59 protein-coding genes and 1 other RNA gene (2 of these 60 running past the window's edge) are annotated in these 54,996 nt (G+C 65.5%); 41 read left to right on the forward strand and 19 right to left on the reverse strand.

Annotated features, from left to right (window positions below; genetic code table 11):
• On the forward strand, positions 1-235 hold the 3' portion of the coding sequence (locus ASD45_RS02220; RefSeq protein ID WP_056909985.1) for a hypothetical protein. 53 nt of this gene lie to the left of the window's left edge; the window shows 235 of its 288 coding nt (coding positions 54-288); its start codon lies off the left edge, out of view; its stop codon occupies positions 233-235.
• Between the two features lie 133 nt (positions 236-368).
• On the opposite strand, the gene ASD45_RS02225 is transcribed toward ASD45_RS02220, so the two are convergent.
• From ASD45_RS02225 to tkt, 4 genes are all read right to left on the reverse strand, one after another.
• Positions 369-1,391: a class I fructose-bisphosphate aldolase gene (locus tag ASD45_RS02225; RefSeq protein WP_056909986.1), complete on the reverse strand. Its 1,023-nt coding sequence runs from the start codon at positions 1,389-1,391 to the stop codon at positions 369-371.
• Positions 1,392-1,519: 128 nt separating this feature from the next.
• Positions 1,520-2,713 (reverse strand): phosphoglycerate kinase, encoded by a 1,194-nt coding sequence (locus tag ASD45_RS02230; RefSeq protein WP_056909987.1) that lies wholly within the window; start codon positions 2,711-2,713, stop codon positions 1,520-1,522.
• Positions 2,714-2,854: 141 nt separating this feature from the next.
• A complete protein-coding gene (gene gap / locus ASD45_RS02235) occupies positions 2,855-3,865 on the reverse strand; it encodes a type I glyceraldehyde-3-phosphate dehydrogenase (protein ID WP_056909988.1) in 1,011 nt (336 codons plus the stop codon).
• A gap of 137 nt (positions 3,866-4,002) precedes the next feature.
• Complete coding sequence (tkt, locus tag ASD45_RS02240; RefSeq protein WP_082540595.1) at positions 4,003-6,042, reverse strand: transketolase; 2,040 nt, start codon at positions 6,040-6,042, stop codon at positions 4,003-4,005.
• A 202-nt stretch (positions 6,043-6,244) separates the two neighbouring features.
• Here tkt and ASD45_RS02245 point away from each other — a divergent pair, with 202 nt between their 5' ends.
• From ASD45_RS02245 to mgtE, 9 genes are all read left to right on the forward strand, one after another.
• On the forward strand, positions 6,245-6,604 hold the full coding sequence (locus ASD45_RS02245) for a DUF4164 family protein (RefSeq protein ID WP_056909989.1): 360 nt from the start codon (positions 6,245-6,247) through the stop codon (positions 6,602-6,604).
• 3 nt (positions 6,605-6,607) lie between these two features.
• Complete coding sequence (locus ASD45_RS02250) at positions 6,608-6,997, forward strand: cell division protein ZapA (protein WP_056909990.1); 390 nt, start codon at positions 6,608-6,610, stop codon at positions 6,995-6,997.
• A 101-nt stretch (positions 6,998-7,098) separates the two neighbouring features.
• Positions 7,099-7,326 (forward strand): hypothetical protein, encoded by a 228-nt coding sequence (locus ASD45_RS02255; RefSeq protein WP_056909991.1) that lies wholly within the window; start codon positions 7,099-7,101, stop codon positions 7,324-7,326.
• 32 nt (positions 7,327-7,358) lie between these two features.
• Positions 7,359-7,512, forward strand: a non-coding RNA gene (gene ssrS, locus ASD45_RS22885) — 6S RNA.
• A 35-nt stretch (positions 7,513-7,547) separates the two neighbouring features.
• Positions 7,548-8,111: a 5-formyltetrahydrofolate cyclo-ligase gene (locus ASD45_RS02260; protein WP_056912548.1), complete on the forward strand. Its 564-nt coding sequence runs from the start codon at positions 7,548-7,550 to the stop codon at positions 8,109-8,111.
• Between the two features lie 10 nt (positions 8,112-8,121).
• Positions 8,122-8,943 (forward strand): TIGR00282 family metallophosphoesterase, encoded by an 822-nt coding sequence (locus tag ASD45_RS02265; RefSeq protein ID WP_056909992.1) that lies wholly within the window; start codon positions 8,122-8,124, stop codon positions 8,941-8,943.
• Positions 8,944-9,026: 83 nt separating this feature from the next.
• Positions 9,027-10,391 carry a methyltransferase domain-containing protein gene (locus ASD45_RS02270; protein WP_056909993.1) on the forward strand — a complete coding sequence of 455 codons (1,365 nt, stop codon included), beginning with the start codon at positions 9,027-9,029 and terminating at the stop codon, positions 10,389-10,391.
• 134 nt (positions 10,392-10,525) lie between these two features.
• Positions 10,526-11,272, forward strand: coding sequence for a YebC/PmpR family DNA-binding transcriptional regulator (locus tag ASD45_RS02275; protein ID WP_056909994.1), 747 nt, complete (start codon positions 10,526-10,528; stop codon positions 11,270-11,272).
• Between the two features lie 274 nt (positions 11,273-11,546).
• On the forward strand, positions 11,547-12,920 hold the full coding sequence (gene mgtE, locus ASD45_RS02280; protein WP_056909995.1) for a magnesium transporter: 1,374 nt from the start codon (positions 11,547-11,549) through the stop codon (positions 12,918-12,920).
• Positions 12,921-12,927: 7 nt separating this feature from the next.
• Here the strand turns inward: mgtE and ASD45_RS02285 are convergent, their stop codons facing one another.
• Positions 12,928-13,704, reverse strand: coding sequence for a sulfite exporter TauE/SafE family protein (locus ASD45_RS02285; RefSeq protein WP_056909996.1), 777 nt, complete (start codon positions 13,702-13,704; stop codon positions 12,928-12,930).
• Positions 13,705-13,800: 96 nt separating this feature from the next.
• Between ASD45_RS02285 and ruvC the strand changes: the two genes are divergently transcribed.
• The 6 genes from ruvC to ybgC are packed head-to-tail and all read left to right on the forward strand — an operon-like array spanning position 13,801 to position 17,284.
• Positions 13,801-14,328, forward strand: coding sequence for a crossover junction endodeoxyribonuclease RuvC (gene ruvC / locus ASD45_RS02290; RefSeq protein WP_056909997.1), 528 nt, complete (start codon positions 13,801-13,803; stop codon positions 14,326-14,328).
• Positions 14,325-14,942 carry a Holliday junction branch migration protein RuvA gene (ruvA, locus tag ASD45_RS02295; protein ID WP_056909998.1) on the forward strand — a complete coding sequence of 206 codons (618 nt, stop codon included), beginning with the start codon at positions 14,325-14,327 and terminating at the stop codon, positions 14,940-14,942. Before ruvC ends, ruvA begins: the two co-directional genes overlap by 4 nt.
• Before the next feature lie 12 nt (positions 14,943-14,954).
• Positions 14,955-15,377 carry a cytidine deaminase gene (locus ASD45_RS02300; protein WP_056909999.1) on the forward strand — a complete coding sequence of 141 codons (423 nt, stop codon included), beginning with the start codon at positions 14,955-14,957 and terminating at the stop codon, positions 15,375-15,377.
• Positions 15,374-16,420 carry a Holliday junction branch migration DNA helicase RuvB gene (ruvB, locus tag ASD45_RS02305; protein WP_056910000.1) on the forward strand — a complete coding sequence of 349 codons (1,047 nt, stop codon included), beginning with the start codon at positions 15,374-15,376 and terminating at the stop codon, positions 16,418-16,420. Before ASD45_RS02300 ends, ruvB begins: the two co-directional genes overlap by 4 nt.
• The gene (locus ASD45_RS02310; RefSeq protein WP_082540596.1) at positions 16,413-16,814 is read left to right on the forward strand and encodes an NUDIX domain-containing protein; all 402 of its coding nucleotides are present in this window, start codon (positions 16,413-16,415) and stop codon (positions 16,812-16,814) included. Before ruvB ends, ASD45_RS02310 begins: the two co-directional genes overlap by 8 nt.
• Positions 16,811-17,284, forward strand: coding sequence for a tol-pal system-associated acyl-CoA thioesterase (gene ybgC, locus ASD45_RS02315; RefSeq protein ID WP_056910001.1), 474 nt, complete (start codon positions 16,811-16,813; stop codon positions 17,282-17,284). Before ASD45_RS02310 ends, ybgC begins: the two co-directional genes overlap by 4 nt.
• 28 nt (positions 17,285-17,312) lie before the next feature.
• Here ybgC and ASD45_RS02320 read toward each other — a convergent pair whose 3' ends face one another.
• The gene (locus ASD45_RS02320; protein ID WP_056912550.1) at positions 17,313-17,948 is read right to left on the reverse strand and encodes a glutathione binding-like protein; all 636 of its coding nucleotides are present in this window, start codon (positions 17,946-17,948) and stop codon (positions 17,313-17,315) included.
• Positions 17,949-18,028: 80 nt separating this feature from the next.
• Between ASD45_RS02320 and ASD45_RS02325 the strand changes: the two genes are divergently transcribed.
• The 4 genes from ASD45_RS02325 (at position 18,029) to ASD45_RS02340 (ending at position 20,446) form a co-directional block, all read left to right on the forward strand.
• Positions 18,029-18,697 (forward strand): TetR/AcrR family transcriptional regulator, encoded by a 669-nt coding sequence (locus tag ASD45_RS02325; RefSeq protein ID WP_056910002.1) that lies wholly within the window; start codon positions 18,029-18,031, stop codon positions 18,695-18,697.
• 74 nt (positions 18,698-18,771) lie between these two features.
• Positions 18,772-19,239, forward strand: coding sequence for a nuclear transport factor 2 family protein (locus tag ASD45_RS02330; protein WP_056910003.1), 468 nt, complete (start codon positions 18,772-18,774; stop codon positions 19,237-19,239).
• A gap of 38 nt (positions 19,240-19,277) precedes the next feature.
• Positions 19,278-19,808 (forward strand): TetR/AcrR family transcriptional regulator, encoded by a 531-nt coding sequence (locus ASD45_RS02335; protein ID WP_244485178.1) that lies wholly within the window; start codon positions 19,278-19,280, stop codon positions 19,806-19,808.
• Between the two features lie 62 nt (positions 19,809-19,870).
• Positions 19,871-20,446, forward strand: coding sequence for a methylated-DNA--[protein]-cysteine S-methyltransferase (locus ASD45_RS02340; RefSeq protein ID WP_056910005.1), 576 nt, complete (start codon positions 19,871-19,873; stop codon positions 20,444-20,446).
• Here ASD45_RS02340 and ASD45_RS02345 read toward each other — a convergent pair.
• A complete protein-coding gene (locus ASD45_RS02345) occupies positions 20,443-20,847 on the reverse strand; it encodes a DoxX family protein (RefSeq protein WP_056910006.1) in 405 nt (134 codons plus the stop codon). The genes ASD45_RS02340 and ASD45_RS02345 overlap by 4 nt on opposite strands.
• Before the next feature lie 125 nt (positions 20,848-20,972).
• On the opposite strand from ASD45_RS02345, the gene ASD45_RS02350 reads away from it, so the two are divergent.
• On the forward strand, positions 20,973-21,626 hold the full coding sequence (locus tag ASD45_RS02350; protein ID WP_056910007.1) for a TetR/AcrR family transcriptional regulator: 654 nt from the start codon (positions 20,973-20,975) through the stop codon (positions 21,624-21,626).
• Positions 21,627-21,717: 91 nt separating this feature from the next.
• On the opposite strand, the gene ASD45_RS02355 is transcribed toward ASD45_RS02350, so the two are convergent.
• Positions 21,718-22,566 carry an SDR family oxidoreductase gene (locus tag ASD45_RS02355; protein ID WP_056910008.1) on the reverse strand — a complete coding sequence of 283 codons (849 nt, stop codon included), beginning with the start codon at positions 22,564-22,566 and terminating at the stop codon, positions 21,718-21,720.
• 113 nt (positions 22,567-22,679) lie between these two features.
• On the opposite strand from ASD45_RS02355, the gene ASD45_RS02360 reads away from it, so the two are divergent.
• The 12 genes from ASD45_RS02360 (at position 22,680) to ftsH (ending at position 37,492) form a co-directional block, all read left to right on the forward strand.
• Positions 22,680-23,123, forward strand: coding sequence for a helix-turn-helix domain-containing protein (locus ASD45_RS02360; RefSeq protein ID WP_056910009.1), 444 nt, complete (start codon positions 22,680-22,682; stop codon positions 23,121-23,123).
• A 188-nt stretch (positions 23,124-23,311) separates the two neighbouring features.
• Positions 23,312-23,761, forward strand: a complete 450-nt coding sequence (locus ASD45_RS02365) for a DUF2852 domain-containing protein (protein ID WP_056910010.1) — start codon at positions 23,312-23,314, stop codon at positions 23,759-23,761.
• A 396-nt stretch (positions 23,762-24,157) separates the two neighbouring features.
• A complete protein-coding gene (gene tolQ / locus ASD45_RS02370) occupies positions 24,158-24,877 on the forward strand; it encodes a protein TolQ (RefSeq protein ID WP_056910011.1) in 720 nt (239 codons plus the stop codon).
• Positions 24,878-24,950: 73 nt separating this feature from the next.
• Positions 24,951-25,406, forward strand: a complete 456-nt coding sequence (gene tolR, locus ASD45_RS02375; protein ID WP_056910012.1) for a protein TolR — start codon at positions 24,951-24,953, stop codon at positions 25,404-25,406.
• A gap of 3 nt (positions 25,407-25,409) precedes the next feature.
• Complete coding sequence (locus tag ASD45_RS02380) at positions 25,410-26,318, forward strand: protein TolA (RefSeq protein WP_156380678.1); 909 nt, start codon at positions 25,410-25,412, stop codon at positions 26,316-26,318.
• A gap of 53 nt (positions 26,319-26,371) precedes the next feature.
• A complete protein-coding gene (gene tolB, locus ASD45_RS02385; protein ID WP_056910014.1) occupies positions 26,372-27,718 on the forward strand; it encodes a Tol-Pal system beta propeller repeat protein TolB in 1,347 nt (448 codons plus the stop codon).
• A gap of 282 nt (positions 27,719-28,000) precedes the next feature.
• The gene (pal, locus tag ASD45_RS02390; RefSeq protein ID WP_056910015.1) at positions 28,001-28,498 is read left to right on the forward strand and encodes a peptidoglycan-associated lipoprotein Pal; all 498 of its coding nucleotides are present in this window, start codon (positions 28,001-28,003) and stop codon (positions 28,496-28,498) included.
• A gap of 173 nt (positions 28,499-28,671) precedes the next feature.
• Positions 28,672-29,826 carry an efflux RND transporter periplasmic adaptor subunit gene (locus tag ASD45_RS02395; protein ID WP_056910016.1) on the forward strand — a complete coding sequence of 385 codons (1,155 nt, stop codon included), beginning with the start codon at positions 28,672-28,674 and terminating at the stop codon, positions 29,824-29,826.
• A 16-nt stretch (positions 29,827-29,842) separates the two neighbouring features.
• Positions 29,843-32,986: an efflux RND transporter permease subunit gene (locus ASD45_RS02400; RefSeq protein WP_056910017.1), complete on the forward strand. Its 3,144-nt coding sequence runs from the start codon at positions 29,843-29,845 to the stop codon at positions 32,984-32,986.
• Between the two features lie 117 nt (positions 32,987-33,103).
• Positions 33,104-34,291: a tol-pal system protein YbgF gene (gene ybgF, locus ASD45_RS02405; RefSeq protein WP_156380679.1), complete on the forward strand. Its 1,188-nt coding sequence runs from the start codon at positions 33,104-33,106 to the stop codon at positions 34,289-34,291.
• Positions 34,292-34,330: 39 nt separating this feature from the next.
• A complete protein-coding gene (gene tilS, locus ASD45_RS02410) occupies positions 34,331-35,428 on the forward strand; it encodes a tRNA lysidine(34) synthetase TilS (protein ID WP_056910018.1) in 1,098 nt (365 codons plus the stop codon).
• A 141-nt stretch (positions 35,429-35,569) separates the two neighbouring features.
• Positions 35,570-37,492: an ATP-dependent zinc metalloprotease FtsH gene (gene ftsH / locus ASD45_RS02415; protein WP_056910019.1), complete on the forward strand. Its 1,923-nt coding sequence runs from the start codon at positions 35,570-35,572 to the stop codon at positions 37,490-37,492.
• 63 nt (positions 37,493-37,555) lie between these two features.
• Here ftsH and ASD45_RS23280 read toward each other — a convergent pair whose 3' ends face one another.
• Positions 37,556-38,422, reverse strand: a complete 867-nt coding sequence (locus ASD45_RS23280; protein WP_056910020.1) for a LysR family transcriptional regulator — start codon at positions 38,420-38,422, stop codon at positions 37,556-37,558.
• 97 nt (positions 38,423-38,519) lie between these two features.
• On the opposite strand from ASD45_RS23280, the gene ASD45_RS02425 reads away from it, so the two are divergent.
• The 4 genes from ASD45_RS02425 to ASD45_RS02440 all read left to right on the forward strand — a co-directional run bounded on the left by ASD45_RS02425 (position 38,520) and on the right by ASD45_RS02440 (position 41,375).
• A complete protein-coding gene (locus ASD45_RS02425; protein WP_056910021.1) occupies positions 38,520-39,530 on the forward strand; it encodes an NAD(P)-dependent alcohol dehydrogenase in 1,011 nt (336 codons plus the stop codon).
• A 180-nt stretch (positions 39,531-39,710) separates the two neighbouring features.
• On the forward strand, positions 39,711-40,427 hold the full coding sequence (locus ASD45_RS02430; protein WP_056910022.1) for an AzlC family ABC transporter permease: 717 nt from the start codon (positions 39,711-39,713) through the stop codon (positions 40,425-40,427).
• Positions 40,420-40,731, forward strand: a complete 312-nt coding sequence (locus ASD45_RS02435) for an AzlD domain-containing protein (protein ID WP_082540600.1) — start codon at positions 40,420-40,422, stop codon at positions 40,729-40,731. Before ASD45_RS02430 ends, ASD45_RS02435 begins: the two co-directional genes overlap by 8 nt.
• Before the next feature lie 35 nt (positions 40,732-40,766).
• Positions 40,767-41,375 (forward strand): hypothetical protein, encoded by a 609-nt coding sequence (locus ASD45_RS02440; protein WP_056910024.1) that lies wholly within the window; start codon positions 40,767-40,769, stop codon positions 41,373-41,375.
• Here the strand turns inward: ASD45_RS02440 and ASD45_RS02445 are convergent.
• The 5 genes from ASD45_RS02445 to ASD45_RS02465 form a co-directional block, all read right to left on the reverse strand.
• Complete coding sequence (locus ASD45_RS02445) at positions 41,363-42,244, reverse strand: DMT family transporter (RefSeq protein ID WP_056910025.1); 882 nt, start codon at positions 42,242-42,244, stop codon at positions 41,363-41,365. The two genes, ASD45_RS02440 and ASD45_RS02445, sit on opposite strands and share 13 nt — an antisense overlap.
• Before the next feature lie 19 nt (positions 42,245-42,263).
• Positions 42,264-42,950 carry an RraA family protein gene (locus tag ASD45_RS02450; protein WP_056910026.1) on the reverse strand — a complete coding sequence of 229 codons (687 nt, stop codon included), beginning with the start codon at positions 42,948-42,950 and terminating at the stop codon, positions 42,264-42,266.
• 101 nt (positions 42,951-43,051) lie between these two features.
• Positions 43,052-44,236, reverse strand: a complete 1,185-nt coding sequence (locus ASD45_RS02455; protein WP_056910027.1) for an MFS transporter — start codon at positions 44,234-44,236, stop codon at positions 43,052-43,054.
• A 135-nt stretch (positions 44,237-44,371) separates the two neighbouring features.
• A complete protein-coding gene (locus tag ASD45_RS02460) occupies positions 44,372-45,892 on the reverse strand; it encodes an AAA family ATPase (RefSeq protein ID WP_056910028.1) in 1,521 nt (506 codons plus the stop codon).
• A gap of 97 nt (positions 45,893-45,989) precedes the next feature.
• A complete protein-coding gene (locus tag ASD45_RS02465) occupies positions 45,990-46,886 on the reverse strand; it encodes a branched-chain amino acid aminotransferase (RefSeq protein WP_056910029.1) in 897 nt (298 codons plus the stop codon).
• Between the two features lie 253 nt (positions 46,887-47,139).
• Between ASD45_RS02465 and ASD45_RS02470 the strand changes: the two genes are divergently transcribed.
• From ASD45_RS02470 to ASD45_RS02480, 3 genes are all read left to right on the forward strand, one after another.
• On the forward strand, positions 47,140-47,700 hold the full coding sequence (locus ASD45_RS02470; RefSeq protein ID WP_056910030.1) for a MarR family transcriptional regulator: 561 nt from the start codon (positions 47,140-47,142) through the stop codon (positions 47,698-47,700).
• Positions 47,701-47,738: 38 nt separating this feature from the next.
• Positions 47,739-48,446 carry a response regulator transcription factor gene (locus ASD45_RS02475; RefSeq protein WP_056910031.1) on the forward strand — a complete coding sequence of 236 codons (708 nt, stop codon included), beginning with the start codon at positions 47,739-47,741 and terminating at the stop codon, positions 48,444-48,446.
• Positions 48,447-48,580: 134 nt separating this feature from the next.
• Positions 48,581-49,897 (forward strand): ATP-binding protein, encoded by a 1,317-nt coding sequence (locus tag ASD45_RS02480; RefSeq protein WP_156380908.1) that lies wholly within the window; start codon positions 48,581-48,583, stop codon positions 49,895-49,897.
• Between the two features lie 39 nt (positions 49,898-49,936).
• Here the strand turns inward: ASD45_RS02480 and ASD45_RS02485 are convergent, their stop codons facing one another.
• Both ASD45_RS02485 and proC read right to left on the reverse strand, forming a co-directional pair.
• The gene (locus tag ASD45_RS02485; RefSeq protein ID WP_056910033.1) at positions 49,937-50,659 is read right to left on the reverse strand and encodes a hypothetical protein; all 723 of its coding nucleotides are present in this window, start codon (positions 50,657-50,659) and stop codon (positions 49,937-49,939) included.
• A gap of 171 nt (positions 50,660-50,830) precedes the next feature.
• The gene (gene proC, locus ASD45_RS02490; protein ID WP_056912552.1) at positions 50,831-51,691 is read right to left on the reverse strand and encodes a pyrroline-5-carboxylate reductase; all 861 of its coding nucleotides are present in this window, start codon (positions 51,689-51,691) and stop codon (positions 50,831-50,833) included.
• Positions 51,692-51,797: 106 nt separating this feature from the next.
• Here proC and ASD45_RS02495 point away from each other — a divergent pair, with 106 nt between their 5' ends.
• Positions 51,798-52,628, forward strand: a complete 831-nt coding sequence (locus ASD45_RS02495) for a hypothetical protein (protein ID WP_056910034.1) — start codon at positions 51,798-51,800, stop codon at positions 52,626-52,628.
• 3 nt (positions 52,629-52,631) lie between these two features.
• On the opposite strand, the gene ASD45_RS02500 is transcribed toward ASD45_RS02495, so the two are convergent.
• The 3 genes from ASD45_RS02500 to ASD45_RS02510 form a co-directional block, all read right to left on the reverse strand.
• Positions 52,632-53,132, reverse strand: a complete 501-nt coding sequence (locus ASD45_RS02500; protein ID WP_056910035.1) for a YbjN domain-containing protein — start codon at positions 53,130-53,132, stop codon at positions 52,632-52,634.
• A gap of 343 nt (positions 53,133-53,475) precedes the next feature.
• Positions 53,476-54,447, reverse strand: a complete 972-nt coding sequence (locus ASD45_RS02505) for a ribose-phosphate pyrophosphokinase (RefSeq protein WP_056910036.1) — start codon at positions 54,445-54,447, stop codon at positions 53,476-53,478.
• Positions 54,448-54,679: 232 nt separating this feature from the next.
• Positions 54,680-54,996 carry the end of a hypothetical protein gene (locus tag ASD45_RS02510; RefSeq protein WP_056910037.1) on the reverse strand. 379 nt of this gene lie beyond the right edge of the window, so the window shows 317 of its 696 coding nt (coding positions 380-696); the start codon falls outside the window, past its right edge — the gene reads right to left on this strand; its stop codon occupies positions 54,680-54,682.

Here is a 54,996-nt window from a genome sequence, read left to right on the forward strand (position 1 = left end):
GTCCGCCAATGCCCAGACCACCGTTATCACCACCGAAAAGCCGGCCGTGACCGTGACGCCGGACACCTCCACCACGGTGACGACCAAGGAACGTACCGGCCCGCTCGGCCTCGACAGCAAGACCACGACGACGACCACCGGCTCCGGCGTTACGACCGACTGCACGTCGAAGACCGTGCACAAGGACAGCGCGTTCGGCGGCTCGAAGACCGTCAGCAAGACCGACTGCCCGTAAAGTCAGCGCGGCCGCGCTCGGCGATTACGAGCGCGGCTGGCGTGTAGAAGAAAAGGCCGCCCGATGTGGGCGGCCTTTTTATTATTAAGCGGCATTGCGAGATCCGGGTGCTGCGCTACGCCCGGGACAAGCGCTACGCTGCCTTCTCCATGTCCTTCTTCCACTCACCCTTGGCGGCCAGCGAGTTCATCTTGGCGCGGTGGGTGAAGGCGGTCTGCGCGGCGGCGACGTTCGCCGCCTTGCCGGACCAGGCCTTCTGCGGCGCGGCCTGCAGCGCGCGGCCGTAGGAGAAGGTCAGGTTCCAGGGCAGGTTGCCGATCTTGTTCATGGCGTCGAGATGCGCCGTCGCTTCTTCATCCGACTGGCCGCCGGACAGGAAAGCGATGCCGGGCACGGCGCCGGGCACGCAAGCCTTGAGCAGCTTCACGGTCTTCTCGGCGACTTCCTGGACCGAAGACTTCTTCGCCGATTTCTTGCCGGCGATCGCCATGTTCGGCTTCAGCACCATGCCCTCGAGCGCGACGCGCTGATAGTACAGTTGCTGGAAGGTCTCCTTCAGCACGAACTCGGTGACCTCATAGCAGCGGTCGATGTCGTGATCGCCGTCCATCAGGACTTCGGGCTCGACGATCGGCACGATCTGGTTCGCCTGGCACAGCGCGGCGTAACGGGCGAGCGCGTGGGCGTTGGTGTGAATCGCGGTGTAGCTCGGGATGCCGGCGCCGATATCGATCACCGCACGCCACTTGGCGAAGCGCGCGCCGGCTTCGTAATACTTCGGCAGGCGATCGGGCAGTTTGTCGAGGCCGGCGGTGATCAGTTCGCCCGGGCAGTTCGGCAGCGGCTTGGTGCCTTCATCGACCTTGATGCCTGGGATCGAGCCCATCTGCTCGATGATCTTCACCAGCGGCGTGCCGTCCTTGGCCTTCTGCCAGATGGTCTCGTCATAAAGGATGACGCCCGAGATGCAGTTCTTCATCGCCTCGGCGGTGCGGAACATCAGTTCGCGATAGTCGCGACGGTTGTCCTCGGTGTTCTCGGTGGCGATGGCATCGAAGCGCTTCTTGATGGTGCCGGTCGACTCGTCGGCGGCGAGGATGCCCTTGCCATTCGCGGTCATGGCGACGGCGACTTTGTTCAGGTCAGCGAGATTCATCAGTCGTCTCCCCTCACTCTTTAAGCTCATTCCGGGGCCGCGAGTGAAACGAGCGAACCCGGAATCCAGATACAAACCGTGCCGCCGGATTCGGATCGCCGCGACGCGGCGTCCGAAACGACCGTCGGCTATTTAATGCGCAGCACCTCAACCCCCGGCAAGGCCTTGCCTTCCAGCCATTCCAGGAAGGCACCACCGGCGGCGGAAACATAGGTAAAGCGGTCGGTGACGTTCGCGGCATTGAGCGCCGCGACCGTGTCGCCGCCGCCCGCAACCGTGACCAGCTTGCCGGCCTGCGTCAGCTCGGCGGCCGCTTCGGCAACGGAAACGGTGCCCTTGTCGAACGGTTCCATTTCGAACGCGCCGAACGGGCCGTTCCACACCAGAGTCTTGGCGCGGGCCAGCATCGAGACGACGCGCTCGATGCTCCTGGGTCCGATGTCGAGCACCATGTCGGTATCGCCGACCTCGTCGATGCCGACGACGCGCGACGGCGCGTTGGCCTCGAACTTCTGCGCGACGACGACGTCGACCGGCAGCACGATGTCGCGCTTGCCGGCCTTGGCCTGTTCGAGGATCTTCTGCGCGGTCGGAACGAGATCGGCTTCGACCAGCGACTTGCCCATCTTCTTGCCTTGCGCGAGCAAGAAGGTATTCGCCATCGCTCCGCCGATGATCAGGGCGTCGACTTTGGCCAGCAGATTGCCGAGCAGTTCGAGCTTGGTCGAAATCTTGGCGCCGCCGACGATGGCGGCGAGCGGGCGCTCCGGATGATCGAGTGCGCGGGTCAGCGCCACGAGTTCTTCCTGCATGGCGCGCCCGGCGTAAGCGGGAAGTTTATGGCCGAGGCCTTCGGTCGAGGCGTGGGCGCGGTGCGCAGCCGAGAAGGCGTCGTTGACCCAGATGTCGCCGAGCTTCGCGAGCTGTTCGACGAAGGCCGGATCGTTCTTTTCCTCGCCGGCATGAAAGCGCGTGTTCTCGAGGCAGAGGATGTCGCCGGAGTGCATGGCGGCGACCGCCTTCTCGGCGGCTTCGCCGACGCAATCGGTGGCGAAGGCGACCTTGCGCTTGATGATACGGGCGACTTCCGCCGCGACCGGCTTCAGCGACTGCTTGGGATCGACGCCCTTCGGCCGGCCGAAATGCGAGAGCAGGATCACCTTGGCGCCCTTGTCGGCGAGTTCGGTGATGGCCGGGCCGATGCGTTCGATGCGGGTCGAGTCGGTGACGACGCCGTTATCGACCGGGACGTTGAGATCGACGCGCACCAGGACGCGTTTGCCTTTGACGTCGACGTGATCGAGGGTGTTGAACTGAGACATGTTGAAGGATCCGTGGCCCTCATCCTTCGAGACGCGCCGCTTACGCGGCGCTCCTCAGGATGAGGGATAAAGATTTGTGGTCCTCGTCCTGAGGAGCCGGCCACTCATGTGGCCGGCGTCTCGAAGGACGAGTTGGATCAATTACAGCAGCTTGCCCATCGCGACGGCCGTGTCGGCCATGCGGTTGGAGAAGCCCCACTCGTTGTCGTACCAGCTCATGACGCGCACGAAGGTGCCGTTCATGACCTTGGTCTGGTCCATGTGGAACGTGGACGAGTGCGGATCGTGGTTGAAGTCGATCGAGACGTTCGGATGCGTGGTGTAGCCGAGGATGCCCTTGAGCTGCTGCTCCGAGGCAGTCTTGATCGCGGCGTTGATCTCCTCCTTCGAGGTCGCCTTCTTGGCGACGATCTTGAAGTCGATGACCGAGACGTTCGGCGTCGGCACGCGGATCGACACGCCGTCGAGCTTGCCATTGAGTTCGGGCAGCACCAGGCCGACCGCCTTGGCGGCGCCGGTGGTGGTCGGGATCATCGACAGCGCCGCGGCGCGGGCGCGATAGAGATCCTTGTGCATGGTGTCGAGGGTCGGCTGGTCGCCGGTATAGGCGTGGATCGTCGTCATGAAGCCGGTCTCGATGCCGACCGTGTCATGCAGGACCTTGGCGACCGGCGCCAGGCAGTTCGTGGTGCACGACGCGTTCGAGACGACGAGATGATCCTTGGTGAGCTTGTCGTGGTTGACGCCGTAGACGACCGTCAGATCGGCGCCGTCGGCCGGGGCCGAGACGAGGACGCGCTTGGCGCCGGCGGTCAGGTGGGCCGAGGCCTTGTCCTTGGCGGTGAAGATGCCGGTGCATTCCAGCGCGATGTCGATGCCGAGGTCCTTCCACGGCAGCTTGGACGGATCGCGCTCGGCGGTGATCTTGATCGGCCTGAGGCCGGCGATGGTGATGCTGTCGCCGTTGACGGTGACTTCCTTCGGGAAACGGCCGTGCACTGAATCGTAGCGCAGCAGATGGGCGTTGGTCTCCACCGGACCCAGGTCGTTGGCGGCAACCACTTCGATGTCCTTGCGGCCGCTTTCGGCGATGGCGCGCAGGACGTTGCGGCCGATGCGGCCAAAACCATTGATGGCAACGCGGATAGTCATTCTATGTCGCTCCCGGTCAGATAGGTTTCGCTGTCATGCCCCGCGCGAGGCGCAGCATCCAGTTATCCCATGCCGAAAATGTGGCCTGATCTTCACTGGATCGCCCGCTTTCGCGGGCGATGACACCGTTTCAGGTGTTAGTTCTGCAGTTTCTTCATCGCCGCGTCGGCGACTGCCTCTGCGGTAATGCCGAATTTCTTGTAGAGTTCCTTGTAGGGCGCGCTGGCGCCGAAACCGGTCATGCCGACGAAGGCGCCGTCCGAGCCGATGATGGCATCCCAGCCCTGGCGCACAGCGGCTTCTACGCCGATCTTCACCCGCGCATCGCCGAGGATGGCGCGGCGCTTGGCCTCAGGCTGCGCGGCGAACAATTCGAAGCACGGCACCGAGACGACGCGGGCGGCAATGCCCTTGGCGGCGAGGAGCTTGGCGCCCTCGACGGCGATCGCCACTTCCGAGCCGGTAGCAAAGATCGACACCTGAGCCTTGCCGTCAGCGGCGTGAATTTCGTAGGCACCGGCGGCGCAGCGGTTGGCGCCGAGGAAGTCCTTCGACAACTGCGGCAGGTTCTGGCGAGTCAGCGCCAGCACGCTCGGGCCGTGGGCGTTCTCGAGCGCGAGCTGCCAGCATTCCACGGTCTCGACCGCATCGGCCGGGCGGAACACGTGCATGTTCGGGATCGCGCGCAGCGCGGCGAGATGCTCGACCGGCTGATGCGTCGGGCCGTCCTCGCCGAGGCCGATCGAGTCATGGGTCATGACGTGGATGGCGCGCGTGCCCATCAGCGCCGCAAGACGCATCGCCGGGCGGGCGTAATCGGAGAACACCAGGAACGTACCGGAGTAGGGGATGATGCCGCCGTGCAGCGTCATGCCGTTCATGGCCGCGGCCATGCCGTGCTCGCGGATGCCGTAATTGATGAAACGGCCGGAGAAGTCGGAGGCGTTCATCGCCTTCATCGACTTGGTGCGCGTGTTGTTCGAGCCGGTGAGATCGGCCGAGCCGCCGACCATGGCCGGCACCGCGGGAACGAGGCTTTCAAGCGCGAATTCGGAGGCCGAGCGCGTCGCGATTTCCTTCGGCGTCGCGTTGAGGCTTTCCTTGACCGCCTTCACGGCGGCATCGAGCGCGGCCTTCGGCAGTTCGCCCTTCATGCGCGCGTCAAAGTCGGCGCGCTTGGCGCCGTCGAGCGTGGCGAAGCGCTTGTCCCAGTCGGCATGCGCCGGTTTCGAGCGCTCGCCGGCCTTGCGCCACTGGCTCAGGACGTCGGCGGGGATTTCGAACGGCGGCGAGGTCCACTTCAGCGCCTCGCGCGTGCCCTTGATGTCGTCGGCGCCGAGCGGCGAGCCGTGCGAGGAGGACTTTCCGGCCTTGGTCGGCGAGCCGAAGCCGATGGTGGTGCGGCAGGCGATCATCACCGGACGGTCGGAGGATTGCGCCTTGGTCAGCGCCTCGGCGATCGCCTTGTGATCGTGGCCGTCGATGCGCCACGACGCCCAGCCGCAGGCCTCGAAACGCTTCACCTGATCGACCGAGTCGGCCAGCGTCAGCGGGCCGTCGATCGAGATACCGTTGTCGTCGAACAGCACGATGAGCTTGTTGAGTTTCAGATGGCCGGCGAGCGCGATGGCCTCGTGGCTGATGCCTTCCATCAGGTCGCCGTCGGAGGCGAGCACGTAGGTCTTGTGATCGACAATGCCGGCGCCGTATTCGGCGGCGAGATGCCGCTCGGCGATCGCCATGCCGACCGCGGTGGCGAGACCCTGGCCGAGCGGGCCGGTGGTGGTCTCGACGCCTTCGGTGATGAAGTTTTCCGGATGGCCCGGCGTCTTCGAACCGAGCTGGCGGAAGCGCTTGATGTCGTCGATCGTCACCGACGAATAGCCGGTGAGATACAAGAGCGCGTACATCAGCATCGAGCCGTGGCCGGCGGACAGCACGAAGCGGTCGCGGTCGGCCCAGTTCGGCGCGGCGGGGTCGAATTTCAGGAACTGGGTGAAGAGGACGGTCGCGACGTCCGCAGCGCCCATTGGCAGGCCGGGATGTCCGGAATTGGCCTGCTGGACGGCGTCCATGGCCAGCGCCCGGATGGCGTTGGCCAGCGGCGACGTGGCGCCAATCGGTTGCACGGGACGCTCGGGATGCGTCACGGCGGCGGTCGATGCGGATGCTGACATGAAAAACGGCCTGTTTTGCGAGGTTCGCATAGCACGGTGCGCCTTTGAGTCAATGTGACGGACAGGGCCGGCTTGCGCCGTGCACAGGCAGGCTAAAACTCCGGGGCATATCGGCCGCCGCACGTTGACGGGCCGCTCGCCCAGCCCGTAAGCTTCCCGATCTAAATAATTGCCCCGCAAGCATTTTCGGGCGGTGGTCGGGATGACGGCAGCGATAGGATCGCGTGATTTCAGGGCGCAGGACGACAACCAGCCGGCAACGCCGGCTCCGGCGGGCGCGCGGGTGAGCGGCGAGGGCGCGCTTGACACTGCGGTCAAGCGGCTGGCGCGGGCGCTCGATGCGCTGGATGCCGCCGTCGAGCGGCGCCGCGAAGCCGACCGCAACGAGGATACTCTGGCGGCGCAGGTGCAGATGCTCGGCGTCGATCGGGCGCGGCTGGCCGATCAGCTCGACGGCGAAGCGGCGCTGGCGCGCCAGCTCCGGGAAGCCAGCCGCGACGTCGGCGAGCGGCTCGACAAGGCGATCGGCGAAATCCAGGCGCTGCTCGGTGAGGATCGGTAACCGATGGGCACGGTGAACGCGACCATTGCCGGCCGGCAGTTCCGTCTCGCTTGCGAGGACGGACAGGAAGAGCATCTGCAGGGGCTGGCCCACGACATCGACCAGCGCATCATCAACCTGCGCGCCCGCTTCGGCGAGATCGGCGACACGCGGCTCACGGTGATGGCGGCGCTGATGGTGGCCGACGAACTGGAAGAGGCCGCGCGCAAGTCGCGCCGCCTTGAGGACGAGATCGCGGCGCTCAAGGATGCGCGCGTCGTCGCCGCCGACCGCGCCAAGGCGGCATCCGATGCCGTGGTCGGCGCCTTCAATTCGGCGGCCGAGCGGCTCGAGGGCATCACCCGCAAGCTCAACCAGACGTTGCCGGCGGGGCACGGCGTCGGCATCGGCTGATCACCGATTTGTTCATTTGAGACTGTTAATCTGCGATAAGTATTTTCTTTCTAGTTTGTTGGGCGTCGCCGAACCACCGCCGATTCGAGAGCCCGCGCGCCATGAATTGCACCTGTTTCCTGGTCAAGCCCGGCCACAATGAGGGCTGGTTGATCGAGGGCGGGCGGCGCGACATGGGGCCGTATCACTCCCGCGATCTCGCCCTCCAGGTCGCCGTGTCCGAATGCCTGGCGATGCGGCGCGCCGGACGGCCGGCGCGGGTCCGCGTCGACGACCGCGATGGCGAAGCGATCGTCAAACGATGCCTGTGCGCGAGTTTCGGCCGCTAGCGTGAACCGGGCCGAGCTACTACATTGATCTGGCGGGGCTGCGAGGTGCGTGGGGGATACATTCCCCGGGGCCTTACGATCCTCAAGGGAGCTGTCCCTGGCCAGACCCGTGGGTTTGGTCACATGGCGCCCACCTACTTATGTAGGTTCCCGGGATCACACTCTCACGGCCGTTGCGGCTCCGCACTTATCTCGATTGGCCGGTTTTGACTCAAGACGACATCAGCAAGCGGAAAGCAGCGCTGCGCGACAGCGTGCTGGCACAGCGCGACGCCATGCCGGCGCCGGAGCGCCAGGCCGCCGCCGAGGCGCTCGCCGCGCGCGGCCTTCCGCGCGACGTCAAACCGGGCCTGATCGTCTCCGGCTTCATGCCGATGAAGACCGAGATCAATCCCTTGCCGCTGATGCGCAGGCTCGCGGGCGAGGGCGCCACGCTGGCGCTGCCCTGCATCGACGCGCGCGGCAAGCCGCTGATCATGCGCGCCTACGCTTTCGGCGACGAACTGAAGTCCGGTCAGTGGGGCATTCGCGAGCCGGTGCCCACGGCGCCGGAAGTGAAGCCCGACATCCTGCTCGTGCCGCTGGCCTGTTTCGACCGTTCCGGCCAACGCATCGGCTACGGCGCCGGATACTACGATCGGACCATTGCGAAGCTGCGCGCGTTCAAGCCAATCACGACCATCGGCATCGCCTTCGCCATGCAGGAAATACAGCAGGTGCCGGCGACGGAGCACGACGAGCGGCTCGACTTCGTGCTAACGGAAAAAGAGATCATCGCGTTCTGAAAGCAGGCTGATGCGGATTCTGTTTATTGGTGACATTGTTGGCCGTTCCGGCCGCGCCATCGTGCTCGACAGACTGCCGGGACTGGTCAGGGACTGGAAACTCGATCTCGTCGTCATCAATGGCGAGAATGCCGCCGGCGGCTTCGGCATCACCGAGACGATCTACAATGAACTGATCGACGCCGGTGCCGATGCGGTCACGCTCGGCAATCACTCGTGGGATCAACGCGAGGCGCTGGTGTTCATCGAGCGCGCGCCGCGGCTCATTCGTCCCGTGAATTATCCGAAGGGTACGCCCGGGCGCGGCGCCGCATTGGTTGAAGCCAAGAACGGCCAGCGCGCGCTGGTCGTCAACGCGATGGGCCGCATCTTCATGGACCCGCTCGACGATCCGTTCGCCGCAGTCGAGCGCGAACTTGCCGCCTGTCCGCTGCGCGAGGGCGCCGACGCCGTGATCGTCGACATGCATTGCGAAGCTTCGAGCGAGAAGCAGGCGATGGGCTATTTTTGCGACGGCCGCGCTTCGCTGGTCGTCGGCACCCATACGCATGTGCCGACCGCCGACCACCGCGTTCTGCCGGGCGGCACCGCCTACATGACCGATGCCGGCATGACCGGCGATTACGATACCGTCATTGGCATGACCAAGGACGAGCCGCTCAACCGCTTCCTGCGCAAGATCCCGACCGCGAAGTTCGAGCCGGGCGCGGGGCCGGCGACCTTGTCCGGTATCGCGGTGGAAACCGACGACAAGACCGGGCTGGCGAAGAAGGTATCGCCGGTGCGGCTCGGCGGGCTGCTCGACCAGGTCACCCCGGCCTTCTGGGCTTAACCACTCGTTAACCATGATCGCTGTCTGTTGGGCGTTGAACCCGCGCGTCCTGGCGCGCGTCCGGCGACCCTTGGGCAGGCGGCATGGCTCTTCACGTCAACGCGAATTTGGCGCTCAGGCTCGTCCCCGACGACGCGCGGCGGCCGGATGCGCCATCGAAGCTCGATCCGCGGGCGCAACTTGCCGCGCAATTCATTCCGGCGGGCGCCCGCATCCTCGATCTCGGCGGCGGTGGCGGCGACACCTTGCGCGATATGGTGCCGTTCGGCTGTTCGTATGAAGCGGTCGATCGTCTCGCCCATGACAAGGGCTCGCTGATCCACGATCTGACCGGCGCCGAATTCCCGACCAAGGCGGCGACCGAGTGCGACATCGTCGTCATGCTTGGCGTCCTCGAGAAGATCGCCGACCTCGAAGCGCTGTTCACGCATCTGCGGTTCTGCGCCCGCGATGTCATCCTGAGCTATGGCCCGACCAATCTGGTCGGCGGCGAAGAGCGCGCGGCCCGAGGCTTCGTCAATCACCTGGGCTATGCTGATCTGATCACCCTGTTCGACCGCTATGGCTTCCGCGTCGAATGCACCGCGCCCGTGAGCGATTGCGAGATGCTGATGCGGCTGACGCCGTCGGGCCGCGTCGCGCCGGTGATGCCGTGCAACGTCGCGGTGGTGTCGGACAGCGACGCCGGCAATTTCGGCGATCGCCTCGGCCTCTCGATGATCAACGCCGTGCTGCCGGGCGAAGCCCGTGTCCACCATTTGACGTTCAGCACCCTGCGCGAGCGGATGAGTGAGGCTCGCGACGATTATGACCTCGTCGTCGTCGGCGTCGGCAATGCGATGTTCCAGCCCCTGATCGGCGACGACATCGTCCGCATTCTGGAACGGACGAAATCCGCCATCGGCATCTTCGGCACCGCCTATCGCGAACTGATCCCGCGGGCCATGATCGACCGCGTCATCGACCGCCTCGATCTCTGGTACGCGCCCTACGAGGACGACGTCCGGATCTACGGCCGCGGCCGCTCCAACGCCGTCCATCTCGGCGACTGGCTGATCGAGCAGTTTCCGCTGACCGAGGCGAGCCTCGACCAGCCGCTGCAGATCGGCGCCGACATCGGCGCGGAGCTGGCGCTCGACCGCACCATCCAGATCATCCAGCGCCACAAACGAGTGCATTCGGCGCGGCTGCACCCTTTGCTATGCGCGCTCACCGCCGCCGAGTACGCGGCCTTCAGCGAGGAGCCGTCGGGTCGGATGCCGGGCATCGTCTCCGGCAAGTTCCGCTCGATGCTCATCGACATCTTCGGCCGGACCTATCCCGAGCAGCAGTTCTTCATGGTCGATCGGGACGCGGTCGCCCGGTACAAGGCCCGCGTTCACGACAATGTCGCGACGATGCGCGAGCGCGTCGCGGCGATGCTGCGCAACGTGGCGGTGGCTTCCTAGCCCGTTATTCCGGGGTGTCGTGAAGCCTTTCAGGTACGTCCCGGAATGACAGGTTCAGAGTTTATTTTCTCCGTCCGCCGGACTATATAGCGCCCACCAATCCAACCCTTTCAGAACGCGCAAGATAAAGAGCCATGGCTGGTCATTCGCAATTCAAGAACATCATGCACCGCAAGGGGAAGCAGGACAAAGTCCGCTCCAAGGTGTTCGGCAAGCTCGCGCGCGAAATCACGGTGGCGGCCAAGCTCGGCCTGCCGGACCCGGCCTTCAATCCCCGGCTGCGCCTCGCGGTCCTTGCCGCTCGCGCCGAGAACATGCCGAAGGACAATATCGAGCGCGCCATCAAGAAGGCCTCCGGCTCCGACCAGGAGAACTATTCGGAGATCCGCTACGAGGGCTATGCCCCGGGTGGCGTCGCCGTCATCGTCGAAACGCTGACCGACAACACCAACCGCACCGCCGGTGACGTCCGTTCGATCTTCACCAAGGCCGGCGGCAACCTCGCCACCACCGGCGCGGTGTCCTTCATGTTCGACCATATCGGGGTCGTCGAATACGACGCCGACAAGGCCTCGCCCGACGCCATGCTGGAGGCGGCAATCGAGGCCGGCGCCGAGGACGTGATCTCGGACGAGACCGGGCACCAGATCGTCACCCAGCTCGACACCCTCAACGAGGTGACCAAGGCGCTGGAAGCCAAGTTCGGCGAGCCGCGCAAGAGCGGCATGGTCTGGAGGCCGCAGAACACCGTGGCCGTCGACGACGAGGCCGGCGAGAAGATCGTCAGGCTGGTCGAGGCGCTGGAAGAAAGCGATGACGTGCAGAACGTGTACGCCAACTTCGAGCTGTCCGAAGCGCTGATGCAGAAAATGAGCGCCTGATCGCCGTTCCGGGTTTGCGCTTTTAGCGCGCCCCGGAATCACAGCGCTCAGCCAGTTTCTTTTTTACGGCGAATTTGCCTTGACGCTTCTGCGTCGCTCGTCCAATGGAAGGCGCGCGCCAGTGGCCGCGCAAACCTATCGTCAATCGCAGAGATCCCGACAACCATGCCAAACGATGGCCCTAGTATCGGCCTGTACTCGGCGTTCGAGGCTCTAGCGCTTTTGGCGTGACGCACCTCGGCCGGCCGACGATGGCCGTCCTTGAAGGTGCGCTATGGAAACCAACACCCTTCTTCACGAGACCAATCTGCCGCCGGCGGCGCTGGCGCAGGCCATGCTCAAGCAGCATGTCGCCGATAACGCCGAAACGCTGAACAATCTCGAGCTCGAACGCGCCTCGAAGGTGCTGGCGGCCTTGCCTCTCGAGCGCGCGGTCGAGGTGCTCGATCAGCCGGAATTCGTGGCGGCCGCCGAGATCATCGGCTCGCTGCCGGCGCCGACCGCTGCCGCGCTGCTCAACGCCATGTCCGCGGACCGCGCCGCCGATATCGTCCGCCTGCTGCCGGACGATACGAAGACGCTGGTTCTCTCCGTGCTCGACGATGAGACCCGCGTCGCCATCGAGCGCCTCCTGGTCTATCCGGAGGACACCGCCGGCAGCCTGATGACGACGGAGTTCGTCAGCGTGCCCTCGACCTTCACGGTCGGGCAGACCCTGGAGCACATCCGCAGCGTCGAACGCACCCGCGAAACCGTCTACGCGATCTATGTGCTCGAGCCGCACGGCAAGCGGCTCGTGCAGATGGTATCGCTCCGCCGGCTCATTTCGGCCGATCCCGCCGCGCCGATCCTGTCGGCCGCGCGCGACAACAAGCCGATCACGGTCACGCCGCAGACCGATCGCGAGGAAGTCGGCCGGCTGTTCCGCAAATACGACCTGCTGGCCGTGCCGGTGGTCGATCATTTCGGTCACGTGCTCGGCATCGTGACGGTGGACGACGCCATCGACGCCATTCTCGAGGAGAGCACCGAGGACGTGCAGCGTTTCGGCGGTATGGAAGCGATCGACAAGCCGTATCTGCAGATGGGCTTCGGCGCCATGATCAAGAAGCGCGCCGGCTGGCTGTGCGCGCTGTTCCTGAGCGAGATGCTCACCGCCAGCGCCATGCAATCGTTCGAATCCGAACTGGAAAAGGCGATCGTGCTGACGCTGTTCGTGCCGCTGATCATGAGCTCGGGCGGAAACTCGGGTTCGCAGGCGACGTCGCTGCTGATCCGCGCGCTGGCGCTGCAGGAATTGCGGCTCCGCGACTGGTGGCGCGTGGCGATGCGCGAACTTCCGACCGGCATCGTGCTCGGCGCCATTCTCGGCGTCATCGGCATGGTGCGCATCACGCTGTGGCAGCATTTCGGGCTGTACGACTACGGCCAGTACTGGCCGCTGGTGGCGCTGACCGTCGGAGTCGCGCTGGTTGGCATCGTCACCTTCGGGTCGATGGCAGGGTCGATGCTGCCGTTCATCCTGAAGCGGCTCGGCTTCGATCCGGCGAGCGCATCGGCGCCGTTCGTGGCGACGCTCGTCGATGTCACCGGCCTCGTCATCTACTTCAGCGTGGCGCTGGTGATCCTGAAGGGGACGCTGCTCTAGCTTTGTATCAGCGAAGCGCGTCGAACAGCGGCAGGCTGGCAAGCCCCGAGAACGCGATGATGACGTAAGCGAGGCGGCGATAAAGCAGATCGCTGGTGCCGTGGAACCACCAGGCACCGGCGGTCATCGCCGCCGCGAACGGCACGCCGAGGAGAATGGCGAGCGTCAGCACCTGGCCGTCGAACAGCCCGGTGAACAGGTAGGCGATGATCGACAGCGTACCTTCGAGAATGAAATAGACCATGATGTTGGCACGCACGGTTGCAGCGCTGTTCTGACCGCCAAGCCAGAATACGAGGAGCGGCGGCGCCGCGATCTGCACCGAGCCGGCGCCGAAGCCGGCCATGGCGCCGACGCCGAACGAGGCGGCGGCCGTCGGCTTGCCGTGATAGCGCCAGCCGGAGACGAGCACCGCCAGCGCGACCAGCACCAAGGCGGCGATGAACCAGCGCAGGATCAGGACATCGACATAAAGGAGCGCGGCGACGCCGAGCGGCACGAAGACCGCGCCGCCGACGGCGACGGGACCGATCTCGCGCCGCGTCGCCTGCGACCAGACCTTGAGCGCGAAGGGCAGGCTGCACAGCGTGTCGAACAGCAGCAGCGTCGGCGCCGCGACCTGCGGGCTGTACACCGCCGACATCAGCGGCATGTAGATCAGCGCCGAACCGAAACCGGTGAAGCCGCGCACCAGCCCGGCAAGCGCGGCGATGCCGAGGGCGATCAGAAATCGCGGTTCGGCGGCGGCGGCGGCAAAAGCCGGCCAGAAGGGCAGATCGGACATGAGGAATTCCCGGCAGGACCGCCTCTTTAGCAGGCCGGGCCGGCGGGGGCGACCCGCCTTCTGGTCCGCAACGTCCGCGGGGGCTATCAACGGGGCATGGCCAGTCAGGCGATTCGCATTCTCGGCATCGATCCCGGCCTCCGCCGCACCGGCTGGGGGCTGATCGAGACCATCGGCAACCGGCTCGTTCACGTCGCCTGCGGTTCGGTCGAGACCTCGGAGCGTGCCGATCTCGGCGCGCGGCTGGTGGCGCTGCATGACGGGCTCGCCGCCGTGATCGAGCGTTACGCGCCGCAGGAAGCGGCGGTGGAGCAGACCTTCGTCAACGCCAATGGCGCCTCGACCCTGAAGCTCGGCCAGGCGCGCGGCATCGCCATGCTGGTGCCGGCGCGCGCCGGCCTGTCGGTCGCCGAATATGCGCCGAACCTGATCAAGAAGACGGTGGTCGGCGCCGGCCATGCCGAGAAGGCGCAGATCCGCCTGATGATCGGCGTGCTCCTGCCCAAGGCGGACCCGCAGAGCGAGGACGCCGCCGACGCGCTCGCCATCGCCGTCTGCCATGCGCATCACCGCGCCAGCATTGTCATGAAGTTGAAGGTGCAAATGAAGGCTGTCGGGCGATGATCGGCAAGCTCAAGGGCATCATCGACTCCTACGGCGAGGATTACGTCATCCTCGACGTCAATGGCGTCGGCTATCAGGTGCATTGCGCGGCGCGCACGCTCACCGCGCTGCCGGCGCCGGGCGAAGCGGCAACGCTGGCCATTGAAACCTATGTGCGCGAGGACCAGATCAAGCTCTTCGGCTTCACGAGCGATGCCGAGCGCGAGTGGTTCCGACTGCTGCAGACGGTGCAGGGCGTCGGCGCCAAGGTGGCGCTGTCGGTGCTCTCGACGCTGAAAGTGAATGAACTCGCCAATGCCATCGCCATGCGCGACAAGGCATCGGTGGCGCGCACGCCGGGCGTCGGCAACAAGGTGGCGGAACGCATCGTGTCGGAACTGAAGGACAAGGTGCCGGCTTTCGCCGATGTCGATTTCGGCGCCGCGCAGGTGGCCGGCGCGGTCGATGAACGACGCGCGCCGAAGCCGGTGCTCGACGCGGTGTCGGCGCTGGTCAATCTCGGCTACGGCCAGCCGCAGGCGGCGACCGCCATCGCCGCGGCGTCGCGTGCGCTGGGCGAGGGCGCCGAGACCGCGGCGCTGATCCGGCAGGGCCTCAAGGAACTGGCAAAGTGATAGACTGATCGAATGAAGCTGACCGACAAGGACAAGGAACTGATCGCCGCCGCCACCAAGGCGATCAAGCAGCGCTATCGCAACGACTGGCAGGAGGTCGGCGCCGCCCTGCGCACGCGCGACGGCCGCGTCATCGTTGGCGTCAATCTCGATGCCTATGTCGGACGCGGCGCGGTCTGCGCCGAGGCGGTGGCGATCGGGACCGCACTCACCGACAAGGGCGATCAGGGCATCGAGACCATCGTCGCGGTGCGCCATCCCAAGCCCGGCGAGCCGGGCGATATCGCGGTGGTGTCGCCGTGCGGCGCGTGCCGCGAACTCATCCACGATTACGACGCCAAGGCGCGCGTCATCGTGCCGAACGGCAAGCAGGGCCCGGAAGTGACGACCATCGGCGACCTGCTGCCGAACAAATATCGGCGGGGAATGACGTGACCACCGCCCCCAAGCGTCTCGTCACAGCCGACAAACGCGACGACGATTTCGACTCGTCGATCCGGCCGCAGAAGCTGGCCGAGTTCGTCGGTCAGGAGAAGGCGCGCGCCAACCTGTCGGTGTTCATCGAGGCCGCCAAGGCGCGCGGCGAGGCGCTCGATCATGTGTTGTTCGTCGGCCCGCCGGGTCTCGGCAAGACCACTTTGGCGCAGATCGTGGCGCGCGAACTCGGCGTCAATTTTCGCGCCACGTCGGGCCCGGTCATTGCCAAGGCCGGTGACCTCGCGGCGCTGCTAACCAATCTCGAACCGCGCGACGTGCTGTTCATCGACGAGATTCACCGCCTCAATCCGCATGTCGAGGAAATCCTCTATCCGGCGATGGAGGACTTTCAGCTCGACCTCATCATCGGCGAGGGCCCGGCGGCGCGGTCGGTGAAGATCGATCTGGCGCCGTTCACTTTGGTCGGCGCGACGACGCGCGCCGGCCTGCTGACCAATCCGCTGCGCGACCGCTTCGGCATTCCGATCCGCCTCAACTTCTATACCGAGGCCGAGCTCGAGCAGATCGTGGCGCGCGGCGCCCGCGTGCTCGGCCTGCCGATGACGCCGGACGGTGCCAACGAAATCGCCAAGCGCGCGCGCGGCACGCCGCGCATCGCCGGGCGCCTGCTGCGCCGCGTCCGCGACTTCGCCCATGTCGATGGCGACAAGGCCGTCGATCGCGCGATCGCCGACAAGGCGCTGTCGGCGCTCGAAGTGGATGCCAGCGGCCTCGACGCCATGGACCGGCGCTATCTCAAGATGATCGCCGAGAACTACGCCGGCGGCCCGGTCGGCATCGAGACCATCGCCGCGGCCCTGTCGGAGCCGCGCGACGCCATCGAGGACATCATCGAGCCTTATCTGATCCAGAAGGGCTTCATCCAGCGCACGCCGCGCGGCCGATTGCTGACCGGCGCGGCGTTCAAGCATCTTGGCATGGCCGAGCCCAAGCGCGACCCGAGCCAGTTCGGGTTGTTCGCCGGAGAAGAGGATGACTGACGGCATCATCAGGATTGTTGCCGCGGTGATCCGCGATGGCGGCGGCCGCATGCTGCTGGTGCGCAAGCGCGGCACATCGGCCTTCATGCAGCCCGGCGGCAAGCCGGACGCGGGCGAGGACAATCTGACGGCGCTGGCGCGCGAACTCCACGAAGAGCTCGGCTGCCGCGTTCATCCGGACAGCGCGCAATCGCTGGGCGTGTTCGAATGCGTGGCGGCGAACGAGCCGGGTTTCCGCGTCCACGCCTCCGTCTATTCCATCGAAGTCGATGGCGCCATCGAAGCGCGGGCCGAGATCGACGAGGTGCTCTGGGTCGATCCGCGCGCGTTGCCCAACCTGCCGTTGGCGCCACTCACTCGCGACCACATCATGCCGCTGACGAGACTGTCATGAGCCCTCCCCACGCAATCGACGGAACCGTCACCGACGGCCTGCATCACCAGCAGATCCGGGTTTACTACGAGGACACCGATTTTTCCGGCGTCGTCTATCACGCCAGCTATCTGCGCTTCATGGAGCGCGGCCGCACAAATTATCTGCGTTTGCTCGGGGCCGATCACCGCGCGCTGTTCGAAGAAACGGAAAAGGAAGCGCCGGGTTTCGCTTTCGTCGTGCGGCAGATGAAGATCGACTTCAAGCGGCCTGCGAAGATGGACGATCTGCTCGACCTCTATACGCGACCGAAGGAAGTGAAGGGCGCCTCGATCACGCTGCATCAGCAGGTCAAACGCGGCGACGAATTGCTGGTCGAAGCCGACGTGCAGGTCGCCTTTGTCTCCGGCGGCCGGGCCAAGCCGATCCCGAAGCCGTTGCGCATCGCCATGAAGGCCGACCAGGACGCGGTCGCGCCGGCCACGTCGTGACGCAGCCGGCGCGAGAAGTCGCGTGACGTCAGGCGGCCTGATGCCGGGCCTGCTCGGCCTTGTAGAGCGCCAGCTCTTCCTTGAACGCCCTGGCAATGCTTGGGCGGGTCTGCATGCGCGCCTGGTAGGCTGAGATCGCCGGCCATGGTGCCAGATCTACCGGAGTCGCCATGCTCCAGTTCAGCACGGTGTAGAGATAGGCGTCGGCGACCGTGAAACGGTCGAGCAGAAATTCGCGGCCGATCAGATAATTGTTGAGATAGGCCAGCCGCGATTTGCCTTTTTCCAGGGCGTGCCGCTTGGCGTCGTCGTTCAATGCCTTCTCGAACAGCGGAATGAACAGCGCCTTGTGCAACTCGGTGCCGATGAAGCACAGCCATTGCTGCAACTTGGCGCGCTCCAGGTCGTCGCGCGCCGCCATCTGCGCGTCGGGATAACGCGAGGCGATGTATTGCAGGATCGCGGCGTTCTCGGTGAGGATCGAACCGTCGTCGAGTCGGATCAGCGGCACCATGCCGAGCGGATAAATCGACAGGAAATCCTCGCCGTCGGAAGTCTTCTTGGTTGTGGGATCGACCTCGGTGAACTGCGCATCGGCCTTGGCTTCGTAAAGGGCGATGCGGCTGGCGAGCGAGCAGGCAAGGGGCGAGAAGTACAGTTCCAACGATCCATTCATGGGCGTCTCCCGGTTTGATATTTGTACTGTCTCGCACTAAATTAGAGACGTCAAGGATTAATTGCGAAATGGTACAAAAACAGGCGAAGCGCCGAGCCAAGATACCGGCGGCAGCGGATCAGGCGGCGGAGCCGCGCCGGCGTGGCCGGCCGCGTGCATACGACCCGGAAACGGCGCTCGCTGCCGCAGCCGAGATCTTCTGGAATAAGGGCTATGACGGCACGTCGCTCGACGATCTGGCCGCCGCGACCGGCATGAACCGGCCGAGTCTCTACGCCGCCTTCGGCGACAAGCAGACGCTCTATCTGAAAACGCTGGCGCGCTATCGCGAGGAGGCGCGCATAGGGTCGGTGGGGCTTCTCGAGGACGATCCGCCGCTGCGCGTCTTCCTCAAGCGCTTCTACAAGGGCGCGCTCAATCTCTACATCACGCGCGATGGCAATGCCCGCGGCTGCTACACCGTCGGCACGGCGGCAACCCAGGCCGTTGCGGATCCGAAAGTGCGGGCCTTCCTCGTCGAAAGCATCCGCGGCACCGACGAGTTTCTCGCCGAGATCATCGCGAAGGCCCGTGACAGAGGCGAACTGCCGCGCTCGGCCGATCCGCACGCGCTGGCGCAGCTTGCCAGCGGCACTCTGCATACGCTCGCCGTGCGCGCGCGCGCCGGCGTGCCGCGCAAGGAGCTCGATGCGCTGGCTGCCGTCACGGTCAGCACGATCTGCGGCCCGGAGCACTGATTCTGCCGGCTTGACAATTCATTGTACCGATCGGTACAGACAGAGGCTCAGTGAATTCTCACGGAGTACTCGTCATGCCGCGCCCGCCACTTCCGCCATTTACGTTGGAGACCGCTCGCCAGAAAGTGCGTATGGCGGAGGACGCGTGGAACAGCCGCGATCCCGAACGCGTATCGCTCGCATATACCGAAGACAGCACCTGGCGGAATCGCTCGGAGTTTCTCCAGGGCCGCGCCGCCATCGTCGCCTTCCTCACGCGGAAGTGGGAGAAGGAGAAAGACTACCGTTTGGTCAAGGATCTGTGGGCGTTTCACGACCGTTTCATCGCCGTGCGATTTCAGTATGAGTGGCACGACAGCAAAGGCGACTGGTTCCGCTCCTACGGTAACGAGCAGTGGGAATTCGACGGCGAGGGCCTGATGCGCCGTCGTGAGGCGAGCATCAACGATGTGCCGATTGCGCCGGGCGATCGTCGCTTCCACTGGACCGCGCCGGGGCCGCGCCCGGCCGAGGTGCCCGGTCTGTCGGGAGAGCCATTCTGAAACGCGCGAAGCCTGTCGCAAGCTCACCCCGCGCAGCGTTGCTGCCTCAGCTCGGCGAAGTGTTTCGCACCCATGGCTATGAAGGTGCGAGCCTGACGCTCATCACCGCGGCGACCGGGCTCGGCAAAGGCAGCCTTTACCATCTGTTCCCCGGCGGCAAGGCGCAGATGGCAAAGGAGGTGCTCGCCGAGATCGACCAATGGTTCGAGCGCGAGGTGTTTGCACCGCTGCGCGACAGCGCCGACGCACAAGCCGGCATCGGGCAGATGTTCAAGGCCACCGACGTCTACTTTCGCTCGGGCCGGCGCGTGTGTCTGGTCGGCGTCTTCGCGCTGGGCGCCGCGCGCGATGAGTTCGCCGACGCCGTGCACGGCTATTTCGATCGCTGGCGCGAGGCGCTGGCCTCGGCGCTGGAACGTGCCGGCCATGCGCGCGGCGAAGCGAAGGAATTGTCAGAGGATATTGTGGCTGGCATCCAGGGCGCGCTGGTGCTGGCCCGCGCCGCCGACGACCCGAAGGTGTTCAGTCGCACGCTCGCAAGGCTGAAGCGGCGCGCGGGAGGCCGATAACGCCTGAGGATCGCGGTAGAAACCGGGTGGCGGACTCGGCCCGGCAGCGCCATGTTACGATTATGGATGAGCAAGCCTTCACATTGTTCGATACCGCGATCGGGACCTGCGGCGTTGCCTGGAATGCGCGCGGGCTGATCGGCGTGCAATTGCCGGAGGCGGACGCCGCGGCGACACGCCGGCGGATGGCAAAACGTTTTCCGCAAGCCCAGGAGGCCAGCCCGCCACCTTCGGTGCAGGAGGCGATCAAGGGCATCGTCGCGTTGCTCAATGGCGAGAAACGCGACCTGCGCGCCGTCGCCATCGACGACAGCGAAACGCCCGAGTTCAACGCCCGGGTTTATAAAATCGTGCGGCAGATTCCGCCTGGCGAGACGCTGACCTATGGCGAGGTCGCCGAGCGCCTCGGCGACAAGACGCTGGCCCGCGCCGTCGGCCAGGCGATGGGGCAGAACCCGTGTCCCGTCGTCATGCCGTGCCATCGCGTCATGGCGGCAAGCGACCGCAGTGGTGCGAAGACCGGCGGCTTCTCGGCCCCCGGCGGCGTGGTGACCAAGCTCAAGCTGCTGACCATCGAGGGCGCGCAGCCGGGCGGCCCGACCTTGTTCGACACGCTGCCGCTCGCGGTGCGCCGCTAGGTGGCGCGAGCCGCGCCGATCTTCCACGTCAGCCTGTCGCCCGGGCCATAGGCGGCGGCGAACAGCAGGCCGGCCATAAACGTGAAGTGATCGACGAAGAAGCCGAACTCGGCCTGATTGCCGGCCCAGTGCGAGGGCCCATGAAAGGCGAAGCCGAGGAAGATCACGTAGGCCGCCGCGAGATAGGACGCATAGGAAAAGAACGCGCCGGTAAGGAACGCCAGCGCAAGCGCGACTTCGAAGAACGCGGCGAGCCAGGCCAGCACCATCGGCATCGGAAAGCCCGCACCCGCGATGTAATTGGCCGTCGTTGCCATATCCATGAACTTAAAAACGAATGCCATGACGAAGACCGCGCCGAAAATCAGCCGCGCGACCAGAATCGAGATTGTGACTGCCATAGAGGTTTCTCCTCCGTTCCATGGGCGTGCCGCATTGAGCGATCGTCCTGACCGATATACCGCACCGGCCATCGACGGGCCCACCCGATTCATGTAAAGGCCCTTCACATGAGGGCATCCTGCGCATGAGGTGGACCAAACACGACCGCGACGGCTCGTCCGGCGGCGATGGCCCGCGCGGCTACCATCACGGCAACCTGAAAGAGGCGCTGGTCCGCGCCGCCCTGGAACTCATCGCCGAAAAGGGCCCCGGCGGCTTCACCTTCGCCGACGCGGCGCGCTGGGCCGGCGTATCGCCGGCGGCGCCTTATCGTCACTTCAAGGGCCGCGAGGAACTCATCGCGGACGTGGCGCGGCGCGGCTTCGAGTTGTTCACCGAGGCGCTGACGAAGGCCTGGGACGAGGGCAAGCCGGATCCGCTGGCGGCGCTCACCCGGCTCGGCAAGGCCTATCTCGATTTCGCCCGCGACATGCCGGCCTATTACTCGGCGATGTTCGAGGCCGGTGTGCCGGCCGACGCCGATCCGCAATTGCGCGCAGCGGGCGAGACCGCATTCGGCGTGTTGCGCGGTGCGGCCGAGCGGCTGGTGGCGTCGGTCCCGGCAACGGAGCGGCCGCCGGCCTTGATGGTGGCGTTGCACATCTGGTCGATGACGCACGGCATCGCTTCGCTGTTCGGGCGTGGCGACCGGGCGCGACGCACGCTGCCCATGGCACCGGACGAACTGCTCGAGGCCGAGGTGCTGATCTATCTACGCGGCCTCGGGCTGACGCGCTGATCTTCTAAATATGAAAAATAGGCCGGGGCGGTGTCGCGGCTGATCAAAACACCTGCCGGCGTCGCCGCCGGCAGGTGCTTCTAAATCGTCATCAGCCTTTCAGGATTGCTTTCACCGTGTCGGCCAGCGACGTCGTCGGCTTGCCGGTGAGCTTCGACAAGGTCTTGCTGTCGTCGAACAAGGCACCCTGGGAAATCGGCACTTCCCAGCCGGCGATCATCTTGGCGAAGCCCTCAGGCACGCCATGGCTCGTCAGGCCCTTGGCGTAATCGGCGACGCTGACGTTGGTGTAGGGGGTCGACTTGCCGGTCTGCCGCGAGATTTCCGCGGCGAGATCGCTCAAAGTGAACGGCGTATCGGCGGCCAGCTCGTAGGTTTTGTTGTCGTGGCCGGGCGTCGTCAGCACCGCGACCGCCGCGGCGGCATAGTCGGCGCGCGCCGTGGCCGAGATCTTGCCATTGCCGGCCGCGCCGTAGAGCGCGCCGCCCGCGACCGCACCGGCAATGCCGGCGGCGTAGTTCTCGGTGTACCAGCCGTTGCGCAGGAATACGTAAGCAATGCCGGAGGCCTTGATGGCGGCTTCGGTGGCGCGATGTTCGGCGGCGAGATCGATCGTGGAAGAGTCGGCGTGCAGGATGCTCGTATAGACGATGCGCTTCACGCCGGCCTTTTTCGCGGCATCGACGATCGCCTTGTGCTGCGCTTCGCGCTGGCCGACTTCGCTCGACGAGATCAGCAGCAGCGTATCGATGCCGGGCAGGGCGGCGGCGAGGGTCGCTGGCTTGGCGTAATCGGCTTCGCGAGCGGCGACGCCGAGGTCGGCGGCCTTGGCCGGCGAGCGGACCAGCGCGACGATGTCGCTCGCTGGTACTTTGCTTTTGAGCTGGCTGACGACGAGGCGGCCGAGTTGGCCGGTCGCGCCGGTAATGCCGATAGTCATGGGTTGATCTCCTGGGGCGGTTGCGATGGCACCGAGATAGACCGCTTGATTATTTTTAGTAAGTACATACAATAATGTTAGTATCGAAATTCGGCCGAAACGGAATCGGGCCAATGGCGGATAACGAGAATTCAGATCTGGACGCGCCGGTGCCACTGTCCGAGCAATTGATGCGGGGCGACGTCCTCGCCGCCAATTGCCCGTCGCGCGATGTGCTCAAGCATCTGACCAGCCGCTGGGGCGTGCTGGTGCTGATCGTGCTCGAGCGGCGGATGCACCGCTTCAGCGAACTGCGGCGCACGATCGGCGGCGTCAGCGAACGCATGCTGGCGCAGACGCTGCAGCAGCTCGAAGGCGACGGCATGGTGTCGCGCGTCGCCTATCAGGTGGTGCCGCCGCACGTCGAATACAGTCTGACACCGCTCGGCCGCGAGGCGGCGGAGAAGGTGCGGGTCCTGGCCGATTGGATTGAGCTCAGCCTGCCGCGCATCGGCGCCCATTGGTCGAAAGCTAAAAACGCGGAAGCGACGGCCGCGGCTCAGACGCTGGCGAATTGATCTCAGCCTTTCGGGGGCACGGCGGCGGCTCGGCCTCCAATTTATTCAGCGCCAAAGCGCCGCAACCCCTCGCAATTCGCCGGCGCGGCCCCACCTCAAAAATCACGATGTAAAGGGTATTGACATCCCGCCGGGACGCCCTTATTCATGTAAATGTTATTTACATTCACACGTGAGCGAGGCCGACTATGCCAATCACTGCGAAGCTCGACGAATTCGGCAAGCCCGCCTGGATTGCCCTGACCGTTTTGGGGTTCATGGCCTGGTGGCCCCTTGGTCTCGCAACTCTGGCCTTCACAATCGGGAGCGGAAGAATGGGATGCGGATATCGCGGCCAGGATCGCTGGCAGCACAAGATGGATCGTCTTCAGCAGAAGATGGACTGGATGCGCGCCAAGATGGGCGGCGGACAAGGCGCTGGCTTTGGCGGCGGCTCCCCGTGGGGCGGTCAGCCGTCGAGCGGCAACGCCGCGTTCGATGAATACCGCAGCGAGACGCTGAAGCGTCTCGAAGACGAACAGCGCGAGTTCAAGTCGTTCCTCGAGCGGTTGCGCTTCGCCAAGGACAAGACCGAGTTCGACGCCTTCATGGCCGAGCGGCGCAACCGCCCGTCCTCCGAGAGCCCCGCGCAGAACTAGCGCTTGATCCCGAAAAGTGGATACCGGTTTTCGGGCCTGATCGTGCGTTAGTAGAGTCCCCCAACCGATCTGCGTGAGCCAAGCCGTCCGCTCTCTCCCCGAGGCGGACGGCTTTTTTATTTTTACCAGTCGGCTTGTTTGGCGTGCCGGCGGCACTCGCCCGGCGGGGATTGGGCAGCGTTTCGTAAGCGCTACGCGTATCTACTAACCAATCCTTAACCATAATCAGCGCTGTTTAGAGGCCGGTAGAACGGCCGGCAACCTCGCGGTTTCGGCCGCCAATGCCCTCATTTGGTCAAGTTTGACAGGGATTCCGCCTGTTAAACCGCGCCATTGGTTAACACCGTGCCGGGCCGGACCTCGCGGAAGGTTCGCGACACCTGAAGGACGTGCCTCATGAATCCTGCCGATGTGGCACAGTCGCTGCCCTCGATCGTCAGTTCCGACCTCTCGCTGTGGACGTTGTTCTGGCACGCGAGCTGGGTCGTCAAGCTGGTGATGCTCGGGCTCACCGCCAGCTCGATCTGGCTCTGGGCCATCGTCATCGACAAGACCGTGCTCTACGCCCGCGCGCGCCGCGCCATGGATAGTTTCGAGGCGGCGTTCTGGTCCGGGCAGTCGCTGGAAGAACTTTACCGCACATTGTCATCGAAGCCGAACCACTCGATGGGCGCGCTGTTCGTCGCCGCGATGCGCGAGTGGAAGCGCAGCTTCGAAGGCGCGCCGCGGTCCTTTGCCGGCCTGCAGATGCGCATCGACAAGGTGATGCAGGTGAGCATCGCCCGGGAAGTGGAACGGCTGGAAAAGCGGCTGCTCGTCCTGGCGACCATCGGTTCCGCCGGTCCCTTCATCGGCCTGTTCGGTACCGTCGTCGGCATCATGACCAGCTTCCAGTCGATCGCTGCGTCAAAGAACACGTCGCTCGCCGTCGTGGCGCCGGGCATCGCCGAGGCGCTGATGGCGACCGCAATCGGCCTCATCGCCGCCATACCGGCGACGATTTTCTATAACAAGTTCGCCAGCGAAGTGAACAAACAGGCCCAGCGCCTCGAGGGCTTCGCCGACGAATTCTCGGCCATTCTGTCGCGTCAGATCGATGAGCGTGGCGGTAACTGAAGATCAGCGAAAGGCGCGGATCGCGGGCCGTCCGGCGCCTGACGGTCTAAATCGCGCTCAGGGGACCTAAGCGATGGCAGCATCGAATGCCGTAACAACGAGCGCGGGCAGGGGCCGTCACCGCCGCCGTGCGGTCATGGCCGAAATCAACGTCACGCCGATGGTCGACGTGATGCTGGTGCTGCTGATCATCTTCATGGTGTCGGCGCCGCTCCTGACGGTCGGCGTGCCGATCGATCTGCCGCAGACCCAGGCCAAGAGCCTCGACCAGGATCGCGAGCCGTTGACGCTGTCGGTCAATGACAAGGGCAAGGTCTATCTGCAGAACGAGGAGATCGACCTCGACAAGCTGGTGCCGAAGCTCGAAGCCGTGTCGCAGGCACGCGGCGGCAAGGAAGCGCGCGTCTATGTGCGCGGCGACAAGAACGCGAATTACGGATCGATGATGTCGGTGATGGGGCGCCTGTCGGCTGCCGGCTTCCATCGCGTCGCGCTGGTCACCGAGTTCGAACAAGGTGGCAGCAAATAAACGATGCAGATGAGGATGGCCTCGGTGATTTCGACCTGCCTGCACATCGCTGTGCTGGGCTGGGCGACGCTGTCCTTCAACAGTAAGGCCTTCGAGGCGACGCCGCCGGAATCGCTGCCGGTCGATATCATCAGCGAGAAGGAATTCTCCGAGGTCACCAAGGGCGTCAAGGACGCCAAGAAGCCGGCCGAGAAGCCGAAGCCGATCGTCGAGAAGGTTGCCGAGCCGCCGCCGAAGCCGGTGGAGGAACTGAAGCCGACAATCAACGACAAGCGCACCGTCGCCGAGAACAAGGAAGCGGCGCCGCCGCCTCCGCAGCCCGAGGCCAAGCCGCCCGAGAAGAAGGCCGAGCCCAAGCCGCCGGCCCCGGCGAAGCCCGACCAGATCGCCGACAAGCTCAAGGACGACAAGCCGAAGCCGGAGGCCAAGACCGAGCCGCAGCCGATGCCGCCGAAGCGGCCGCCGCTGCCGAAGAAGCCGGAAGAGAAATTCGATCCGACCAAGATCGCGGCGCTGCTCGACAAACGCGGTCCGACGCGCGCGTCGATGACCGGAGCCGAACTCAATAAAGATCCGACTCTCGGCACCGCCACCGGCGCCGCGGCCAAACTGTCACAATCGGAAATCGACGCCTTCCGCCGCCGTGTGGAATCGTGCTGGAACATTCCGGTCGGCGCGCGGGATGCCGATAACCTGCGCGTGGTCTTCCGGATCAACTTCCGTCGTGACGGCACCATCGAGCGTGGACCCGATACCATCGAAGGATCGAATTCGCCGTTCGGTCCGGCCTATGCCGACAGCGGCCGGCGGGCGATCCTGCAATGTCAGCCTTACACGATGCTCCGCCCCGAGCATTATGAAAGCTGGAAGGACGTCGAGATCGAGTTCAACGCCAGGCAGATGTTCAATTGAGACGTTTCATTACTCACGCGGCCGAGCGGCCGTTCTTATCGAGAGCACTTTGAATGTTTAAACCCGCCGATATTTGTTCTTCGACTGGCCTTACCCGTCGCACATTGATGGCGGGCGCCGGAGCCGGTGCCTTGGCGGCGCTGACGCCGCGTCAGGCAGGCGCCGTGCTGCGCCTCGAAGTCACGTCGGGCAACGTGCAGCCGATGCCGATCGCGCTGCCGGATTTCCTCGCCGGCTCGCCGACGGAAGCCGAGACCGCGCGCAACGTCACGGGCATCATCTCGAACAACCTGCAACGCTCCGGCTTGTTCGCGCCGATCAACCCGGCCGCGTTCACCGAGAAGATCACCAATTCGGATGCCGTGCCGCGCTTTGCCGACTGGCGCGTGATCAATGCCCAGGCGCTCGTCACCGGCCGCATTACGCGCCAGGGCGACGGCCGTCTCAAGGCCGAGTTTCGCCTGTGGGACGTGTTCGCCGGCCAGCAGCTCGACGGCAAGCAGTATTTCACCACGCCGGATAACTGGCGGCGCATCGCGCACATCATCTCGGATGCAATCTACGAGCGTCTCACCGGTGAGAAGGGCTATTTCGACAGCCGCATCGTATTCGTCGATGAAACAGGTCCGGCGCAGCGCCGCATCAAGCGCCTCGCCATCATGGACCAGGACGGCGCCGGTGTTCGCTATCTCACGCGTGGCGACGATCTGGTGCTGACGCCGCGCTTCAATCCTACGACGCAAGAGATTACCTACATGTCCTACGGGCAGGGCGATCCGCGCGTCTATCTGCTCAACATCGAAACCGGCCAGCGCGAGATCGTCGGCAACTTCCCGGGCATGACCTTCGCGCCGCGATTTTCGCCGGATGGCCAGCGCGTCATCATGAGTTTGCAGCAAGGCGCGAACTCGAACCTGTTCACGATGGACCTGCGTTCGAAGCAGACGACGCGGCTCACCGACACGCCGGCGATCGACACGGCGCCGTGCTATTCGCCGGATGGCCGTTACATTTGCTTCGAGAGCGATCGCGGCGGCTCGCCGCAGATCTATGTGATGCCCGCGGCTGGCGGCCAGGCGCAGCGCATTTCCTTCGGCGAAGGCAGCCACTCGACGCCGGTGTGGTCGCCGCGCGGCGACTTCATCGCCTTCACCGGTCAGGCGCGCGGGCAGTTCGCCATCGGCATCATCAAGCCGGACGGCTCGGGCGAGCGCGTGCTGACCTCGGGCTTCCACAATGAAGGCCCGACCTTCGCGCCGAACGGCCGCGTGATCATGTTCTTCCGCGACCTCGGGCAGGGGCCGAACCTCTATACAATCGACGTCACCGGCCGCAACGAACTGAAAGAGCCGACGCCCGCCCTGGCGTCCGACCCCGCCTGGTCGCCGCTGCTGTCATAGACCGGCCGCCGCCGGTGCGGCCGCTCCGATCGGCATGGGGATGAAGGCGGGAATATTGCGCAATCGGGGCGGTGGCCGTCAGGTCGCCATATTCACCCGGTCTTAACCATGACCAACGGTTTAACCCGGCGCAGCGATGTTTCATGACCTCGGCAAGGTTCCGTCAAGGTTGATGGAAGGTTCGCTTAACCACCGCGCTGGTACAGAAATGGCTGAACGCGCGTCCTCCCGTGACGTTGGGACCGATTCGCACCGCGCAATGGCGCGTAGGGAGTGTTGGGTATGACTGAGATTGGTAAGTTGCTTCGTACCGCCCGCCTGGCCGCCGTTCTGGCCCTGGGCCTCGCCATTTCGGCTTGCGCCAATCAGAACGCGACCGACGGCGCCAATGGCGGCGCCGGTTCGGCATCGACGCCGGGCAGCCAGCAGGACTTCGTGGTCAATGTCGGCGACCGTGTCTTCTTCGATACGGACCAGACCGACCTGTCGCAGACCGCCCGCGAGACGCTCGACAAGCAGGCGCAGTGGCTGTCGCGCTACAGCCAGTACTCTTTCACCATCGAAGGTCACGCCGACGAGCGCGGCACGCGCGAATACAACATCGCGCTCGGCGCCCGCCGCGCCCAGAACGTTCGCGACTACCTGGTGTCGCGCGGCATCGCCGCCGCCCGCATGCGCACGATCTCCTACGGCAAGGAGCGGCCGGTCGCGGTGTGTAACGACATCTCGTGCTGGTCTCAGAACCGCCGCGCGGTAACGGTGCTCAACGCCGGTTCGTGACGCGCAGCAGTTCGTATCGCGACGACGCAATATAATTGCCGGCGTGTGACACGCCGGCAATTTGCTTCCAAATAATTCCAGCTTGTCAGCCCTGCCGCGCTGGGCAATCCTGATGCGGTTTTGGGGGCTGGCGTGCATGATCACGGCCCCCGCTATCCTTTGTGGGGGCTGTGATGATGACTTGGTGGACGCGCCTGCGTCGGCTTGCCGTAGGGACAGCGCTGGCATCGGCGACGGTACTGGCCGCCTGCGGCGAAAAGAACACCTATGTCGCGCCGCCGCCGCCGAAGGTGACGGTCGCCGCGCCGGTGACCAAGCCGGTGACCCGCTATCTTGAATCGACCGGCAACGTCGCCGCCGTCAACACGGCCGACCTGGTCGCGCGCGTGTCCGGTTTCGTGCAGGCCATCAAATACAACGATGGCGACGCGGTGAAGAAGGGCCAGGTTCTGTTCGTCATCGAGCAGAAGCCCTACGAGCTCAAGCTGCAGCAGGCCAAGGCCGCCGAGGACAATGCCAAGGCCAGTTTGGTCTCGGCGCAGGCCAATTATCAGCGCCAGGCCGACCTGGTGCCGAGCGGTTCGGCGTCCAAGGCCACTCTCGACAATGCGGTCGCCAGCCGCGACAGCGCCCAGGCCGCCGTCGATCAGGCAATCGCTTCGACCAAGCTGGCGCAGAACGATCTCGATTATACGCAGATCGCCGCGCCTTTCGACGGCGTCGTCAGCGCGCGCAAGGTCTCGGTCGGCGCCTTCGTGTCGGGCACCGGCAATCCGCTCGCCACCATCGTCTCGACCGACCCGGTCTATGTGAACTTCAGCGTCGGCGAGCGCGAACTGATCGGCATCCGCGCCATGATCGCCGAGCGCGGCCTGACGCCCGAGGATCTCAAGAAGGTACCGGTGGAAGTCGCGTTGCAGACCGAGACCGGCTATCCGCACAAGGGCACGCTGGATTACGCGGCGCCGACCGTCGATGCCTCGACGGGAACGCTGGCCGGTCGCGCTATCCTCAACAATCCGAATAACGTTCTGCTGCCCGGCCTGTTCGTGCGCGTGCGCGTGCCGCTCGGTCCACCGAAAGACGCGCTGCTGGTGCCGGACACCGCGCTCGGCACCGATCAGGCCGGACGCTATCTGCTCGTCGTCAACAAGGACAATGTCGTCGAACAACGCCGCGTCGAACTCGGGCCGCTCGATGGCGCCCTGCAGGTGATCGACAAGGGCATCGGCAAGGACGACCGCGTCGTCGTCAACGGCATGCTGCGCGCGGTGCCGGGCCAGAAAGTCGATCCGCAGACGGCATCCACGCCGCCGAAGTCCTCGTAACGAGGACGGCGAGCAAATGATCTCCAAATTCTTTATCGAACGTCCGGTTCTCGCCAACGTCATCGCCATCCTGATGATCGTGATCGGCGGCGTGGCGTTGTTCCAACTGCCGGTGGCCCAATATCCGGACGTGGTGCCGCCCACCGTGTCAGTGACGACGCGCTATCCCGGCGCCAGCGCCCGGACCGTGATCGATACCGTGGCGCTGCCGATCGAGCAGCAAGTCAATGGCGTGGAAGGCATGCTCTACATGCAGTCCTACGCCGCCTCCGACGGCTCCTATAACCTGACCGTGACCTTCAAGATCGGCACCGATCTCAACTTCGCGCAGGTGCTGGTGCAGAACCGGGTGGCGACCGCGGAGGCGCAACTGCCGTCGGCTGTGCAGGCGCAGGGCGTCGTGGTGCAGAAGAAATCGACCTCGATGTTGCAGATCGCCACGCTGACGTCGACCAATCCGAAACACGACAGCCTGTTTCTGTCGAACTACGCCACCATCAGCCTCAAAGACGAACTGTCGCGCCTGCCGGGCGTCGGCAGCGTCACGGTGTTCGGCGCCGGCAGCTACGCCATGCGTATCTGGCTCGATCCGAACAAGATGAAGGCGCGAAGCCTCAACGTCAACGACGTGGTCAATGCGCTGCAGGCGCAGAACAGCCAGGTGACGGCCGGCCAGATCGGCGCGCCGCCGGGACCGGACACGGTGCCGTTCCAGTACACGCTCAACGTCGTCGGCCGGCTCAACGACATCAGCGAGTTCGCCGACGTCATCGTCAAGACCGGACCGACCGGCCAGATCACGCGCGTCCGCGACGTCGGTACCGTCGAGCTCGGCGCGCAGACCTACGGTGCGATCTTCAAGGTCGACAACAAGGCGTCCGCCGGCCTCGGTATCTCTCTGTCGCCCGGCGCCAATGCGCTCAACGTCGCGCAAGAGGTCAAGACCCGGCTCGCCGAACTGTCGAAGAGCTTCCCGGACGGCATGCAGGTCGATGTGCCGTTCGACGTGACGGTCTTCGTCAATGCTTCGATCCACGAGGTCTATAAGACGCTGGTCGAGGCGGGTATCCTCGTGCTCATCGTCATCCTGGTCTTCCTGCAGGACTGGCGTGCGATGCTGGTGCCGGCGACGACGGTGCCGGTGACGATCATCGGCGCCTTTGCCGCGATGGCGGCGATGGGCTTCACCATCAACTTCGCCACGCTGTTCGCCATCGTGCTGGCCATCGGCATCGTGGTCGATGACGCCATCATCGTCGTCGAGGGCGCGGCCCATAATATCGATCACGGCATGAACGGCCATGACGCCGCGATCGAGGCCATGCGCCTGCTGCTCGGGCCGATCATCGGCATCACGTTGGTGCTGCTGTCGGTGTTCCTGCCGGCGGCGTTCCTGCCCGGCTTGACCGGACAGATGTACGCGCAGTTCGCGCTGGTCATTGCCGCGACCGCGCTGATCAGCGCCGTCAATGCCGTGACGCTGAAGCCGACGCAATGCGCGCTGTGGCTGCGGCCGACCGTGCCGATGGAAAAGCGCAACATCTTCTATCGCGGCTTCAACAAGGTCTATGACAGGGCCGAGGGCGCGTATGAGCGGCTCATGAAGCGGCTCGTCGGCCATGCCGGCATCGTCACCGTGCTGGCGCTGGTCGCCATCGGCGTCACGCTCTACGGTTTCTCCCGCATCCCGACCGGCTTCATCCCGGTCGAGGACCAGGGCTACATGCTGGCCACGGTGCAGTTGCCCGACGGCGCCTCGCTGCCGCGCACCCAGGCGGTGATGGAGAAGCTGGACGCCATCGCGCGCAAGAACCCCGGTGTGGACAAGGTCGTGACCATCGCCGGCATTTCGGCGCTCGACAACAGCTCGAACCTGTCGTCGGCGGGCGTCGCCTACATCATCCTCAAGGACTGGGGCGTGCGCGGCAAGGCGCTCAGCCTGCTGCCGATGTACCAGTCGCTGTCGCGCGAGCTCGGCGCCATCGAGGAAGCGACGGTGCGCGTGCTGCCGCCGCCGCCGATCCAGGGCATCGGCAATGCCGCGGGCACCACGGCGCAGGTCGAACTGCGCGATTCATCGACCGATTACGTCAAGCTGCAGACCATCGTCGATGCGCTGATGGGCAACGCATCGACGCAGTCGAACATCCAGGCCGTGATCTCGTCGTTCCGCGCCAATGTCCCGCAATATCTGGTCGACGTCGATCGCGTGAAGGCGCAGGCCGTGGGCGTTTCCGTCGATCAGGTGTTCTCGGCGCTCGGCGGCTATCTCGGCTCTGCCTACGTCAATCAGTTCACCCAATTCGGTCGCACCTTCCAGGTCGTGGTGCAGGCGGATTCGCAGTTCCGGCTGCGCACGCAGGACCTCGATAACATTTCGGTGCGTAACAGTCAGGGCAGCATGATCCCGCTGTCGACGCTGATCGACATCAAGCCCGTGAGCGGACCGTCTCTCGTCAGCCTGTACAATCTCTATCCATCGGCGACGGTGATCACGTTGCCGGCGCGCGGTCATTCGACCGGCGAGACCATGAGTCTGATGGAGCAGATCGCCAAGCAGTCGTTCCCGCCGAACACGGTCCTGGAATGGACCGGCCTGTCGTATCAGGAGAAGCTGGTCGGCAATCAGATGTACTTCGTCTTCGCCATGGCGCTGCTGCTGGTCTATCTCGTGCTCGCCGGGCAGTACGAAAGCTGGTATCAGCCGGCTGCCGTCATTCTCGCGGTGCCGATCTCGCTGATTGGGCCGGTGGCGACTCTGCTCATCCTCGGTATAGAGAACAATCTCTACACCCAGATCGGTATTGTGCTGCTGATTGCGCTGTCGGCGAAGAACGCCATCCTGATCGTGGAGTTTGGCCGCGAGTTGCGCGAAGGCGGCCGGGGCCTGCTCGAGTCTGCGGTCGAAGCCTCGCGCGCACGCTTCCGGCCGATTCTGATGACGTCGTTTGCCTTCATCCTCGGCGTGCTGCCGCTCGTACTGGCGACCGGCGCCGGCGCCAATGCGCGGGCCTCGATCGGCATCACCGTGTTCACCGGCATGCTGGCGTCGACCTGCCTTGCGGTGCTGTTCGTGCCGTCATTCTTCGTGGTCATCCGCGGCTTCGAGGAGTGGATGAAGCGCGGCAAAACCGCCCCGCATCCGGCTCCGGCTGAATAAGCCGCGCCGGGCCACAATCTGGTCGCACTCAAAAGGCTATGCTAGGGGGACGGCCTTGATCCTCCGGCCTGTCGCTATGGGCCCACGTTACCGGCCGCTTGGCCGTCGAATGAGCCGATGAAACAAAACAACTCGAACAAACCCTCCTCGGTCACCCCGGGCACGCTATTCCGCTTTAGTCTGGCGATTGCCGTGGTGGCGGCGCTGGTGCTGACGGCGGTGTATTCCGCGCATGCGCAGGAGCGCGGCGGCAACTTCCTCGACAACCTGTTCAACCGTGGCGAAGGCCAGGGCCAGCCGCAGCAAGACAGCGGCGACCCCGGACCGGGGCAGGGCAGCTCCAACGATCTCGTCTCGCGCATGGATCGCATCGAGAACGCGCTCCGCCAGCTGACCGGCACGATCGAACAACTGCAGTATCGCAACCAGCAGCTCGAACAGCAGGTGCGCGCCCTGCAGGGCGGTGGCGCCGCCGGCCCCGGCGCGATGCCGCCGACCGCGGTGGTGCCGAACAACCAGAATCCGATCGTGCCGCCGGGCCAGCAGCCGGTGGTCCGCCCGGGCGTGCCTGGCGCGCTGCAGCCGTCGGCCCCGGCGCAGCCCGGCAAGCGTTCCGATGCCTTCGACCCCTCGCGCAGCCCGGCCGCGCCCGGCGCGCCGCGCACCCTCGGTTCGATCGCGGATGGCACGCCGCAGATCGCCGCGGATGAACCGGTCGGCGCTCCGAACGGCCGTCCGGCCGGCGCTCCGCTCGACTTGCAGACGCTGTCCGGCAGCCAGCCGCCGCCGGCGTCGCCGGTGGTCAATACCGGCCCGGCGTCAGGACAGGTCGCGAGCACCAACCCCGCGCTCGGCATTCCGCCCGCATCGTCGAATCCGCCGCGCAACGTGACAAACCAACTGGCCACCCTGCCGCCGACGGCCAAGCCGCAGGACGAATACGACCTCGCCTATGGCTATGTGCTGCACAAGGATTACGGGCTCGCCGAACAGGCGTTTCGCGATTTCCTGCGCAAGTATCCGAACGAGGCGCTGGTCAGCGACGCGCAGTACTGGCTCGGCGAGAGCTTGTTTCAGCGTCAGCGCTATCGCGACGCCGCGGAATCTTTCCTCGCCGTTTCGACCAAGCACGAGAAGTCGGAGAAGGCGCCGAATGCCCTGTTGCGCCTTGGCCAGTCGCTGGCGGCGCTGAAGCAGAAGGAGGCGGCCTGCGCGACCCTGAGCGAGGTCAGCCGCAAGTACCCCAAGGCGCCCGCCAACGTGAAGCGCGGCGTCGAGCAGGAAATCAAGCGCGTCCACTGCTAGACTGGGCGCCGAACACCTCGACGCAGGTTTCGGACGTTCATGTCGCGCGACGCCACCACAGCCATCTCAGCTTCTGAAGCTAAAAGCCTGTTTGCCGGTCTTGCATCGGCGTCGGCCGTGGTGCTCGCCGTGTCGGGCGGGCCGGACTCCACGGCGCTGATGGTGCTGGCCGCGCGCTGGCGCAAGGCGCTGAAGAAAGGCCCCGCCCTGGTCGCGGTGACGGTTGATCACGGCCTGCGGACCGAATCAAAACGCGAAGCGCGCGACGTCGCCCGGCTCGCCAAACAACTCGGCCTCCCGCATCGGACCTTGCGCTGGATCGGCGCCAAACCAAAAAGCGGATTGCCGCAGGCGGCGCGCAACGCGCGCTACCGGCTGCTCGCAGCGGCGGCACTCAAAGCCGGCGCCTCGCACATTCTCACCGCCCATACGCGCGACGACCAGGCCGAGACCGTGTTGATGCGCATGACGCGCGGCAGCGGCCTGAGCGGGCTCGCAGCGATGCAGCGGGTAGCGGCGCTGCCGGGCGACGCCGCCGAGGCGCTGTTTCTCGTCCGGCCACTGCTCGAAGTTCCGAAAATGCGGCTGATCGCCACCCTCAAGGCTGCGGCGATCGGCTTTGCCGACGATCCGACCAACCGCGATGCTGCCTTCACCCGGCCGCGGCTGCGCGGCCTGATGCCACGTCTTGCCGAGGAGGGACTGGACGCGGCGCGGCTGACGCTGCTGGCGCGGCGGCTGCGGCGTGCCGACGCCGCGATCGAGGCGGCCGTGGACGTCGTCTGGCATGGTCTTGCGGGGGACAGGCGAGGCCCGACTCTGGTCTTCGATGCGGCGGATCTTGCCCGGATTCCCGGTGAAATCCGCCTGCGGCTGATCGGCCGCGCCATCGATGCCGTGGGCACCGAAGGTCCCGTCGAACTGGGAAAGCTGGAGGCCCTCGTGGAGGCTCTGGGAGTGGGCGTTGGCGCCGGCGTTCGCTGGCGGCGAAGCCTGGCCGGTGCCCTGGTAACGGTTCACCGCGACAAGGTGTCCGTCGAAACCGCGCCCGCCCGCCGCGTCGGGCATGGCAGTGCCCGCCGAAATGCCTTAACCAAGGGCGGACCCAAGCGCGCTAGCACGGCAAAATCGCGCTAAGATATGTGAGAATCGAGCCCTTTCCATGCAGGGACAGGGTGCCTACATTGCTTAAGAAGCGCGTGGGGAGGGTCATCCCGCCGTTTCGTGTAACCGACAAGCCGCGCCGCCTTAAGCCATGCGCGCGGGTAGGAACGTCCGATGAATGCGAATCTGCGGAATTTCGCCCTTTGGGTGATTATCGTCCTTCTGTTGCTTGCTCTATTCACGCTGTTTCAGAATCCCAGCCAGCGCACCAGCGCGCAGGACATCTCGTTCTCGCAGCTGCTGTCCGAGGTCGATCAGGGCCGCGTTCGCGACGTCGTGATCCAGGGCCCGGAAATCCGCGGCACCTTCGCCAACGGTACCTCGTTTCAGACCTATGCGCCGAGCGATCCCGGCCTGGTGCAGAAGCTCTATTCCAAAGGCGTCTCGATCACCGCGCGGCCGCTCACCGACAACGTGCCGTGGTTCGTGTCGCTGCTCGTCTCGTGGCTGCCTTTCATCGCGCTCATCGGCGTGTGGATATTTCTCTCTCGGCAGATGCAAGGAGGCGCCGGCAAGGCCATGGGCTTTGGCAAATCGCGCGCCAAGCTTTTGACCGAAGCGCACGGCCGCGTGACGTTTGACGACGTCGCCGGCGTCGATGAAGCCAAGCAGGATCTCACCGAGATCGTCGAATTCCTTCGCGACCCCGGCAAATTCCAGCGCCTTGGCGGCCGCATTCCGCGCGGCGTGCTGCTGGTCGGCCCCCCGGGCACCGGCAAGACGCTGATTGCGCGCGCGGTTGCGGGCGAAGCCAACGTGCCGTTCTTCACCATCTCCGGTTCGGACTTCGTCGAAATGTTCGTCGGCGTCGGTGCGAGCCGCGTCCGCGACATGTTCGAGCAGGCCAAGAAGAACGCGCCCTGCATCATCTTCATCGACGAAATCGACGCCGTCGGCCGCCATCGTGGCGCCGGCATGGGTGGCGGTAACGACGAACGCGAGCAGACCCTCAACCAGTTGCTGGTCGAGATGGACGGCTTCGAGGCGAACGAGGGCATCATCCTCATCGCCGCGACCAACCGTCCGGACGTGCTCGACCCGGCGCTGCTGCGTCCCGGCCGCTTCGACCGTCAGGTCGTGGTGCCGAACCCGGATGTCGTCGGCCGCGAAGCCATCCTCAAGGTTCACGTCAAGAAGGTGCCGCTGGCGCCCGACGTGAACCTGAAGACCATCGCGCGCGGTACGCCAGGCTTCTCCGGCGCCGATCTCGCCAACCTGGTCAACGAAGCCGCCCTGATGGCCGCGCGCCGCAACAAGCGCATGGTGATGCAGGCCGAGTTCGAAGACGCCAAGGACAAGGTGATGATGGGCGCCGAGCGCAAGTCGCTCGTCATGACCGACGAAGAAAAGATGCTGACCGCCTATCATGAAGGCGGCCACGCTCTGGTCGCGCTCAACGTCAAGGCGACCGATCCGGTGCACAAGGCCACCATCATTCCGCGCGGCCGCGCCCTCGGCATGGTCATGCAATTGCCCGAGCGCGACAAGCTGTCGATGTCGCTCGAGCAGATGGAATCGCGTCTCGCCATCATCATGGCCGGCCGCGTCGCCGAAGATCTGATCTTCGGCCGCGACAAGGTCACGTCCGGCGCGGCGTCCGACATCGAGCAGGGCACCAAGCTCGCCCGCATGATGGTGACGCGCTGGGGCCTGTCGGATGAGCTCGGGCCGGTCGCTTATGGCGACAATGGCGACGAGGTCTTCCTCGGCTATCAGGTGACACGCCAGCAGAACGTCTCGGAAGAGACCAACCGCAAGATCGACGCGGAAGTTCGCAAGCTGGTCGAGACCGGCCAGGCCGAGGCCCGCCGCATCCTCACCGAGAAGCGCGCCGACCTCGAAACGCTGGCCAAGGGCCTGCTCGAGTTCGAGACCCTGACCGGCGACGAGATCAAGGATCTGCTCAATGGCATCCGTCCGGTGCGCGAGACCGTGATCGAGCCGGCGACGCCGCGCGGCTCCGCCGTGCCGCCCGCCGGCAAGCCGCGGCCGCGTCCCGACGCGCCGGGCGAAGTGGCGCCGCAGCCGCAGGGCTGATCGGGGCTTCTCAGCACACGAAACGCCCGCCGCATGGCGGGCGTTATCATTGCGGCGGCCTTCCTAATTCCGGACGGACGAGCGCAGCTGCTCGGCGATCAGGTCGACCACCTTGCCCAGACCGCGAAGGTGCGGCGACCGTCGCACCCGAATATCGAGCATCAGATCGAGGCCGTCGATCTGCACCACGGTGATACCGGATGGCGGCGTCGTCAGGAGACGACGCGGCATCAGGCTCAGACCGACACCTTTGCGCACTAGGGCGAGTTGCAGCCGGGCGTCCTGAACTTCAGCCGCAATGTTCAACTGATAGCCCTTGCGGGCCATCGCCGCCGTGAGCCGGCTGCGTGCATCGCACGGCTCCGGACTCAGTATCCACGGCTGGCCTTCGAGGGTTCTGGCGCGATCGCGCTTCTTCAGCGCCGTCTTGCTGGACGCGATGATGGCCAATGGCTCCTCGCCAACCATGGCGGAGTCGTCGTTCGTCCGGCCGCGCGACAACAGAAAAGCCGCGTCCAAATAGCCTTGCTCGAATTGCTCGGCGAGGCCGTCGCTCCAGCCCGTCGTGAGGCGCAATGCCACTTGGGGAAACCTCTGACGGATATCGCCGACGATACGGGCAAAGCCATCATCGGCCAGGCCGGTGGCAACGCCGAGACGCAGAAGTCCTTCCGGCTCGGCGCGCGCGGTCAGATTCTTCATGTCGTCATAGGCCGCGAGGATCTGCCGGCTGCGCGCGAGAGCTTCGACGCCGAACGGCGTCAGGCCGGGCGGCTTCATGCGGCGGTCGAGCAACGCCGCGCCCAGCGCCTGTTCGAGCCGCTGGATCTGCCGCGTCACGGCCGGCTGCGTGAGCGGCAGCCGCTCCGCGACTTTCTGAATCGAGCCTTCCTCGGCGAGGAGGACAAAAGTCCGCATCTCATCCAGCATTGGCGCGCTCCGATGCATAATGATGCTGAATATTATGAATTTGAACACATGAGAAGCCAAGGATATGTCTGCGTCACGTTCTGGCGAGGAGGCGACGATGAAGGCGATAGTGCTCGATGGCCAACCCGGTTTTGACAGTCTCAAGCTGGTCGAGCGGCCGATGCCGCAACCGCGGCGACAAGAGGTCATCGTCCGGGTCACGGCAACGTCCCTGAACTATCGCGACGTGGAAATCGCGCGCGGCACCTATCACACCGTATTTCCGCTGCCGCTGGTGCCGCTCTCCGATGGCGTCGGTGAGGTGGTGGCAATCGGCGAGGATGTGACCAGGCTGAAAGTCGGCGACCGGGTTTGCAGCACGTTCTGGCAGCGCTGGGTGGCGGGTAGCTTCGACATGGCCGAACCGGCGTATCAGCGCGGCGGCCCGATCGACGGCATGCTGGCCGAATACGCGCGGCTCGACGAACAGGCGGCCGTGCTGGCGCCTGCACATCTGAGCGACGTCGAGGCGGCGAGCTTGCCGTGCGCCGCCGTCACGGCCTGGCATGCGCTCCTAACCGAAGGTGCGCTCAAGCCCGGCGAAACCGTGCTCGCGCTCGGCACCGGCGGCGTTTCGCTGTTTGCCTTGCAGTTTGCCGCTAGCGCCGGTGCCCGCGTGATCGTAACGTCGAGCAGCGACGACAAGATCGTGCGCGCCAAGGCGCTGGGCGCCGACGCCGGGGTCAACTACCGGCAATATCCGAACTGGGCGGACGAGGTACTTCGCCTGACCGATGGTCTCGGTGTCGATCATGTCATCGAAGTCGGGGGGCCGGAGAGCTTTGCGCAGTCATTGCGCGCCGTGCGTCGCGGCGGACAGATCAACGTCATCGGTTACCTCGGCGGCACAGAGGGGTCGATCAATCCGCTCGATATCTTCCGCCGGCAGGTACGGGTGCGCGGCATTCCGGTCGGATCCCGGGCGTCTTTCGAGGCGATGAATCGCGCCATTGCGGTGAACAGGATACGGCCGGTCATCGATCGCAGCTTTCCGTGGACCGAGGTGGCTGCGGCCATGCGCTATCTCGAAAGCGGGGCTCATTTCGGCAAGGTAGTACTGGAGCATTAGCGAGGGCATGACCGCGCTGCGCCACGGCGGCATGATCAGACGCCGGGTCGGGCGCGGCCGGGTCGAGACCCGTAACTGACACGGGCCGAGGGGGAGGGCTTCCCGGCGGGGCCCGCATCGTCGCCGCTCACAATTGGCACTTCACCTCGGCAACGGCTTGCGATAGCGCTGGGAGCGACAATGACCGCGCCGCCACCCGCATCTGCCGAAGCCCGCTGGACCTTCGCCGCCTTCCGGCATGGCGCCATCGACGTGCTGCCCTTCGTGCCGGGCCTCGCCGGCTTCGCCATGGCCTACGGCACGCTCGCGGCCCGCAAGGGCATGACCCTGTTTGAAACGCTGCTGATGAGCGCGTCCATCTTCGCCGGCGTGGTGCAGATGGTCGTGCTCGACAGTTGGCCGCAGACGCTCACCGCCGGCGCCATTGCCGGGATCGTCGCGCTGACCGCGCTGGTCAATGCCCGCTACCTCATGATCGGCGCCACGCTGCGGCCGCTGCTCGGCGGCCAGCCGCCGCGCAAGGTCTATCCGACATTGTTCTTTCTGGTCGAACCGCCCTGGCTGATGTCGCTGCGCTATTACTCCAATGGCGGCCGCGATCCGGCTTATCTGCTCGGCGGCGGCGTCGCCATGTATGTCGTCTGGGTGACGACGGCGATCCCGGGCTACCTCGCCGGCGCGGCGGTCGGCAATCCCAAGCAGTTCGGCATCGATCTCCTGGTGCCGGCCTTCTTCGTCGCCATGATGGTGTCGCTGTGGCGCGGGCCGCGGCGTTCCTGGGGTCTCATCGTCGGCGCGCTTGCCGCGGCGCTGACCGAATTTATGTTCGGCGGCTTCTGGTATCTCATCGTCGGCGCCGTCGCCGGCTGTGTCGCCGGAGTCCTCAACGATGATTGAGAGGGATGCGTTCGGCTTCTTCGTCACCCTCGGGCTAATGGTGATCGTCGTCTATGTGACGCGGATCGCCGGCTATTGGCTGATCGGCCGGCTGGTCATCGGGCGGCGGCTGCGGCGCATGCTCGATGCGCTGCCGGGCGCCATCATCGCGGCGACCGTGGCGCCGGCTCTGGTGCAGGGCGGGACGCGCGCCGTCCTGGCGCTCGCGGCGACAGCTGGCGTGATGATCGTCGTGCGCAAGGATTTCTTTGCGGTGGTCGCCGGCGTCGCCGTCGCGGCGGCGGCTTTCGCTTATGGGCTGTGACCGGACGTCTGACGATGCGCTAGGATGCGCGGGTCATGACTCTGCAAAGCCGCGTCACGCCGTTTGCCGATCTCGTCAGCGATCCCGCGCGCGGGATCCTGATGGGCAATCGCGGCGGCCGCATTCATGATCGTTCGCGTCAGCTCGGCACGCGGCGCTGGGCGTCGAAGCAATGGATCTGCTGCGTGCTCGACTTCAAGGGCCGCCAGCGCAAGGTGTGGGGCGACAGCTACACCGAATTGTTCTTTCTGGATGAAGTGACGGCCTTCGCTGCCGGACATCGGCCTTGCTTCGAGTGCCGGCGCAAGGATGCCCAGGAGTTTGCCCGGCTGTTTCCGCGTGCGCACAGGGCGCCCGCGATGGATGAGGTCCTGCACCGCGAGCGGCTCGATGGCAGGGCAAAGCGCCTGCATCGGCAACCGATCGACACGCTGACTGATGGCGTGATGATTGCCCAAAGCAGCAACGTCTTCGCCGTGCGCGGCAAACATCTCCTGCACTGGACGCCGTCCGGTTACGACGCGGTGCAGCCGCGCCCGCGTGGCATCGACGCCAACGTGCTGACACCGCCGTCAATCGTCGCCGTGCTGGCGCAGGGCTATGCACCGCAGTGGCATCCGAGCGCCAAGGCTCAGCCGGGCTGACGCGTGAAGGACGGAATGAGGCCGATCACCAGCGCGCAGCCGACGATGATGGTGCCGGCGCCGCAGATCTGAATGAGCGACAGCGGCTCGCGCAGGAGCAGCGCGCCGACCAGCACCGCAACGACAGTGACGGCGAATTCCACGCTGATCGCCTTGGTGGCGCCGATGGTGCCGACAAGGCGGAAGTACAGCACGTAAGTGGCCGCGCTCATGATGGCGCCCAGCACCAGCAGGTAAAGGTAGTCGACGGGCTGCGGCCATCCCGGCACCGGCACCCATATCAACAACGGCAGCGTGATGACGCCGCCGGCGAGGAAGGCGCCGGCCGTGGTGTCCCACGAGCTGACGCCCTTGAGCCGGTAGCTCGCATAGCAACTGCCGAACGCGGCGCACAGGCAGGCGAACAGCGTCGACGCGCAGCCGAGTACGAAAGACGGCGTGAACGGCACCGCCGGAAAGCCCACCAGCACCACGATGCCGAAAAATCCCAGCATAAGCCCGGCAAGATGACGGCGGGTCAGCCTTTCGAGGCCCCACAGCCGGGCCATCAGCATCGAGAACAGCGGAATGGTGGCAACCAGGATCGCCGACATGGCGGTGCCGATCAGCGGCATGGCGAAACACAGGCCGACGAGTTGGCCGGCGACTGTGGTGGCGCCGACCACGGCGAAAGCCCGCCAGCCCGCGCCAAGCCTCAGGCGACGTCCTGTGGCGACCGCCACAATGATCAGCGTCGCGGCGGCGATGAAGCAACGGAAGGTGACGGCGCCGGCCCAGCCGAAGGCCTCGACCGCGCGTAGCATGGCGAGAAACGAAAAGCCCCAGACGACCGCCAGGAAGACGTACGAGGCGCTGTCTTTGGCTTTCATGAAAGAGCCGGGGAAAGGCTTAGCCTTTCATTGCCGCCTTGATCGCCGCGAGTCCGGCGCCGGACTTCGCTGCGTCGATGATCTTGGCTTCCTTGGCGTTGATGCCGGGCAGGACGGCTTGCATCGCATCGATGATCTCGAGTGGCACGACGACAGCGCCGTGTCGGTCGGCGTGGATGAGATCGTTCGAGCGCACCGCCATGCCGTGGATGTTCACCGGTACGCCGTAGTCGACGACATGGACGAAGGCATGCGATGGCGAAATCGAGCCGGCGAGCATCTGGAAGCCCGGCGGGATCATCGGGATGTCGCGTACCGAGCCGTTGGTGATGGTGCCGAGGCAGCCGAGCGCCTTGTGGACGTTCGACTGCACCTCGCCCCAGAACGCGCCGTAGCCGACGATGTCGTCGAGATCCTGGATCACGGCGATGCCTGGCTGCGGCGCGGCGGCGACGTAATCGAGATAATCGAGGCGCTTGGCCATGTAGCCGGCCTCGCCGAGCGGCACGCGGTCCTGCGCGCGCATCGTTACGGTCTTGGCAAAGCCGACCATCGGCGGCAGGTCGGGAAACGGACAGTGCAGGTGGCGCACGGTATAGCCGAAGCCGCGCCGTTCGGGTGCGACGATCTCGATCAGATTGCAGACGGTCGGCGTGTCGATAGAGACCAGGAAATCGCGCTGCGCCTGAGACAAGGTCGGAGACATGTGAACCGCCGCTGATTGCCGCTGATTGCCGCTGATGGACGCGGCCCCGGCCGCGGACGGCAGACGCTAGCGGGGCCGTCATGCCCCGGTCAATCGCGATATCACGCCGGTTCGAGCGTGGCCGGTGGCGGCGCCGGCGGCATGCGCCGAGCCCACAGGAAGTACACGAGTGCCGCCATGATCACCTGCATTCCAACCAGCAGGCTGACGCAGGCCGGCCAGCCGCCGAGGGTCCAGGCAAGACCGCCGAGCCCCGCGCCGAAGGCGCCGCCGATGTAGAAGCTGGTCACGTAGAGTCCGACGGCGGAGGAGCGACCGGCCTTGGCGGTAATCGACACATAGCCGGTCGAAATCGCCTGGGCGAGCATGCCGCAACTGGCGCAGATCGTCAGTCCCGCCAGGATCAGCCACAGCGACGACGACAAAGTGAGCAGCACGCCGCCGATCCACACGCCGATCATCGGCACCATGAAACGCCGCCGGCCAAAGCGGTTGACTGCCCAGCCGGACAGCGGCACCAGCGCGGCGCCGGCGAGATAAACGATGAAGATCACGCCAAGCCAGCTCGGCGACAGATTGAACGGCGGCGCGGCGAGGCGGAAATTGATGTAGGTGAAGGTGAGGATGAAACAGAACAGCACGCCGAAGCCGACGGCGTAGGTCGCCAGCAATTGATCGTTGCGCAGATGCTGCATCATCTGCCGGCCGGAGGCGGCGAGCCCTTCGGAGCGGACGAACTTCTTCTCGCGCGGCAGCAGCGCCAGCACGGCGAGCCAGCCGACGAGCGTCATCGCGGCGATGACCATCCACGCTACGCGCCAGCCGAACAGGTCGGCGAGCACGCCGGTGACGAAGCGCCCGGAAAAACCGCCGAGGCTGGCCCCAGACATGTAGATGCCGGCGGCCGAGGTCACTTCATGCGGTTCCCATTCGTCGCCGATATAGGCGATGGTCACGGCGAACACCGGCGGCAACACCAGCCCCTGCACGAAGCGCCAGAACACCAGCGCATTGAGGCTGTATGACAGCGCGCACATCAAGGTCGGGATGGTGAGCAGGAACAGCGCGGTGACGATGACGCGCTTGCGGCCGAGCACGTCGGCGGCGGTGCCGGTCAGCGGCGCGGTGAATGCGACCGCCAGCGTGCTCGCGGTCATGATCGTCGAGATGCCGGCGGCGCCGGTGCCGAAGTCGGTCGCCAGCATCGGCAGGATCGCCTGCGGCGAGTAGAGATTGATGAAGGCGAAGTAGCCGGCGATGCCGACGGCCAACTGGCGGGCCGTCATCCTGGATTTTCGCGCGGCTGACATCAGTCGGAACCGGACCCGAAGAAGGAGAAGAACGAGCGCAAGCTATGCATTGTTTCGCCACCGGATGCCACGGCCCGGCGCGGCGGAGCCGCTGACCGCCCGGCGCATGGCTTATCGCTGCAATGCGGCCAAGGCGCGCTTCAACGTCTCATCCGGAGTGCCCGAGGCATCGACCTCCTCCCAGGTCAGTCTGCCGAGGTCGTAGCTTTCCTGTGCGCGCGCGATCGTCACATCTGCATCGGACGCATCGCCGGTACCTTTCGCTTTCAAGGACTGTCGGCCGCCGACGCGGGCGAGACGCGTCTCCAGCGCGGCCGTAAGGAACAGGCCGTGGAACGCCGCGGGCGCCGCCTGTTCGACGCTGGCGCGCTCGTCGGCGCGGGCGAACACGGCATCGGCAATGGCCGAGTGACCGGCGGCGATAACGCGCGCCGCCCTGGCGGCCAGCGCCGCATAGACCTTCTCCGTCACTTCAGGCGTATAGGCTTCGGACGGCAATGGCTCGGTCTCGATTTTGCCGAACAGCCGCTTGCGGATGACATCGCTGCGCAGCCACACCGCGCCCGGCAGCGGCGGCACATGCGGCACCAGCGCGCCCGCCAGCACCGATTTGCCGCTGCCGGACAGGCCGCCGACGGCGACGAGCTTCGGCGGCGGCGGTGCGATCAATCGCTCGGCCAGAGCGAAATAGGCCCGCGCCTGCCGGCCCAGCATGGCGTCCCGGTTGGGCCGCGCCGCCGTCACCTTGGCGCGGATTGCAGCGCGCAGCGACATCATGAGCGGCAGCAGCGCCAGCGCATCGAGGTCGCTGTCGTTGTCGGTCTCGGCCAGGTAGCGGTTGAGTAGGATGCCGGCGGCGGCGATGAGATCGCGCTCGATCAGGTCCATCAGCAGGAAGGCGAGATCGTAGAAGCGGTCGATCACTGCGAACTTGTCGTTGAACTCGATGGCATCGAACAGCATCGGCTGGCCGTCGATCAGCACCAGATTGCCCAGATGCAGATCGCCGTGGCAGCGCCGCACGCAGCCGTCGCGCTCGCGCGCTTCGAGCAGGGGGCGCAGGCGACCAAGAGCCGCGCGGCTTGCCTTCGTGAGCGCAGCGACGGCCGCGGCGTCGAACAGTTCGGGAAAGCCGGACAGTTCGCTCTCATTCTGCCCGATGATGTCGCCGAGTGTCGCGGCAAAGCCGACGTCGCGCACCGCCGGTGCGATAGCGTGGGCTTTGGCCACGGCGCGGCCGAGACGGTCTGCCAGCGCGTCATCGATGGCGCCGTCATCGGCGAGATGATCCAGCGTCTTGGTCTCGTCGAAACGCGCCATGACGACGGCATATTCGACCGCCGCGCCCTTGCCATCGATGGCCAGCGCGCCGTCGCTTTCGCGGGTGATGGCGACGACGCCGAGGTAGATCGCCGGCGCGTAGGGCCGGTTGACTTCGATCTCGGCCTCGCAAGCCTTCTTTCGCTTCTCTAGCGTCGAGAAGTCGAGGAACGTGAAGCGCACCGCGCGCTTGACTTTGAGCGCTTGGTCGCCGGACAGGAACACGCTGGCGGCGTGGGTGTCGATGCGCGTGACGTCAGGCTCGCGCGAAGCGAGGAAGTCGAAGACGGGCTGCTGGTTATCAGAGCTCATTGCATCGAACCATAATCGTCACGGCCGGCGATGATAGAAAGGAAAACGGCGCCCGAGGGGCGCCGTTCGTCGTTTATCATTCACCGGAGATTGCCGCTCACGCGGCCGCCGCCGCCTTTGGCGGGGTATTCACGGCCGCCGTATAGTCTTCCATCAGCGTCTTGGTGATGCCGCCCGGGTTGAAATTCCACTGGGCGATCTCAGCCACCGCGGTCACTTCCGCGGCCGAGCCGGTGATGAAGCATTCCGAGAAGCTCGACAGCTCGTCGGGCATGATGCGGCGTTCGATCACTTCGAAGCCGCGCTTCTTGGCGAGGTCGATCACGGTCGAGCGCGTGATGCCGGCCAGGAAGCAGTCGGCGATCGGCGTGTGGATCTTGCCGTCCTTGACGAAGAAGATGTTGGCGCCGGTGCATTCGGCGACGCGGCCCTGCCAGTCCAGCATCATGGCGTCGGCATAGCCTTTGCGTTCCGCCTTGTGCTTGGAGATGGTGCAGATCATGTACAGGCCGGCGGCCTTGGCGAGCGACGGCGCCGTCTTCGGATCGGGCCGGCGATAATCGGCGAGATCGAGGCGGATGCCCTTGAGGCGCTGCTCCGGATCGAAGTAGCTCGGCCATTCCCACGACGCGATGGCGAGGTGGATGGCGTTGTTCTGCGCCGACACGCCCATCATCTCCGAGCCGCGCCAGGCGATCGGGCGGACATAGGCTTCCTTGCGGCCGTTCTTCTCCACCACCAGTTTCTTGGCGGCGTCGATCTCGGCGACGGAGTAGGGAATGTCGAAATCGAGAATATTGGCCGAACGCTTCAACCGTTCCGAGTGCTCGGTGCTCTTGAAGATATGACCGCCATAGGCGCGCTCACCCTCGAACACGGCGCTCGCATAATGCAGGCCGTGGCTCAGGACGTGCACGCTGGCCTCGGTCCAGGGCACGAGCTTGCCGTCGTACCAGATGACGCCGTCGAGCTGGTCGTAGGATTGCGCAGCCATGACTTCCTCCGTGAATACTCATGCGGAATGCGGCCCGCGGCCTCAGGTCTCGGACCCCGGGCCAGCCCGCCGCTCCGGCGGATTTCCAAGCTTATTCCAACACTTTGCGTCACCCGGCAACACCCGGTATGACTGGCATGTTATCCGCCGGAAGGCTCCGAGGGGCCGTGCCGGCACGGCTAAAGTGCGCCGCGCTGAACGATCGTTTCGTTCCAGGATACGTTTTTGTAACATAAGACCAAAATATGTCAACATGGCTGACATAAATAACAGCGCAAAAAATTCCGCCGGCCAGGCGGCTCTGAGCCCGGATGGCGGGGCCGAAGGCGCGCCGGGGGCGGCCAAGGCGCCGGTCTGGGACATCATCGAGCTGCTGTTTTTCGCCTACCGCGACTTCGTCGGCGACCCCGACGAGGTGCTGGCCAAATACGCCTTTGGCCGGGCGCACCACCGGGTGTTGCATTTCGTCAACCGCAATCCCGGCATGAAGGTCGCCGACCTCCTCGACATCCTCAACATCACCAAGCAGTCGCTCGGTCGCGTGCTCAAGCAGCTCGTCGATCAGGGCTTCGTCGAGCAGAAGGAAGGCGAGCAGGACCGCCGCCAGCGGCTGCTCTACGTCACCGCCAAGGGCGAGGCGCTGTCGCTCAAACTGGCGCTGCTGCAGACCGAACGTATCGAGCGCGCCTTCGGCCAGCTCGGCCCGGGGTCGCACGATACCGCGCGCCGCTTTTTGACCGCGATGATCGACGACGATAATCGAGAGGGCGTGCTGCGCCTGATGGCGCGGGCCGATCGGGTCAAGCGTGGCTAGGGCCATCAGCGCGCGCAATGACGAGGTAATGACGGCCGATGATCAACAAGGTCATTCAACTCCCCGACGATGCGCCGCATCTGCTGGTGGTCGATGACGACCGGCGCATTCGCGATCTGCTGTCGCGCTTTCTGGCGGGCGAAGGCTTTCGCGTCACCACTGCCGATAACGCCGCCGACGCGCGCGCCAAGCTCGCCGGACTGTCGTTCGATCTCATCATCCTCGACGTGATGATGCCGGGTGAGACCGGCTTCGAATTCGCGCGCTCGCTGCGCGGCAAGTCCAACGTGCCGATCCTCATGCTGACGGCGCGCGACGCCGCCGAAGCCCGTATCGAGGGCCTCAGTCTCGGCGCCGACGATTATCTGCCGAAGCCGTTCGAGCCGCGTGAGCTGTCGCTGCGCATTGCCAACATCCTCAAGCGCACGCAGCCGCAAGTGGCGCCGCCGGTCGAATCCGTGCGCTTCGGGCCCTTCGTCTATCACCTGGCGCGCGGCGAACTGCGCCACGGCGACGACGTCATCCGGCTGACCGACCGCGAACGCGAAATGCTGCGCATCCTGGCCGCGACGCCGGGCGAGACCGTGTCGCGCATGGCGCTCGCCGGCAATGGCGATCAGGTCAGCGAACGCGCGGTCGATGTGCAGGTCAATCGCCTGCGCCGCAAGATCGAGAAGAATCCGGCCAATCCGCTGTTCGTGCAGACCGTGCGTGGCATCGGCTACCGGCTGGTGAGCACCACATGACCTCGCTCGACATCGGCACCAACGTACGGCTCGCCGTCGACCGGCTGCGCGCCGCGTGGGAATGGTACGATTCCATTCCGCCGGTCCGCCGCATTCACGCCCAGCTCGCCAGGATCCGCGACGCCTGGCGCCGCATGAGCCGTTGGCTCAATAGCGTGATGCCGAAGGGACTGTTCGCCCGCGCTCTGCTGATCATCATCCTGCCGATGGTGATCCTGCAATCGGTCGTGGCGCTGGTTTTCATGGAGCGGCACTGGAACGTGGTGACGCAGCGCCTCACCGCGGGTGTGGTGTCGGACATCGCCGCTTTGACCGAGTTCTACAAGAGCTATCCGCAGGACGCCGACCAGTCGCAGCTTCGCCGGATCGCCCAGGAACGCCTCGGCCTGGTAGTCGATTTCCTACCGCTCGGCGACATGCCGCCGCCGCGGCCCAAGCCATTCTTCTCGCTGCTGGACCAGACCTTGTCGGAAGAGCTGCGCAGGCAGATCGCCCGGCCGTTCTGGATCGACACCGTCGGCAAGTCGTCGCTGGTCGAAATCCGCATCCAGCTCGACAAGAACATCATGCGGGTGTTCGCGCGGCGCAACGCCGCCTATGCGTCGAACTCGGAAATCTTCCTGATCTGGATGGTCGGCACGTCCCTGGTGCTGCTGTCCGTCGCCATCGTCTTTCTGCGCAATCAGATCAAGCCGATCCTCAAGCTTGCCGACGCGGCGGAAAGTTTCGGCAAGGGCCGTGACGTGCCGAATTTCCGTCCGCGCGGAGCCCGCGAAGTGCGCCGCGCGGCGCAGGCCTTCATCGAGATGAAGACCCGTGTCGAACGCGCCATCGAGCAGCGCACCGCCATGCTGGCCGGCGTCAGTCACGATCTGCGGACGGTGCTGACGCGGTTCAAGCTCGAGCTGGCGCTGCTCGACGACGGTCCGGAAGCCGAGGCGATGAAGAAGGATGTCGACGAGATGGCGCGGATGCTGGAGGCTTATCTCGCCTTCGCTCGCGGCGATCTCGGCGAAGCCGCGGCGCCGACCGACATGGCGGCGTTCCTCGACGAACTCAAGGACGACGCCGAGCGCCACGGCCATCGCACCACCGTCGTATTCCATGGCGCGCCGCTGGTCACCGTGCGGCCGGCAGCGTTCAAGCGCTGCCTCGCCAATCTCGTTTCCAACGCCGCGCGCTTTGCCCATTCGATCGCGATCACCGGACACCGCGACCATCGCTATCTAACGATCACGGTGGACGATGACGGTCCGGGCATTCCGATGGACAAGCGTGAGGACGTGTTCAAGCCGTTCCTGCGGCTCGACGACGCGCGCAATCAGGATGAGGGCGGCACAGGCCTCGGTCTGGCGATCGCGCGCGACATCGCCAACTCGCATGGCGGCGACATCACGCTGAGCGATTCACCGCTCGGCGGCCTGCGCGCCACGGTGAAGGTGCCGGTATAAGTCCGGGCGCGAACCCGGAGCCCAGCGTCTGTATTTCAGTTAGGCGGCGTCGGCTTCCGCCGCACCTTCGTCATAGGGACGCCGGCGCCGCGGACGCGGCCCGCGCAATATGCACTTCGGCAACGCGCACAGATCGCGCACGAAGCCGTCCCAGCGCTCGGCGCTGGACAGGCCGCGATCGAGCGCCGCCATGGCGCGGTCGTTGGCGTCCTGGTCGTCATCGGCATCGAGCCAGGCTTGCACGACGCGGGCGAACATCAATGCGCCGCCTTGCGCACGCAGGGCACCGTGCGGACCGGCCGCGGAAATGCCTGCCGCTTCCAGCATCCAGGCTTGCGAGCGCACCGCCATGGCGTTGAGCGCCAAAGCGAGCGGCGGGTTACGCCGCGCCGAACGCATCATCGAGCGCGAGGCGTCGCGATACGGCGCCATCGCCTCGAGCCGGCGCATCAGCACGTCGAACAGGCGATCGCGCGGCGGCTCCTCCACCATGTCGCTGCCATCGCTGCTGAGCACTTTCTTGTCAATGTCCTTGACGTGCGCGGCCCAGATCGCGAGCGTCGAGCCGAATTCGGCGCGCAGCACCGAGAGCTTGAGTCCGGCGCGGCCGGCGATTTCAGCGAGACCGATTTCCTCAAAGGGATGCTCGGCGAGCAGCGCCATCAACGCATCGATCGCCTTGTCGCGGTCGGACGTGCCGCGCGGCGGCGGCGGCTCTGATGGTTTGCGTTCGGATGCGCGCCTGCGGGTTTCGCGAGCCATGGCCGGTCTCCCTCGATCGTTGCGAGGGAGATGTAAGGCGGCAAAGGCGACCGTTCTAGGGCACGTTATCGTCGTCCCCGCGAAGGCGGGGACCCATACGCCGTGTGCTCTCGATAGTGCGGTGGCTATGGGTCCCGGGTCTCGCTGACGCTCGCCCGGGACGACGGCAAGTTATCCCGCAAGTTCCCGCGAGCGATTGGCCGCTGCGGCGACAGCCTCGGTCAGCAGATGATCGAAGCCGCTCGGCCCCATCAGCACGTTGAGCGCGGCAGCAGTGGTGCCGCCGGGTGAGGTGACGTTCTGCCGCAACGTCGCGGCGTCGCGGTCCGAGCGGAACAACAGTTCGCCGGACCCGGCGACGGTTTCGCGAGCGAGCCGGGCGGCAAGATCCGGTGGCAGGCCGGCGGCGATGCCGGCCTTCGTCATCGCTTCCGCCAGCAGGAATACATAAGCCGGACCGGACCCCGACACCGCGGTGACGGCGTCGATCAGCCCTTCATCGCCGACCCATTCGACCTTGCCGATGGCAGAGAGCAGGTCGGTTGCCAGCTTGCGTTGCGCCGCCGTGACGCGGCTATTGGCGACGGCAACGGATATGCCGCGGCCGACCGCGGCCGGCGTATTCGGCATGGCGCGGACGATGGCGGTGCCGGGCGGCAATGCCTTCTCGAGAAAGGCCATGGTGCGCCCGGCCATGATCGAGACGACCAGCGTCGATTTGCCGACGTAAAGCCCGAGCGGCGGCACCGCGTCGGGCGCCATTTGCGGCTTCACTGAAATGACGATGGCCTGCGCTTCCGCCTTGGCTTTCGGGCCTGGCTTTGGGTTGATGACGGCGCCCTTGCGGCCGACGGCTTTGATCTCTTTCGATGGGTTCGGATCGAGCGCGATGACTTTCTTCGGTGCCAGACCGCGCGCCAGCCAGCCGTCGAGCATGGCCTGGCCCATCTTGCCGGCGCCGAGCAGCACCATCGGCCCTTTGAATTTGGCGAGCGGCTTCGGCGATTTCGCGGTTCTCGACGGCTTCTTCATCGCGGCACCCTGTTTCAAACGCGGCCTGTTATGGCCGACCTTGCGAAATTGCGCCAGACCGCGCGGGTGCTTGCCAAGCTCAACAGGGCCCCGCACAGTCGCGGCCATGACCGACAGCAGCGCATCCTCCGACGCCGGCATCGCGGCAATCGCCGACGAGGTCTTTGCCACCATCGGCACGGACAAGCAGATCACGCCGTTCTCGGCGCGTCCTGGCGGCCTGACGATGGCGGATGCGCGCCGCGTCGCGCCGCTGTTGCGCGAGAGATTCATCGCCCGCGGCGAGACCATCGTCGGCCGCAAGATCGGCTTCACCAACCGTACCATCTGGCCGCAATACGGCGTCGATGCGCCGAACTGGGGCTACATGACCGACCGCACGGTGCGCGAGCTCGCGGTGACGCCGGTGCTACGGCTCGGCGATTATGTCGAGCCGCTGATCGAGCCAGAAATCGTGTTCGGCTTCGTCAGTGCGCCGCAGCCCGGCATGGATGACGCGGCTCTGCTCGATTGCGTCGGCTGGATCGCGCATGGCTTCGAGATCGTGCAGTCGATCTATCCCGGCTGGAAATTCACGCCGCCCGATACGGCGGCGGCCAATGCCATGCATGGCGCCCTGCTGATCGGCGCGCGGCACGCGGTGGCGCCGCGCAAGGCCGAGTGGCTGCGCGAATTGCCCGGCTTCGACATCGATCTCATCTGCAATGGCGCGGTGGTCGAGCGCGGGACCGCGGCGAATGTGCTGGAAGGGCCGGTGTCGGCCTTGCGCTATCTGGCGACAGTGCTCGCCGAGGATCCCGCCAGCCCGCCGATCGAAGCCGGCGACATCGCCACCACCGGCACCCTGACCAAGGCGATGCCGGTGAAGCCGGGTGAAACCTGGCGCACGGTGCTGCGCGGCGTGGCGCTGGACGGCATCGAGATCCGCTTCGGCTAGGCGTTACGCCTCGCCCGAGGTCTCGAACATCGCCGCTTCGAGCGCTTCCTTGGCCGGCTTGCCGGCCCAGACCACGAACTGGAAGGCGGTGAAGTAGCGCTCGCAGGTATCGAGCGCGGTACCGAGCAGCTTCTCGCACTGCTGGCCCGAGGGCTCCATGCCGGACGGCAATTGCAGGGCATGACGGAACATGACGAGGCCTTCGTCCGGCCACTGATCGAAATGACCGACCCAGAGTCGCTCGTTGATCAGCGCGATCAGCACCTGCACCTCGGCGCGGCGCCGCTCGGGCACCTTGATGTCGAAGGCGCAGGCAAGATGCAGCGCCTCGATGTCGAGCATCCAGGTGTAGGACAACTGGTATTCGGCCCAACGGCCGCTGACCAGGATGGTGATCTCGTCATCGCTTGCCCGCTCGAACGACCAGTCGTTGCCGGCCGCGAGGCGCTCGACCACATCAAGCGGATTGTACCGGACGTCGTCAGTGTAGCTCGAGAGGGACATGGCGTCTCCGCTTGCCAGATAGGCTTTCCTTGACACACAACACGGCACGCTTCCGGACCGGGCAGGTCCGAACCTGAAGTCGATGAACGTGTTACGCGGGGAACCGGACTGCCTTGACGGCGAAACCGAATCACTGAGCCACTTGACTATAACTCACTTGATTCAGGCCGCTAGAGGCAGCGTGTGAGCCTATGAGCCGTGATTTGCAGTGGCGACGCAACGGCCCACGACTCGAATCTCCACAAAGAATGCTCCAGCGAGATGACTCTCTGGTGGATAAGTGCGGGGATGAATCCGGCGCCGGATTTTGATTCCGTTTTGTTCTCAAAACGGCGTCGAATGCTCAGTCCTTCGACGGCAGATCGTCGAACAGACTCGACACCGACTCCTCGTGCGCGGTGCGGGCCACCGCTTCGCCGATCAGCGCTGCGATCGGCAGCAGGCGGATATTCGGCGCGGCCTTCACGTCGTCGGTCGGCTCGATGGAGTCGGTGATCACGAGTTCCTTGAGCCGCGAATTCGAAATGCGCGCCACCGCGCCGCCCGACAGCACGCCGTGGGTGATGTAGGCGTAGACTTCCTTGGCGCCGTTCTTGAGCAGCGCGTCGGCCGCGTTCACCAGCGTACCGCCGGAATCGACGATGTCGTCGATCAGGATGCAGGTGTAGCCCTCGACCTCGCCGATCACGTTCATGACTTCGGATTCGCCGGCGCGCTCGCGGCGCTTGTCGATGATGGCGAGCGGCGCATTGATGCGCTTGGCGAGGCCGCGGGCGCGGACCACGCCGCCGACGTCCGGCGACACCACCATGAGCTGTTCGTTTTTGAACTTGTGCTTGATGTCACGGACCATCACCGGCGAGGCGTAGAGATTGTCCGTGGGAATATCGAAGAAGCCCTGGATCTGGCCGGCATGAAGATCGAGCGTCATGACGCGGTCGGCGCCGGCGTGGGTGATCAGGTTGGCGACCAGCTTGGCCGAGATCGGCGTGCGCGGTCCCGGTTTGCGGTCCTGCCGGGCATAGCCGAAATAGGGGATCACCGCGGTGATGCGGCGCGCCGAAGAGCGGCGCAGCGCGTCCATGATGATCAGCAATTCCATCAGGTGGTCGTTGGCCGGCGCCGAAGTCGACTGGATGACGAAGCAGTCGGCGCCGCGGACGTTTTCCTGAATCTCGACGAACACTTCGCCGTCGGCGAAGCGGCGGACCATGGCCTTGGTCAGCGGCGTCTTGAGATAATCGCCAATGGCGGCGGCGAGGGCGGGATTGGAGTTGCCGGCGACCAGCTTGATCGCACCGTTCTTACCCGACATCCCGCCAACCTCTTACATCGCGTCGTTAGCCGGAGAACGTGGGTTTTCAGCGTTGCGCGACACCCGGCTGCGAGGTCGGGGAGGCGGGTGCGACGAAATTTCACGCTTCAGGCGCGCAGGTCATAACAAGGCGCGGGGAGCCCGGCAATACGGGTTAAGTCCCAATTCCAGCGTCTTTTTTGGACAGCCGTAGCGGGGCGCGAGGGTTTTTGCGGCTACTGATAAAGGGCGCCTACAGCGCGTTGTCGGCCACCGCGACCGCCCGGCGGGGCTGGCGCGAGGCATGGGCGGCTGCCGGCCGCTTCTCCGGCAGCGGAGTCTGCGCCGCCGCCGCGCCCTCCGGCGGCGCGCCGGCCTGCACCGGATCGGCGCTGCTCTGGATGCGGTAGATGCCGGCGGCTTCGGGCGAACTGTTGTCGAAGGCCATGGCCGGCGAGGCCGCCGCGCCCGGCGCTACCTCCGGCGACGTCAGAAACGCCGACAGCTTATCCATGCTGGACTGCGCGATGCGCTGTAGCATGGCGTCGTCGGCCGCCTTCCAGGCCTCGT

This window comes from Pseudolabrys sp. Root1462 (assembly GCF_001426945.1).
In the GTDB taxonomy this organism is placed as follows: Bacteria; Pseudomonadota; Alphaproteobacteria; order Rhizobiales; family Xanthobacteraceae; genus Pseudolabrys.

Bases quoted from the DNA above. Each gene is read 5' to 3' on its own strand.
- ASD45_RS02400 (WP_056910017.1), top strand. From the start codon at position 29,843: ATGATCTCCAAATTCTTTATCGAACGTCCGGTTCTCGCCAACGTCATC.
- ASD45_RS02330 (WP_056910003.1), top strand. From the start codon at position 18,772: ATGCCGCGCCCGCCACTTCCGCCATTTACGTTGGAGACCGCTCGCCAG.
- tilS (WP_056910018.1), top strand. From the start codon at position 34,331: ATGTCGCGCGACGCCACCACAGCCATCTCAGCTTCTGAAGCTAAAAGC.
- ASD45_RS02275 (WP_056909994.1), top strand. From the start codon at position 10,526: ATGGCTGGTCATTCGCAATTCAAGAACATCATGCACCGCAAGGGGAAG.
- ASD45_RS02340 (WP_056910005.1), top strand. From the start codon at position 19,871: ATGGATGAGCAAGCCTTCACATTGTTCGATACCGCGATCGGGACCTGC.
- ruvA (WP_056909998.1), top strand. From the start codon at position 14,325: ATGATCGGCAAGCTCAAGGGCATCATCGACTCCTACGGCGAGGATTAC.
- ASD45_RS02440 (WP_056910024.1), top strand. From the start codon at position 40,767: ATGACTCTGCAAAGCCGCGTCACGCCGTTTGCCGATCTCGTCAGCGAT.
- ASD45_RS02470 (WP_056910030.1), top strand. From the start codon at position 47,140: ATGGCTGACATAAATAACAGCGCAAAAAATTCCGCCGGCCAGGCGGCT.
- ASD45_RS02455 (WP_056910027.1), bottom strand. From the start codon at position 44,236: ATGACGGCCCGCCAGTTGGCCGTCGGCATCGCCGGCTACTTCGCCTTC.
- ASD45_RS02225 (WP_056909986.1), bottom strand. From the start codon at position 1,391: ATGAATCTCGCTGACCTGAACAAAGTCGCCGTCGCCATGACCGCGAAT.
- ASD45_RS02265 (WP_056909992.1), top strand. From the start codon at position 8,122: ATGCGGATTCTGTTTATTGGTGACATTGTTGGCCGTTCCGGCCGCGCC.
- ASD45_RS02505 (WP_056910036.1), bottom strand. From the start codon at position 54,447: ATGTCGGGTAAGAACGGTGCGATCAAGCTGGTCGCCGGCAACTCCAAT.
- proC (WP_056912552.1), bottom strand. From the start codon at position 51,691: ATGAAGAAGCCGTCGAGAACCGCGAAATCGCCGAAGCCGCTCGCCAAA.
- ASD45_RS02345 (WP_056910006.1), bottom strand. From the start codon at position 20,847: ATGGCAGTCACAATCTCGATTCTGGTCGCGCGGCTGATTTTCGGCGCG.
- ASD45_RS02310 (WP_082540596.1), top strand. From the start codon at position 16,413: ATGACTGACGGCATCATCAGGATTGTTGCCGCGGTGATCCGCGATGGC.
- ASD45_RS02365 (WP_056910010.1), top strand. From the start codon at position 23,312: ATGCCAATCACTGCGAAGCTCGACGAATTCGGCAAGCCCGCCTGGATT.
- ASD45_RS02380 (WP_156380678.1), top strand. From the start codon at position 25,410: ATGCAGATGAGGATGGCCTCGGTGATTTCGACCTGCCTGCACATCGCT.
- tolR (WP_056910012.1), top strand. From the start codon at position 24,951: ATGGCAGCATCGAATGCCGTAACAACGAGCGCGGGCAGGGGCCGTCAC.
- ASD45_RS02445 (WP_056910025.1), bottom strand. From the start codon at position 42,244: ATGAAAGCCAAAGACAGCGCCTCGTACGTCTTCCTGGCGGTCGTCTGG.
- tolQ (WP_056910011.1), top strand. From the start codon at position 24,158: ATGAATCCTGCCGATGTGGCACAGTCGCTGCCCTCGATCGTCAGTTCC.
- ASD45_RS23280 (WP_056910020.1), bottom strand. From the start codon at position 38,422: ATGCTGGATGAGATGCGGACTTTTGTCCTCCTCGCCGAGGAAGGCTCG.
- ASD45_RS02430 (WP_056910022.1), top strand. From the start codon at position 39,711: ATGACCGCGCCGCCACCCGCATCTGCCGAAGCCCGCTGGACCTTCGCC.
- pal (WP_056910015.1), top strand. From the start codon at position 28,001: ATGACTGAGATTGGTAAGTTGCTTCGTACCGCCCGCCTGGCCGCCGTT.
- gap (WP_056909988.1), bottom strand. From the start codon at position 3,865: ATGACTATCCGCGTTGCCATCAATGGTTTTGGCCGCATCGGCCGCAAC.
- ASD45_RS02230 (WP_056909987.1), bottom strand. From the start codon at position 2,713: ATGTCTCAGTTCAACACCCTCGATCACGTCGACGTCAAAGGCAAACGC.
- ASD45_RS02395 (WP_056910016.1), top strand. From the start codon at position 28,672: ATGATGACTTGGTGGACGCGCCTGCGTCGGCTTGCCGTAGGGACAGCG.
- tolB (WP_056910014.1), top strand. From the start codon at position 26,372: ATGTTTAAACCCGCCGATATTTGTTCTTCGACTGGCCTTACCCGTCGC.
- ASD45_RS02480 (WP_156380908.1), top strand. From the start codon at position 48,581: ATGAGCCGTTGGCTCAATAGCGTGATGCCGAAGGGACTGTTCGCCCGC.
- ASD45_RS02245 (WP_056909989.1), top strand. From the start codon at position 6,245: ATGACGGCAGCGATAGGATCGCGTGATTTCAGGGCGCAGGACGACAAC.
- ASD45_RS02495 (WP_056910034.1), top strand. From the start codon at position 51,798: ATGACCGACAGCAGCGCATCCTCCGACGCCGGCATCGCGGCAATCGCC.
- ASD45_RS02450 (WP_056910026.1), bottom strand. From the start codon at position 42,950: ATGTCTCCGACCTTGTCTCAGGCGCAGCGCGATTTCCTGGTCTCTATC.
- ASD45_RS02475 (WP_056910031.1), top strand. From the start codon at position 47,739: ATGATCAACAAGGTCATTCAACTCCCCGACGATGCGCCGCATCTGCTG.
- ASD45_RS02425 (WP_056910021.1), top strand. From the start codon at position 38,520: ATGAAGGCGATAGTGCTCGATGGCCAACCCGGTTTTGACAGTCTCAAG.
- ybgC (WP_056910001.1), top strand. From the start codon at position 16,811: ATGAGCCCTCCCCACGCAATCGACGGAACCGTCACCGACGGCCTGCAT.
- ASD45_RS02300 (WP_056909999.1), top strand. From the start codon at position 14,955: ATGAAGCTGACCGACAAGGACAAGGAACTGATCGCCGCCGCCACCAAG.
- mgtE (WP_056909995.1), top strand. From the start codon at position 11,547: ATGGAAACCAACACCCTTCTTCACGAGACCAATCTGCCGCCGGCGGCG.
- ASD45_RS02250 (WP_056909990.1), top strand. From the start codon at position 6,608: ATGGGCACGGTGAACGCGACCATTGCCGGCCGGCAGTTCCGTCTCGCT.
- ftsH (WP_056910019.1), top strand. From the start codon at position 35,570: ATGAATGCGAATCTGCGGAATTTCGCCCTTTGGGTGATTATCGTCCTT.
- ASD45_RS02270 (WP_056909993.1), top strand. From the start codon at position 9,027: ATGGCTCTTCACGTCAACGCGAATTTGGCGCTCAGGCTCGTCCCCGAC.
- ASD45_RS02355 (WP_056910008.1), bottom strand. From the start codon at position 22,566: ATGACTATCGGCATTACCGGCGCGACCGGCCAACTCGGCCGCCTCGTC.
- ASD45_RS02255 (WP_056909991.1), top strand. From the start codon at position 7,099: ATGAATTGCACCTGTTTCCTGGTCAAGCCCGGCCACAATGAGGGCTGG.
- ASD45_RS02350 (WP_056910007.1), top strand. From the start codon at position 20,973: ATGAGGTGGACCAAACACGACCGCGACGGCTCGTCCGGCGGCGATGGC.
- ASD45_RS02435 (WP_082540600.1), top strand. From the start codon at position 40,420: ATGATTGAGAGGGATGCGTTCGGCTTCTTCGTCACCCTCGGGCTAATG.
- ybgF (WP_156380679.1), top strand. From the start codon at position 33,104: ATGAAACAAAACAACTCGAACAAACCCTCCTCGGTCACCCCGGGCACG.
- ASD45_RS02465 (WP_056910029.1), bottom strand. From the start codon at position 46,886: ATGGCTGCGCAATCCTACGACCAGCTCGACGGCGTCATCTGGTACGAC.
- tkt (WP_082540595.1), bottom strand. From the start codon at position 6,042: ATGTCAGCATCCGCATCGACCGCCGCCGTGACGCATCCCGAGCGTCCC.
- ASD45_RS02485 (WP_056910033.1), bottom strand. From the start codon at position 50,659: ATGGCTCGCGAAACCCGCAGGCGCGCATCCGAACGCAAACCATCAGAG.
- ASD45_RS02460 (WP_056910028.1), bottom strand. From the start codon at position 45,892: ATGAGCTCTGATAACCAGCAGCCCGTCTTCGACTTCCTCGCTTCGCGC.
- ASD45_RS02500 (WP_056910035.1), bottom strand. From the start codon at position 53,132: ATGTCCCTCTCGAGCTACACTGACGACGTCCGGTACAATCCGCTTGAT.
- ASD45_RS02360 (WP_056910009.1), top strand. From the start codon at position 22,680: ATGGCGGATAACGAGAATTCAGATCTGGACGCGCCGGTGCCACTGTCC.
- ASD45_RS02325 (WP_056910002.1), top strand. From the start codon at position 18,029: ATGGTACAAAAACAGGCGAAGCGCCGAGCCAAGATACCGGCGGCAGCG.
- ruvC (WP_056909997.1), top strand. From the start codon at position 13,801: ATGGCCAGTCAGGCGATTCGCATTCTCGGCATCGATCCCGGCCTCCGC.
- ASD45_RS02285 (WP_056909996.1), bottom strand. From the start codon at position 13,704: ATGTCCGATCTGCCCTTCTGGCCGGCTTTTGCCGCCGCCGCCGCCGAA.